Source organism: Alcaligenes sp. RM2, from assembly GCF_052931795.1.
Genome location: NZ_JBRFIO010000002.1, coordinates 514,759 through 571,926, shown reverse-complemented (window position 1 = coordinate 571,926; position 57,168 = coordinate 514,759). Strand labels below are relative to the sequence as shown.

Sequence of the window (57,168 nt, the reverse complement as noted above, 5' to 3'; positions counted from 1 at the left end):
GCAGGGCCGTCTCAAGAACAAAGTGGCCGCTGGAAAGTTGGTAAACCAAAACTATGCGGTGGGGGTCTTTTTATTCTTGTTCGGACTTCAACTCAAACATGCTGGTCGCTTCCATTTCCAGCACCAGCTCATCACGCTGATTGAACACATTCCAATTCCAGCGAATGATGCCCAGATCTGAACGGCTGCTGGACACACGCTTGGACACCACCGTGGCCTCCAGACGGATTGAATCACCGGCTCGCACAGGCAAGGCCCAGCGCAGACGCTCCAGACCGGGCGAACCAAAGGACTCGGAATCGTGCAAGGCAGAATCCACGGCCATGCGCATGGTTTTGCCACAAGTGAGCCAACCGCTGGCGATCAAACCGCCCCAATGGCCTTCTTCGGCCTGCTTGTCGTCAATATGAAAGGACTGCGGATCGTATTTCTGGGCAAATTCCAGCATTTCTTCGCGAGTCACAGGGACAAGTGGGTGCTTGATGACCATACCCACTTCAAATTCAGCAAATTTCATGTTGTTGTACAACGAAAAAAGCCCCCACGCTGCGCCTTCGGCTTGCTGCCCCCCGAGGGGGAGTTTTTGCCTTGGGGCGGCCCGGCGACAAAAAAAAGCCCCCACGCTACACCTTCGGCTTGCTGCCCCTCCAAGGGGGAGCTTTCACCTTGGGACGGCCCGGCGGCAAAAAAGATCGAGAGCGCCACTCTACCATCTCTGCCAGAATTTGCAGCCCCTGCCCCTACTGCGCCACAAACCGCAGCAAACTGTCCACATCCGGTATCAGGAGAAGCCAGCCTGTGCGTCTTATACCAATCTATGGCATAAAGAGAGTTTCCTAATCACTCGCACGCCCAGCCTGCCCAGGGCTTCTTGATTCAACACCGCTATGACAACACTAGATTCATCTTTGCAATTTGCGAGCCTGATTCAAGGCACACAAGCCATTGAACTGGAATATCAACGCATTTTCCCCGAGCGGGTCGCGGCCCCTTTGCTGGTGTTTCTGCATGAGGGTCTGGGTTCGATTGCCATGTGGAAAGACTGGCCGGCACAGTTATGCGAACAAACCGGCTGTAGCGGTCTGATGTACTCACGTTACGGATATGGCCGCAGTACCCCGCGCCCCGACAATAGCCCCAAAGAGCCCGACTATCTGCACGAACAGGCACTGGACGTACTGCCGCAATTGCTGGAACAAGTGGGCGAGGACGGCCAAAAGCGCCCGATTATGCTGGTCGGCCACAGCGATGGTGGCTCGATTGCCCTGCTGGCAGCCAGCGGCTTTGGCGACAAGCTGCAAGGCATTGTGGTGATGGCCCCGCACCTGTTTGTGGAAGACATTTCCCTGCGCGGCATTCTGGTCGCCCGCGAAGCCTACGAGCAAGGTTTTTTACGCGAGCGACTGGCACGCTATCACGATGATGTGGAGTCCGCCTTCTGGGGCTGGAACGCCACCTGGACGGAACCCCAATTCCGGGACTGGAATATCGAAGAGGACGTCAGCCGCATCACCTGCCCGATTCTGGCCATTCAGGGCGTGGATGATGAATACGGCACGCTGGAGCAAATCCGTCGCATCAAGAAGCTGGTGCCGCACACGGAGCTGCTGGAGCTGGAGCAATGCGGTCACCTGCCCTACCGGGATAAGGAAGCGCAGGTGAACCAGGCAATTGTGGACTTTCTGAAGCGAACAGCCCGCTAAACAGCGAACTCACCCAGTCCCTAAGCTCAGCCCTTAAAGCACACACGCACTACTAAACAGCAGACTTATTCAAAGGCTGCTGCTGCTCGGCCCAGGCGGTCATTGACCGCCTGCCAGTCCGGCGTATCCGGGCAACGCTGCACCCAAATATGCTGATACTGGCCTTGGTCCAGACGACGCAACATAGCGTACAAGTCCTGGGCATAAAGCTGCGCATCCGGGCTGCACACATACCAGTCGTGCACCTCCGCCGAAAATGGCGGCAAGGAGGCAAAAGCGACAATGGCCTGCTTGCCCCCCTGGCTCAAAGCAGCCTGCACCGCAGCCGCGCTGTCTTCATCAAACAAAGATAAAGGGGTACGCGGCGCATAGTGCGCTTTCAAGCTGCCCGAAACCTGTGGGGCTTGTTGATCCGGGCTGGCGGGTTCGTAGCCGATAACCTCGGCAATCATGGCGGCGCTAATGTGGCCAGGCCGCAAAAGCACGGCACCCACACCTTGATGAGTACGCGACACGTCCACAATGGTGGACTCGATGCCCACTTCCGACGGGCCCGCTTCCACAATCAGCAGCTCCTCTGCACTCATGTCCGCGAATTCATCGCGTACATGGCTGGCCGCCGTGGGCGATACCTGACCGAACTTGTTGGCCGAAGGTGCTGCTACTCCTGCCTGTCCGCTGGGCTTGAGTTCTGCCATGCGCTTGAGCAAAGCCTGTGCCACCGGATGGGAAGGGCAACGAATACCAATGCTGCTTTGCCCGCCACTGACCGTATCCGGAATAGCCGGATTGCGCGGCAAGATCAGCGTCAAAGGCCCCGGCCAGAAGGCATCAATCAATTGCTGCGCCACAGGCGGAATATCCGTCACCCAATAGCGCAAGTCGGCACCGGGGGCCACATGCACAATCAAGGGATGATTCGCAGGGCGGCCCTTGGCCTTGTAAATCAGTTGCACCGCCGCCGGGTTTTCTGCATCCGCGCCCAGACCGTAGACTGTCTCGGTTGGAAAGGCCACCAGCCCCCCTTGTGCCAGCACACGGGCGGCTTGCTCTATCTGCTGCTCGGAAGGGCTACGGGTGGAATCACTCATGATCAAACGCGATACGCAAGGCAGCGGCGGCTCGGGCAGTGCGTTCACGCACTTGCTGATCCGACTCGCCCACAATATTGACGTGACCCATCTTGCGGCCAACACGGGCCTCGGCCTTGCCGTACAGGTGCAAGGACACGCCAGGCACAGCCAGCAAGGCAGCCCAATCAGGTTCACGCATCTGGCCCTGTTCATCAAACCAGATATCGCCCAGGATGTTGAGCATCATGGAAGGACACAAAGCGCCGGTGTCACCCAGGGGCAAAGCCGCCATCACACGAGCCTGCTGTTCGAACTGGCTAGTGACGCAAGCATTCATGGTGTAGTGACCGCTATTGTGCGGACGGGGAGCCACCTCATTAGCCAACAAACGGCCATCTTCCAGAATGAAGAACTCCACACACAAGACACCCACGTAGTCCAGCGTACGGGCGATAGCGGCAGCCGCCTGACGGGCCTGCTCGGACAAGGCATCATCCTGAAACTGGGCGCTGATGGTGGACACGGCCAAAATGCCATCACGGTGCTCATTACGGGCACATGGGAAGGTTTTGACCTGATCGTCCAGGCCACGAGCCAGGACAACCGAAATTTCGGACTTCAAGGGTTGCAGGGCTTCCAGCACACAGGCCTGAGAACCGAACTCCTTGAAAGCAGCCAGAGCCTGTTCACGGTCTGCTACACGAGCCTGGCCCTTGCCGTCGTAACCAAAGCGTGCCGTCTTCAAGATACCGGGGAACAAGGCGCTGTCAGCGGCTTGCAAATCGTCCAGACTTTCGATGGCCGCATAGGGGGCCACCGGCACACCGGCCTGCGCGATAAAGGCTTTTTCACGAATACGATCCTGCACAATGCCTACGGCATCACCAGACGGTGTGACTCGTGTGTGCTGGGCCAAGGTCAGCAAGGACTGCGCCGGGACGTTCTCGAACTCGGTACTGACGGCTTGGCACAAGTCCCCCAGACGGGAAAGCGCTTGTGCGTCATCGTAGGCCGCACAGATATGCAGATCCGCCACTGCGCCTGCAGGGCTAAGGGTGTCCGGGTCCAGCACGGCCACCTTGTAGCCCAGGCTTTGGGCGCTATGGCAGAACATGCGGCCCAGTTGGCCGCCTCCAATCATGCCCAGCCAGGAGCCAGGGACCAGAAGGGCAACATCAGTCATGGGGGTCATCATCACAAAATAAAATCAGGCAGTAGCAGGAGGAACACGCATAGCTCGGGCGGCCTCGGTCTGGCGGGCACGGTACGCAATCAGTTTTTCAGTCAGCACAGCATCGTTGACCGCCAGATTGGCAATCACGTGCAGCGCGGCATTGGCAGCACCAGCCTCGCCAATGGCGAAGGTGGCAACCGGCACGCCCTTGGGCATTTGCACAATCGACAGCAGGGAATCTTCACCGCGCAGGTAGCGCGAAGGTACAGGTACGCCAAACACGGGCAAGTGCGTCAGGGCAGCCAGCATGCCGGGCAAGTGAGCCGCGCCGCCTGCACCGGCAATAATGGCTTTCAGGCCACGGGCCGGAGCCTGGGCACCATAGTCCACCATATCAATCGGCATGCGGTGGGCAGAAACCACACGGCACTCATAGGACACGCCAAATTCGTCCAGAATGGCCACAGCCTGGCTCATGACATCCCAGTCGCTGGAGGAACCCATCACAATGCCCACTGTGGGGGCCGCAGGAGTTTGTACGCTCATTAGAGATACGCCCTAAAAGGAAGAAGGCGCCATGCTGCCGGGCGCCTTGGTAAATAGAAAAACAGCAGGGTCCATCCAATGATGGGTTTTCCGGCGAGGCAGACTTTGCTCTGCCCATCGCCCTCCCCCAAAGCCCGGCTCGCTGTGGCGAAGTCGTCCAAGGACATGCAGCCGCTTGGCACCCTGCGAAGGACGAGCAGGCAACTCGTTTACGGCGAGCGCCTGTCCGGGCTGTAAACCGTTCACGCTGTTAGGCGTTCCAGGGCTTCGCGGTATTTGTCAGCCGTACGCTCGGCCACCTCAGCAGGCAAGCGAGGAGCGGGTGGCGTCTTGTCCCAAACCTGGGTTTCCAGCCAATCGCGCACAAATTGCTTGTCGTAAGACGGTGGGCTGATGCCTTCAGCATAGCTGTCGGCTGGCCAGAAACGCGAGGAATCCGGGGTCAGCACTTCGTCCATCAAATGCAGCTGGCCTTGATCGTCCAGGCCAAACTCAAATTTGGTATCGGCAATCAGAATGCCACGGCTGGCCGCGTAGTCGGCAGCTTCGGTGTACAGACGCAAGGTCACGTCACGGATCTGCTCGGCCAGTTCCTGACCCACTTCCTTGACCACGTGGGCGAAATCCACGTTCTCGTCGTGCGAGCCCATTTCGGCTTTGGCAGCCGGGGTAAACAACACGTGGGGCAGCTTGGCCGCTTGCTTCAAACCAGCCGGCAAGGTGATGCCACATACCGCGCCGGTAGCCTGGTAGTCTTTCCAGCCCGAACCAATCAGATAACCACGAGCCACCGCTTCCACCATGATGGGCTTCAAGCGCTTGACCACCATGGAGCGGCCTTCCACTTGGGCGCGCTCTTCAGGCGCCACCACATCAACCGGGTTCACGCCAGTGGTGTGATTAGGGATGATGTGCGCCAGCTTGTTCAGCCAGAACTCGGTCATCTGCGTCAAGACAGCGCCCTTGCCGGGAATGGGGTCGTCCAGAATCACATCGAATGCCGAAATGCGATCACTGGCCACAATCAACAACTTGTCCTCACCCACCGCATACATGTCCCGAACTTTGCCGCGCGCGAGTAGCGGCAGGGAGCTCAGGCTGGATTGATGTAAGGGCTCTTGCACGATTTCATCCTTAAAACGAAAACATCCCGCTGACTATGGATGCAGGCGGGACGACAATCCCGGCGCCTGCGGCACCGGGCAAAGACGCGGAGACCGGGGCGGGCAGTCGTGCTGCCCACTCCTGCTCCGCCTGACAAAATTACTGAACGATCTGGGACAACTCGCCGGTGCTGTACTGGCGGGCGATTTCCTGCAAAGGAATGGCCTTGATCTTGGAGGCCTGACCGGCGGCACCAAACTGCTGGTAGCGGGCCACGCACACTTTCTTGGCGGCTTCGCGAGCAGGTTTCAGGTATTCGCGTGGGTCGAATTTCTCCGGGTTTTCGAACAGGAAACGACGGATGGCAGCGGTCATGGCCAAACGGATATCGGTGTCGATATTGACCTTGCGCACACCGTACTTGATGGCTTCCTGAATTTCTTCCACAGGCACGCCGTAGGTTTCTTTCATGTTGCCACCGAACTGGCGGATTTCAGCCAGCAGTTCCTGAGGCACGCTGGAGCTGCCGTGCATGACCAGGTGAGTATTGGGCAAACGACGGTGAATTTCTTTCACGCGCTCGATGGACAAAATGTCGCCGGTAGGCTTGCGGGTGAACTTGTAAGCACCGTGGCTGGTACCGATGGCGATGGCCAGTGCATCCAGTTGAGTGCGTGTCACAAACTCAGCAGCCTGCTCGGGGTCGGTCAACAACTGGTCCAGAGTCAGAACGCCGTCAGCACCGTGACCGTCTTCCTTGTCGCCCTGCATGGTTTCCAGGGAACCCAGGCAGCCCAGTTCGCCTTCAACGGTCACGCCCAGCTTGTGAGCCATTTCGACCACTTTGCGGGTAACTTCCACGTTGTATTCAAAATCGGCAATGGTCTTGCCGTCGGGCAGCAAGGAGCCGTCCATCATCACACTGGAGAAACCCAGTTCGATGGCGCCTTTGCAAATCTCGGGGGACTGGCCGTGGTCCTGGTGCATCACCACAGGGATGTTGGGGTAGGACTCGACAGCAGCTTCGATCAGGTGACGCAGAAACGCTTCGCCTGCGTATTTACGGGCGCCGGCCGATGCCTGCATGATGACGGGGCTATCCGTCTCCGAGGCGGCTTCCATAATAGCCTGGACCTGCTCCAGGTTATTGACGTTGAACGCTGGAATACCATAACCGTGCTCGGCCGCGTGATCGAGCAGCTGGCGCATGGAAACTAGGGCCATGAGAAGACCTCCTGAAGACTAAAATAATTGAAAAACTTGGCCGGGCACGGTTCCGTGCACAGCCGATTGTTTGTAAGCGTATTAACTGGCGGTCCGACGCGCCGACTTGGGGCGGAACGCATTGACCACATGCTCGTGAGTTTGTGCGTAAGGTCCACCAATCAGGTCGATGCAATACGGGACTGCTGCAAAAATACCCGGCACCAATACTTGTCCGGTTTCTGAATCCCGTAATCCTTCCAGAGTTTCCTGAATGGCTTTGGGCTGCCCAGGCAGATTGATAATCAGAGCAGCGTGGTCCTGAATTTCTCGGATGACCGCAACTTGCCGCGACAAAATCGCTGTTGGTACGAATTTTAAACTGATTTGACGCATCTGTTCACCGAAACCGGGCATTTCGCGCGTTCCAGCGTCCAGAGTGGCCTCCGGCGTCACGTCGCGACGCGCCGGACCAGTGCCACCGGTAGTCAAAATCAGGTCGCAACCCGCTTCCACCAAGTCGACCAGGGTGTCAGTAATCTGGGCACGCTCGTCGGGAATCAGCCGTTCCATATAGGCAGGCGCTACCGTCAAGGCGGAGTCCAGCCAGCGGCGCAGCGCCGGTATGCCTTGATCCTGGTACTGTCCGCTGGAGGCGCGATCTGAAACCGACACCAAGCCGATACGCAATTGATCCGGATGCTCGCGGGGAGACTGTCGATTGAATGTCATGCTTTTCCTTGGAAGCGAAATAAACTACAGGCCCTGAACGGGCCTGCCAATAGCACGATTGTAACGAATCGCAGTGGGGCTTAAATACAACGGCCGCCGTCTACTTCGATGCAAGTGCCTGTAATGAACTCGGCCTCGTCCGAGGCCAGATACAGCGCTGCCGCTGCCACGTCCTTGGGTGTGCAAAAACGTCCCAGCGGAATTCCCGCCAAGAAACGGCTGCGGTTTTCCGGCGTATCGGGCATGCCCATGAACTGTTCCAGCAACGCCGTGTCACCAATCACCGGATTAATGCAGTTCACCCGGATATTATCCGGCCCCAACTCGGCCGCCATACCCTTGCTGATCGTTACCACCGCGCCCTTGGTGCCGTTGTACCAGACCAGTCCGGGGCGCGGACGCAAGGCGGCGGTAGACGCAATATTGATGAAAGAGCCCGAGCCCTGGGCGCGCAGATACGGCACAAAGTGTTTGGCGGTCCAGTAAATGCTTTTCACGTTGACGGCATAGACCAGATCGAACTCGCTTTCGCTGACCTCCAGCAACGGTTTATTGCGATGCGTGGTGCCCGCATTGTTCACCACAATATGCAGCCCACCGCATTCGCGCAGGGCAATATCCAACAGGGCATGAACTTCGTCCCCTTGCGAGACATCGCAAGCGGCAAAAATGGCCTGACCACCCTGTGCCTGAATCTGGGCCGCTGCGGCCTGCCCTTGCTCTGCATTCAGGTCGGCAATCAGTACACGCGCTCCTTCGCGTGCAAAGCGCTGTGCAATGCCCAGGCCAAAACCCGATGCACCGCCCGTCACGATAGCCACTTTGTCTTGCAATCGCATGTTTGTCTCCTTCTGCTTTTTATATAGAAATGGCGGCATTGCGCCGCCATTGGTGAAACCTGTTTAGCGTTCAGCTGCCATGCTGCCAGAAAACCGGAGCCGCCACAGCCGCGCTAACCCCTAAATACCCTACGATCAGCTGGCCGCATGACGTAGCGCAACCGTTTTCAGGGAAGTCAGGGCGTACAAGGCTTCAAAGCCCTTCTCACGGCCTATGCCGGACTGACCGGTTCCACCAAAAGGCAGTTCCACCCCACCTGCCGCACCGTAATTATTCACAAAGACCTGCCCAGCTCGCAGTTGTCGGGCCATACGCACTTGACGAGCCCCGTCGCGGGTCCAGACCCCGGCCACCAGACTGTAAGGCGTGCCATTGGCCATGGCGATGGCTTCTTCCTCTGTACCGAAGGGCTGGGCCACCAGAACAGGACCGAAGATTTCCTCCTGCGCCAGACGATGTTCAACAGGCACATGGCCCAATAAAACAGGCACTTGGTAAAAACCGCCTGCGGGGGCCTTGGAGTCCAGCTTGCCTTGCGCCAGCACCACAATGCCGTCCTGGTCCAGATTTTCCAGATAGGAACGCACCCGCGCTTGCTGCTGCGCGCTGATCAGGGGACCGCAATCCAGATTGTCGCTGGCCGCCCCGGTCAGCAGCGCCTTGAAGGCTTCGGCCAGACGCTCGGTAAAGTCGCCATAAATAGCGCGCTGAATCAGCACTCGACTCCCTGCCGAGCAGGTCTGCCCGGCGTTCTGCACAATCGCATTGACCACGACCGGCAAAGCGGCATCCAGATCCGCATCCGAGAACACGATTTGTGGAGACTTGCCGCCCAGCTCCAAGGTGACCGGCACAAAATTCTGCGCTGCTTGCAAGGCCACCTGACGGCCTGTGTCGGGAGAGCCAGTAAAGGAAATGTGATTGATATCCGGATGAGCAGACAAAGCCTGCCCGGCTTCACTACCCAGCCCCGTGCAGATATTCAGCACTCCCGCTGGCAAACCCGCTTCGTGCAACAACTCGGCCACGCGCAGCAAGGACAGACTGGCATCCTCTGCCGGTTTCACCACGCAGGTATTACCCGCAGCCAGGGACGCGGCTACGCTGCGCCCGAAGATCTGCAAGGGGTAATTCCAGGGGATGATGTGCGCGGTAACGCCCAAGGGTTCACGCAAGGTGAACGCCGTCATCTCCCAGCCCAGCGGGATGGTTTGACCATGCAGCTTGTCCACCGCGCCCGCATAGAACTCAAAATAGCGGACAATGGCAGCAGCATCGGACTGGGCCTGACGCAAAGGCTTGCCGGTATCGCGAGATTCCAGCCGCGCCAGCTCCTCTCGGGCATCAGACAAAGTTCGAGCGCAACGCAGCAATAACTGGCTGCGTTGGGCGGCCGTCAGACGGCTCCACGGCCCCTGGCTGGCACGTCGGGCGGCCTGTACGGCCCAATCAATATCCACCTCGGACGATTGCGCCAAGCGCGCGAAGGTCTCGCCTGTGGAGGGGTCGATAACCGGTAGCAAACCACCGCCCTCCGCGCCAAGTTGCTGTCCGTCAATCCAATTGCGACACTCCATGACCGCCTCCAATGCTATTGTTATCTCAGCCAATCGAGCTTTGCTCGAGATCATTCTACTCAAGGACCTGCTGCTTTGGACTCTCGACAACGTACTTTGCTCTTAGCGGGCGCTGGCGATCTGGGCACCCGCACCGGGATGCTGGCCCGCCATCACGAATGGCCGGTGATCGGCCTGCGCCGTCATGTTCCCCTGGACGATCACAGCGGAATTGAATGGGTGGAAGCTGATTTGAGCGAGCCCACCTCCCTGCGCCTGAAGCACCGCAAAATCACCCACGTACTTTACGCCGTCTCTCCCGACCAGCGTAGCCAGGCAGCTTACGAACGAGTATTTCTGCACGGCCTGGAAAACCTGCTCAACGAGCTGGACCTGAAAGTCCTGAAACGCTTTGTCTTTGTATCGTCCAGCGCCGTCTACGGGCCGAGCACTGAATGGGTGGACGAGAACTCCCCCACCGAACCCACGCAGTTCAATGGCAAAGTACTGCTGGAGGCCGAGCAACTGCTGCACCACCGCATCCCGGCCCAAGCCGTCGTCATCCGCCCCAGCGGCCTGTACGGGCCAGGGCGTACCCAATTGCTGGACCGCCTGCGTGAAGGCCGTGCCACCGTGCCGGACGACCCGGAGCACTGGGCCAACCGCCTGCATATTGAAGACGCTGCGCGTGCCTGCTGGCACCTGCTACGCACTCCCGCGCCCTTCCCTTGCTATATAGGTACGGACAGCCGACCTTACCGGATTACCGAGCTTTACGACGGACTGGCGGATCTGCTGGAAGTAGCCCACCCCGAACGGCGTCAGTCCACCGAAGGTGGCAAGCGCCTGAGCAACCAGCGACTGCTGGACAGCGGCTTTCAGCTGGACTGGCCCGACGCCCTACAGGGGTATGCACAGTTGATTAAAGATGGGGCGTAAACTTTCAGATCCAACAAAAAAGCCAGCCAACGTTCGTTGACTGGCTTTTTCTGACGAAGCAAAGACTGGCTTAAGCCTTGTCTTCCAACGCAGCCACGGCCGGCAAGCGCTTGCCTTCCAGGAATTCCAGGAAGGCACCGCCGCCCGTGGAGATGTAATCCACGTCTTCACCAATATTGAACTGGGCAATCGCTGCCAGGGTGTCGCCACCGCCCGCAATCGAGAAAGCCTTGGAGCCTGCAATCGCACGCGACAGGGTTTCCGTGCCTTGTGCGAAGGCGGGGAACTCGAACACGCCCAGAGGGCCGTTCCAGACCACGGTGCCAGCCTTGGCAATGATGTCAGCGATCTGCTGAGCCGTTTGCGGGCCCACGTCCAGAATCATGTCATCGTCCTGGACCTGATCAGCAGCCTTGATTTCAGCCGCGGCATCAGCAGCAAAGGACTTGGCGCACACCACATCCACAGGGATAGGCACTTCTGCGCCGCGCTCTTTCATGATGCGGATCACTTCACGGGCTTCTTCCAACTGGCTTTCTTCCACCAGGGATTTGCCCACGGACAGGCCACTAGCCATCATGAAGGTATTGGCAATGCCGCCACCGACCACCAGTTGGTCAACTTTTTCAGCCAAAGCGCGCAGAATGGACAGTTTGGTGGACACCTTGGCACCACCCACAATCGCGACCAGAGGACGGGCAGGCTGGTTCAGGGCACGTCCCAGGGCCTTCAACTCGGCTTCCAGCAAAGGACCGGCACAAGCCACGGGAGCAAAGCGGGCGATACCTTCGGTAGTCGCTTCAGCACGGTGGGCCGTACCGAAGGCGTCGTTTACGTAAACGTCACACAAAGCCGCCATTTTGCGAGCCAACTCAGGATCGTTCTTCTTCTCACCCACATTGCAGCGGCAGTTCTCCAGCAAGACCACTTGACCGGGCGACACTTGCACGCCATCCAGCCAATTGCGACGCAGCTCAACGGGCATGCCCAGCAACTCGGACAAACGTTGCACCACGGGTTCCAGCGAATCCACAGGCTGGCACTCGCCTTCTTTGGGGCGACCCAGATGAGACGTGACCATTACTGCTGCGCCGGCATCCAGCGCCATGCGAATGGCAGGCACCGAGGCACGTACGCGCGTATCTTCGGTAATACGTCCGTCTTGCAGGGGGACATTCAGATCAGAGCGGATAAATACCCGCTTGCCTCGCAGCGCGTCCGTTTCGGCCAGCGCAGACAAGGTCTTGATGCTTGTAGACATGATTTTTTGTTCTGGGAATTAACGTGACAGGGGCGGGAAATCCCGCCCCTGCTATTCAGATCTTACTTGGCCGACATCAGTGCGATGGTGCTGTCGAGCATACGAATGGAGAAAGCCCATTCGTTGTCGTACCAGGCAGCCACTTTGACCATATTGCCGCCGGTCACTTTGGTCAGCAGGGAATCAACCGTGCTGGAAGCGGTGGTGTGGTTGAAGTCGATGGAAACCAGAGGTTCGGTGCAGTAGTCCAGAATGCCCTTCATGGCGCCTTCCGAGGCGGCTTTCAGAATACCGTTCACTTCTTCAACGCTGGTGTTGCGGCTGGCCACGAAAGTCAGGTCAACCATGGACACGTTGATGGTGGGAACGCGCACGGCGTAACCGTCCAGCTTGCCATTCAGCTCTGGCAGCACCAGACCCACAGCAGCCGCTGCGCCGGTCTTGGTGGGGATCATGCTGCTGGTGGCCGAACGGGCACGGCGCATGTCCTTGTGACGCACGTCGGTCAGGACCTGGTCGTTGGTGTAAGCGTGGATGGTGGTCATCAAACCGCTGACCACGCCCAGTTCCTTGTGCAAGGGAGCAACCAGGGGAGCCAGGCAATTGGTGGTGCACGATGCGTTGGAGATAACGGTATCGGTGCTCTTCAGAATGTCATGGTTCACGCCGTACACGATGGTGGCGTCCACATCCTTGCCACCGGGGGCCGAGATGATGACTTTCTTGGCACCGGCTTGAATGTGCTCACCAGCCTTTTCCTTGGTGGTGAAAGCGCCGGTACATTCCAGCACTACGTCCACACCCAGCTCAGCCCAAGGCAGGGTCAGCGCATCGCGCTGGCTCAGCAGGCGGATACGGTCGCCGTTGACCACCAGATGATCGCCATCCAGCGACACATCAGCGTTGAAACGGCCATGCACGGAGTCATAGCGAGTCAGGTGTTCGTTGATCTCGGCACCGCCCGAGGCGTTGATGGCCACGATCTCGATATCGTGTTTTTTGCCGTACTCGTAGTGGGCACGCAAGATCATGCGGCCGATACGACCATAACCATTGATTGCGACGCGAATCGTCATGTCAGACTCCAATTACAAAATTTCTTGAACGGCCGCAGCGACCTTCTCTGCTGTCAGACCAAAATGCTTGAACAGGACGCCAGCCGGGGCGGATTCGCCGTAGGTATCGATACCCACCACAGCGCCTTCCAGGCCCACGTACTTGAACCACAGACCTGTGGTACCGGCTTCAACCGCAACACGCGGGATGCCGGGTGTCAGGACCTGATCACGCCACTGCTTGTCCTGCGCGTCGAACAGGTTGGTACAAGGCATGGACACCACACGGGTCGCAATACCTTGCTGAGCCAGCTGCTCCTGTGCTTGCAGCGCCAAACCCACTTCCGAGCCGGTTGCCATGATGATGGCGCGCGCATCTTGCGCATCACGCAGCACGTAGCCACCACGACGGATGTTCTGGATGGTTTGCGCATCGCGCTCGACGAAAGGCAGATTCTGGCGCGACAAGAGCAAGGCGCTAGGACCACCGTCCTGTACGTCCATACCGATGCTGGTAGGACGCTCGACCGAGCAAGCCCAGGCCACAGCCGTTTCCGTGGTGTCGCAAGGACGCCAGACATGCAGGTTGGGGATCAAACGCAGGCTGTTGGCGTGCTCGATGGACTGGTGTGTCGGACCGTCTTCGCCCAGACCGATGGAGTCGTGGGTGAACACGTGCACAACACGCTGCTTCATCAAGGCAGCCATACGGATGGCGTTGCGCGAGTAGTCGGAGAAAGTCAGGAAGGTACCGCCAAAAGGCAGGTAACCACCGTGCAGAGCCAGACCATTCATGATGGCGGCCATACCGAATTCACGTACACCGTAGTTGATGTGGCGACCGAAATGCACACCGTCGGCGTGGGCACGTACGGCTTCGGCACCCTTCCAGTCGGTGAAGTTCGAGCCGGTCAGGTCAGCCGAGCCACCCAGCATTTCTGGCAGCACATTGACCAAAGCGCTAATGGCCAATTGCGAGGCTTTACGCGACGCAATGGTTTCGGCTTTCTGAGCGGTTTCTTCAATAAAGGCCTGTACTTTGGCGCTGTAGTCGGCAGGCAGCTCGCCTTTCAGACGGCGAGCCAGTTCTGCGGCCAGTTCAGGGTAAGCCTGGCTGTAAGCGTCAAAGCGCTTTTGCCATTCCGCTTGCTGGGCGCCGCCTTTTTCGCGGCAATCCCAACCTTGGTAGACTTCCTGAGGAACTTCAAACGGTCCGTGGTTCCAGTCCAGTGCTGCACGGGTGGCGGCAATTTCATCAGCGCCCAGTGGGGCACCGTGAACCTTCTCGGAACCAGCGGCGTTAGGAGCACCCTTGCCGATCACGGTACGGCAGCAAATCAGGGTAGGACCCGTGCCCTCTTTCGCGTTGCGGCGAGCCTGTTCAATCGCGCTATTGATCGAAGCGGCATCGTGGCCGTCAACCGCGCGTATCACGTTCCAGCCGTAGCTTTCAAAACGGGCGGGCGTATCGTCACCAAACCAGTTCTCGACCTTACCGTCGATGGAGATGCCGTTATCGTCGTACATCACGACCAGCTTGGACAGTTTCCAGGTACCGGCCAAGGAGCAAGCCTCGTGCGAGATACCTTCCATCAAACAGCCGTCGCCAGCGAAAACCCAGGTCAGGTGGTCGACCACATCGTGGCCTTCGCGGTTGAACTCGCGCGCCAACAAGGCTTCAGCCAATGCGAAGCCAACAGCATTGCCCAAACCCTGGCCCAAAGGACCTGTGGTGGTTTCCACGCCCGCGGTAATACCCACTTCAGGGTGGCCAGGAGTGCGTGAATGCATCTGACGGAAGTTGCGCAGCTCGTCCATGGGCAGGTCGTAGCCACTAAGGTGCAACAAAGCGTAGATCAGCATGGAACCGTGGCCGTTTGACAACACAAAACGGTCGCGATCAAACCAGGCAGGGTCGGCAGGGTTGTGTTTCAGGTGCCGGGACCAGAGAACCTGGGCGATATCGGCCATGCCCATGGGCGCACCGGGGTGGCCCGAATTAGCTTGTTGCACGGCATCCATAGACAAGGCACGGATGGCATTGGCTAGGGTTTTATCAGAGGCTGACGCAATATCCATTAGAAGCTCATTGGGGCGGCGGCGCGACAATTCCGACAGGCGGACGGCTCACGGCCCTGATTAGTTTATAAAACGCGCTATTTTAGCATTGCTGGCGCTAAATCGCCCCCACTTGAGCTGGGGCCTTGCGCTTTCTCCCCGAAGCCTGGGTACGGTATGCTTGTGCGGTTTTTTATGCTTGATGGTGTCTTGATATGGCAGCTCCCCGTTTCTACCACCCCCTGGACTTGACGGCCCAGACCGAGATCGCCCTGCCCGAGGCTCTGGCGCATCATGCTATCCGGGTGCTGCGTTTGAAGGACGGTCAGGACATTGTCCTGTTTGACGGGCGCGGAACCCAGTATCCCGCCACCTTGCGCATTGATGGCAAAAAGGGCTTTGCCAGCCTGGGCGATGCCCAAACACCTGTCCGCGAGCTGGCCGGTCGCATAACGGTGCTGCAAGGCATTGCCTCCAGCGACAAGATGGACTGGATTATTGAAAAAGCCGTGGAAATGGGCGTCAGCCGCTTTGTGCCGATTCGCGCGCAACGTAGCGTGCTGCAACTGAACGCGGAGCGACAGGCCAAGCGCATGGGCCATTGGCAAAGAGTGATTGAGTCGGCCAGCGAGCAGTGTGGTCGCAACCGCTTGATGGAACTGTCAGCGCCGCTGACATTGGCCGAATATTTCCGCGAGGCGGAAACTGGCCTGCATCTGTTCTGTGATCCCGATGCGCCCCAGCAATTGGCGCAGGCCATTAGACCGCAAGATCAGGCCATGACTATCTTGATTGGCCCCGAAGGCGGGTGGTCGCCCGAAGAGCAGAAGGTGGCACTGGGAGCCCAGGCTCAGGCGATTCGTTTCGGGCACCGCGTGCTGCGAACCGAAACCGCCGCCTTGGCGCTGACAGCAGCGATCAGCGCCTTGCAAGGCTGGGAATAAGGCTTATTCTTCGTCCTGGCTGGAGTAGGAAGCAGGGGTCTCACCCGGTTCAGGGTCAGGATGCTTGCCAGCGTGCAGAACGACACATACAAAACGGCGCTCGTTATTCGAGGCCCAGGCATGCACATCTTCACACACGCCCAAAATAGCCTGGGCGTCTTTTTCCAACGCAGGATCACCACTGTGCAGATTGTCCAGCCACAGGGCCAGGCCTGCTTTCTGATCCAGCACGGTGTCACACAGGCAATCGTAGAGCGCATCCAGATTGCCACCAAAAAATTCAGGGTAATCGACAGCCTTGGCGACTGCTCGCAGCACAGCGGAACGATTGCGCGCACGATCGCAACTTACTTCCAGGGCGGTAAGCCCCTGGTCCTGTGCCTGCTCCAGAAAATCAGCAGCCGTCAGGCCCGTTGCGTCGAGCACACCGCCTTGTTGCAAAGCTTCTTGCAAAGTCAGGGATTGGCTCATCAGGACGCTTCCTTAAAAAACGCTAACACTTCTTCACGACGACTCATGGTATCGGTCTTTCCTAACTCGATCAGCTCTTGGGTGTAGCCGGACTCGAATAACAAATATGAAATTAATGCACCGCCTGTGGTCGGACCGGACTTTGAAGATACACCAAGTACTCGAAATAGGGTACGTGCAGCAGTTGGCATCTGATGAATATGCCGAGTGGCAATTTCATCCAGCGAGCGGCTGGGGGTGATGGCAAACGTGCTGACAGGACGCAGCGATTGGCTTTGTAATACATTTGCAGGCATATAGGCAAGCAATGTATTGATGCGTTCCATACGCTCAATATCCGTTGACACACTATCGAGGAATATGTTGGATAAAGCATAGCCACTGATCTGCGCCAAAGAGGGGTATGGCGGATCCCTGGATTCCTGCTCGTGATAGGTGTTGTCGGCGTATCCGGTACCCACAATCAGCACCTTGTGCGCTCCCAGATGAATGGCCGGACTGATGGGTGCCAACTGACGCATCGTCCCGTCCCCGCACCACTGGGTTTGCTTGCCCACTTGCAGAGACTGAGCCGGAAACATGAAGGGAATGGCGCTGGAAGCCATCAGGTGGTCCACCCCGATGACACCGGGGATGGCACGGCGCAGATTGCGCGTCCAGGGGCGAATACGCTCGTCAGACTGATAGAAAGTCAGGTGCTCACCCGTGGTGTAGGCCGCTGCTGTAATCGCCAGCGCGCCCACATGCTGCTGGGCCAGATTGCGCTGCAAACGGTCGAAGTCCAGGCTCTCTTCCAGCAGGTCGCGCAGGGGCGAATTATCCAGCATGGAGTGCGGCACATGGTCACGCAGACGCGGCGCCAGCCAGCCCAAGGCCAGCGTGGCCACCCAGTGCACACTGGTCGCCAGCAACTGCAAAGGGTCAGCATGAAAGATATCGTTGGTGCGCAACGAGCCCCACAGCTGTTGTATATGGTCTACAGCCTCATGAGGCCTGTCGGCGCGGCACGCCAATCCGGCCGCGTTGATGGAGCCTGCCGAAGAGCCACAAATAATACCGAAGGGATTGCGAAACTGAGGATTGCGATCAGGATCCAGCAGCTCCAGCAAACCGGCCAGCACCCCGGCCTGATACGCACCGCGCGCCCCGCCCCCATTCAGGACCAATGCCACAGGAGCGGGAGAGCGCTGGATCATGGTAGGTATCAGCCTTCAGTAGCGACGTTGGCATCCACTACCGTGACCGCCGTCATATTGACGATACGGCGCACCGAAGAAGTGGACGTCATGATGTGAACCGGTGCTCGTGCCCCCAACAGGAAGGGGCCGATTGCCACGTTACCACCGGCAGCCGTCTTGAGCAGGTTGTAGGCAATATTGCCCGCCTCCACATTCGGGCACACCAGCAAGTTCGCCTCGCCAGTCAGGGCCGAGGTGGGCAGGATTTGATGGCGGGCCTTTTCATCCAGCGCACAATCGCCGTGCATTTCCCCGTCCACCTCCAGACTGGGGTCCAGCTTGCGCACACGCTCCAGCGCACCCCGCATAGTGACGGCGGCAGGCGAATCATTGGTGCCGAAGTTGGAGCTGGACAGCAATGCCACCTTGGGTTCGATATTGAACTGACGCATCTTGCGAGCTGCCGCCAAGGTGATTTCAGCTACCTGATCTGCATCGGGATCGTGGTTCACGTGCGTGTCCGTCAAGGCCACGGTACGCTCGCTAAGCAGCAGAATATTCATGGCCGCATACGTTTCCACGCCGGGTGCCTTGCCAATCACCTGATCGACCAGCTCCAGATGGTTCTCGTAACGGCCCACCGTGCCACAGATCATGCCATCAGCATCACCCAGGTGCAGCATCATGGCACCGATCAAGGTTGGGCGACGACGCATTTCCACACGCGCCATCTCTTTACTGATACCGCGACGGGACATGATTTCCCAATAGCTGGTCCAGTAACGGTGGAAACGATCATCCTGTTCGGGGTTGGTCACTTCCACATCAATGCCCAAACGCAGGCGCAAGCCATAGCGTTCAATACGCTGCTGCAGGACAGCCGGACGCCCCACCAGAATCGGGCTGGCCAAACCTTCATCCACAATAATCTGCACGGCGCGCAGCACACGCTCGTCCTCGCCCTCGGTAAAGACCACACGAGACTTAGCGCCGTCCTGCACCAGGCCACGGGCCAGCGAATAGATGGGCTTCATGAAGGAGCCGGACTTGTAAACGAACTGACGCAGCTGATAGATATAGCTTTTCAGGTCCGCAATCGGACGCGTCGCCACGCCTTCCTCCATCGCTGCCTTGGCAACGGCAGGAGCAATGCGGACGATCAGGCGCGAGTCAAAAGGACGGGGAATAAAGAAGGAGGGCCCAAAAGACACTTCCTCCAGCCCATAGGCAGCCGCAACCCCTTCGTCCTGCTCTTCGCGTGCCAGCTGACAAATGGCCAGCACAGCGGCTTTTTCCATGCCGCGTGTAATCGTGGTGGCGCCTACGTCCAGCGCGCCACGGAAGATATAGGGGAAGCACAGCACGTTATTGACCTGGTTCGGGTAATCCGAACGGCCAGTTGCCATGACCACGTCGTCGCGCACGGCGTGAGCGTCTTCGGGCAGAATCTCGGGGTTAGGATTGGCCAGGGCCAGAATCAGGGGCCGGGGAGCCATTTTCTTCAACATCTCGGGCTTGAGCACACCACCAGCGGACAGGCCCAGAAAGACATCGGCCCCATCAATCACATCATTCAGGGTGCGGGCGTCGGTCTGCTTGGCAAAGCGGGCCAGCTCGGGCACGGGATTGCCGGGGCGGCCTTCGTACAGCACGCCATCAATATCCGTCACCCAGATATTTTCCAGCGGCAAACCCATATCAATCATCAGGTCCAGGCAAGCCAGCGCGGCCGCACCGGCCCCAGAAGTCACCACCTTGACCTGCTTGATGTCTTTTTCAACAACGCTCAAGCCATTCAAGAAGGCTGCTGTCACACAAATGGCGGTGCCATGCTGGTCATCGTGAAAGACAGGAATGCTCATGCGCTGGCGCAGCTTGCGCTCTACCTCGAAACACTCGGGGGCCTTGATGTCTTCCAGATTGATGCCGCCAAAGGTCGGCTCCAGACCGGCAATAATATCCACCAGCTTGTCGGGATCGGTTTCATTGATCTCGATATCAAAAACATCCAGACCCGCAAAGCTCTTGAACAGCACGGCCTTGCCTTCCATGACCGGCTTGGAGGCCAGCGCGCCAATATTGCCCAGCCCCAGCACCGCCGTGCCGTTGGAAATCACCCCGACCAGATTGCCCCGACCGGTATAGCGGAAGACATTTTGCGGGTCGTTGACGATTTCCTCGCACGCGGCCGCCACACCGGGCGAATAGGCCAGTGCCAGATCGCGCTGGTTGGAGAGTTGCTTGGTCGGCGTGACCGATAACTTTCCGGGCCTGCCCTGTTCGTGATATTCCAGGGCTGCTTTCCGAAAATTGGCGTCCATGCTTATACCTACCCAAAAATCCATTCAAAACGGACCGGGATCGCCAGAGCGTCGCCATTGCCTGTCAACGTGAATTCAAACAAGCGCGTGGCTTGATACGCTGAATGCTGTTCTCGTCTCCGAAACCCCGGTCACCTTGCCTGGCCCTCAAGGCCAAAGCAAGGACCATTCTAGCCCTTGAGTTACAACATGGGTCAAGCACAGGCCAGGACAAACTTATAGCGTTTGGCCCGGATAGGAAAATCGGTCCGCTGGATCAAACAGAGCTTTGATGCGGCTATCCACATCCTGAGCTTGCCAGGGCTGCTCCTGATTCGGCCAGGACCAGTCTTGCGGGTCCGAGCCGCTTAAAACGGCATCATCCAGCACCAGCCATTCCACCCAGGCCAAATCACCGCCGTGGCCCAGCATCAGATGAGCCAGATTGATGCCCTCGCCCTCAAGCGGCTCCAGCGCATCCAACCTATAGCGGCAAGGCCATTGTTCCTGTCTCAAGGCCTGCGTTTCGGATTCGCCCATCAATTGGAACAGGGCCGGAATCAACTGCTGCATGCGCAGGCTATCAAGCGGGTTGCGGTTTTCCTGACCAAAGGGACCCAAGGCTGCCTGCGTGTTGTCAGCCAGAATGACCGAGCAGTGCAATACGCCCGACAAGGCAGTGCGACCTGTGGGCCAATCATGCTGGCGTCGATCCGCCAGCCAGGCGGCCACGGTCATCCCGGCAGGCGCATTGGCCAGTCCTTGAAAACCTTTGGCTTCCATTTCACCCAGCAGACAGCCAGGCTGAACAAACCAGCGATTGGAGTTGGGTTCCAGACGATCGCAGCGGGCCATCTGTCGGCCCGGTGCCAGAACAATCAAGGGACCATCGGTTTCACTGGCTTGCGGCACACCTTCCAGACACACCGTCACACCGTACTCGGCGGCCAGCGTCAACACCATATGCACGTCTGCACTGGAAGCGGGTTCCAGACGAGCCTGCTCATGATGCGGTTCTGCGCTAAGTTCGGACCACTCGCCCTGAACCCGGGCTTTCAGACGTGAACAAAATGTCTGCCACGCTGTTTGGGGAGGACGACGTCCCATCAAAAATGCACGCCGCGACGAAGAAACCATAGACTTTTCCTGCAACAAACCTAAACTTGAGTCTCACTGGCCCGACGGTTTGTACCCCTACAGGGCACACGCACATGCCACAGCCACCTGACGCCCTTTTGAGCAAGGTCCTACAATACACTTTTTACCCGAGATTTGCCGTATGTCCCGCCTCGCCAGTCGTACCGAACATGTTCTTCCTTTTCATGCTGTTGAACTCTTCAAACAGGCTAATGCCCTGAAGGCCACGGGCCGCGACATTATCAGCCTGGGCATAGGCGAACCGGACTTCACCGCCCCGCAAGCCGTGGTCGATGCGCTGCATCAGGCCAGTAATCAAGGCTTGAGTCAGTACACCGCCCCTGCCGGTCTGACGGCTTTACGTGAACGCATCGCCCTGTATTACGAGCAGCAGTTCCAGGCCCGTGTCGACACTTCGCGTATTGTGGTCACGGCCGGCGCATCCGGTGCCCTGTCTCTGGCTACGCTGGCTCTGATCAATCCTGGTGACGAAGTGCTGATGCCCGATCCGTCCTACCCGGCCAACCAGAACTTCATCATGGCAGCCGGTGGTACGGCCCGCCTGATCCCGGCCTCGGCGGAGGAACGCTTTCAACTAAGTGCCCAGCATATTCGCGAGCACTGGGGCCCCAAGACCCGCGGCGTTCTGATTGCGTCGCCCAACAATCCCACCGGCGCAACGATTTCCCGCCTTGCCCTGCAAGAACTGATCAAGGAAGTGCGCGCCCGTGACGGCTTCATCATCATGGACGAGATTTATCTGGGTCTGTTTTATGAAGAAGCACCGCTCAGCGCCCTGACCCTGGATCAGGACATTATTGTTATCAATAGCTTTTCCAAGTACTTCCACATGACGGGCTGGCGTCTGGGCTGGTTGATCCTGCCCACCTGGATGACAGAGGCTTGCGAGCGCATGGCTGCCAGTCTGGCAATTTGCGCTCCCTCCCTGGCCCAACATGCCGCCCTGGCCTGCTTCGAGCCTGAAACCATGGCGATTTATGAAGAGCGTCGCCTGGCCTTCAAGCAGCGTCGTGATTATCTGCTGCCCGAGCTGGAGCGTCTGGGCCTGCGCGTGCCCGTCCGCCCTGACGGCGCTTTCTATATTTATACGGATATTCGTGAATACAGTCAGGACAGCGATGCCTTCTCGCAGCAACTGCTGCACGAGGCCGGAGTGGCCGCTGTGCCGGGCCGGGACTTCGGTACGGCCCACGCACCTTATACCTTGCGCCTGTCCTACGCCACTGGCATGGACCGCTTGCAGGAAGCGATCAGTCGTCTGGGACAATTTCTGGGCCGCTAAACCCGGCATCGTTTCAGTCTGCCGGGCAGTGCAGCCCGACACCAGTAAAGTATTTCGGGCCGCAAGGCCCGATTTCTTTTTCCATTCAGACCACTTAGCGTGCCCGGATCGGAATGCCCGAGGCCAAGGCAATACGGCGACGTTCAGCCAGCACCTTCGCGCCATAGCCGCCATCGCTAGGCCCGGTTGCGCCCACATAACAGGCCAGGCCACCTTCAAGAGACCCTCGGCGGCGAATACAGTCCGACAGAATCTGCGCACCCACCCGAATATTTGCCTCGGGGCTCAGCACGGCCAACGTCCCTTCCATATAGATATCGAACTTCTCTTTATGGACTTTGGTCATCACCTGCATCAAGCCCTGCGCACCTACATGACTTTCCGCATAAGGGTTGTAGCGCGACTCAATGGCGATCACCGCCAGAATCAGTTGCGGGTCCAGGTTCTTTTCCTTGCCCACAATAAAAGCGGTGTGGATCAAGGCCCCCGCCACCGAATAGGCAATCTTGTACTTGCGCGCCAAATAGCTGCGCAAGGCCTGCTGCTGAGCCGCCGTAACGCCCGCAATGGGCTGCCCGGTGACCGAAGCACGCAGGTTCTTCATAAAGCCCTGATAAGTAGAGACAGCTTGCTGCTGTTCTGTCTGGCTCAAGTCTTCGCCCTCTTCGGACAGGTTGGGCTGTGTCTTGTCCGCTGGCCAGACTGCCTGGCTGTACGCATCGTATTTCACCGCCTCGGGGCGCAGGGTTTGCACGAGACCGGTATAAAGCTGGTTAAACTGAGCGCGCATCGACGGCACAACCACACAGGCTGCAATCGTCACCAGTACGGCAATGCCCAGGTACATGGCACACACGTGCACAAACTCACCGATGCGATACGTCAGGGTGCGGGCTGAGCGACTAAGTACATAGTCCATATCTTGGAAGCCCATGGCATCATCCTTAGTATTGCTAACTGCCCGATGTTAACCTTAGAACCTGTTCAAGGTCTTAACCAAAAATATCTGCAAGCGGAGCCCCGTTCTTCTGTGAAATACCGTGACTTGAGAGACTTTATTGCCCAGCTGGAAGCCAAGGGCGATCTGAAGCGGATTACGCAGCCAGTTTCCACCTCGCTGGAAATGACTGAAATCAGTGATCGGGTACTGCGTGCCGGTGGACCGGCACTTTTGTTTGAAAATGCCCAGCATCAAGGCTCCAAAGCCGCCATGCCTGTCCTGGCCAATTTGTTCGGCACGCCGCAACGCGTCGCCTGGGGCATGGGTGCACAGGATGTGTCGGCATTACGCGACACTGGCGAACTGCTGGCCAATCTGAAAGAGCCACAGGCCCCCACCGGAATGCGTGATGCACTGTCCAAAGTCTCCATGCTCAAGTCCGCCCTGTGGGATATGAGCCCCAAGAATGTCCGCTCTCCCGCCTGTCAGGAAGTAGTGCTGGAAGGCAAGGACGTGGACCTGAACCAGATCCCCTTGCAGCTATGCTGGCCCGGCGACGTGGCCCCCTTGCTAACCTGGGGTTTGGTGATTACCAAAGGCCCTCATGCCAAGCGTCAGAACCTGGGTATTTACCGTCAGCAGCTGATTGGCCGTAACAAGCTCATCATGCGCTGGTTGTCCCACCGTGGCGGTGCCTTGGACTTCCGCGATCATGCACTGACCAACCCCGGCAAACCTTTCCCGATTGCCGTTGCCCTGGGCACCGACCCCGCCACCATTCTGGGTGCGGTCACCCCAGTGCCCGATAGTCTGTCCGAATACCAGTTTGCCGGTTTGCTGCGCGGCTCGCGCACCGAAGTGGCCAAAGCCCTGGGTAGCGACTTGTCTGTCCCCGCCTGGGCCGAGATTGTGCTGGAAGGCCATATCCTGCCCAGCAATCACCCGGATGCCCTGGCCCCCGAGGTGCCTGAAGGGATGAAGCCGCCCGCAGACAGCAGCTACGAAATGGCACTGGAAGGCCCTTACGGCGACCACACCGGCTACTACAACGAGCAGGACTGGTTCCCGGTCTTTACTGTCGAGCGCATCACCATGCGCCGCAACCCGATTTACCACAGCACCTACACCGGCAAGCCGCCCGATGAGCCTGCCGTTCTGGGCGTTGCGCTGAACGAAGTCTTTGTGCCCCTGCTGCGTAAACAGTTGCCTGAAATTGTGGACTTCTACCTGCCTCCCGAAGGCTGCAGCTACCGCCTGGCCGTGGTGTCGATTCGCAAGCAATACGCAGGCCACGCCAAGCGCGTGATGTTTGGTGTCTGGAGCATCTTGCGCCAGTTCATGTACACCAAGTTCATCGTGGTGGTGGACGAGGATGTGAACACGCGCGACTGGAAAGAAGTGATCTGGGCCATGACTACCCGTATGGACCCGGTGCGCGATACCGTGCTGGTGGAAAACACGCCTATCGACTATCTGGACTTTGCCTCGCCGGTCTCAGGACTGGGCGGCAAGATGGGCATGGATGCTACCAACAAGTGGCCCGGAGAAACCCAGCGCGAATGGGGTACCCCTATCCAGATGGATGAGTCCACCAAGAAGAAAGTGGACGATATGTGGAGTTCGCTGGGGCTGTAAGCCAGAACGCGCCTTCATATGGCGCATTCCAAAAACAAACAAAGACCATCACCGCAACGGTGCATGGTCTTTGTTTTATTCTGCTCTTCAATGCGGGCCAGTCAACGCTACGCCCAAGGCCAGTATCAGGTCGGCGAGGCCAAAGGCTCCACCAGTTCAATCAGGTACTCATCCGGGTCAAACACAAAGGCAATCGTGCGTTTACCGTGATTCATCTGCTTGGGAGGCGTCTTGATCCTGACGCCCTGCTCCTCCAGATAACGCACCGCCTGATACACATCCTGGACCATCAAGGCCAGATGACCAAAAGCCCCACCCTTCTCATACGGCTCTTTTTGATCCCAGTTCCAGGTCAGCTCCAGACTGGACTGTGTGCTCTGGTCAAAGCTGAGAAACACATTGGTGAAGCGACCGGACTCATAGTCCGTGTGGCGCACCACACGCATACCCAGAATATCGCGGTAGAACGCCAGGGACCGCTCCAGATCCAGGACACGCAACATGACATGATCAAGGCCAAACTGTATTTGGGAAGTGCTCATAGCAAGGGGCAGAGGGTTGAAAATTGCAATGTAGCAAAACCGCCCTCCTTGCATCATGACCGCTCATCAAGGGTCCATGAGAAATACTCAAGCCTTACGCACTGGCTGCCATCAACTCCGACGAGATGGTCTGGATGAATAAAGGCACACAGGGATTGGCATTGCTTTCCTGCCACATGATGTTGATGAAGGACTGCGGATGCTGGCCCGACAAGTCCAGATCAATCGCCACCAGATCACGGTGCACGTACTTGCGCAAGGACTGCGACAAAACGGCAATGCCGATATTGGCCGCCACCATGCTCATGATGCCGGTAATGGTGCTGGCTTCCTGTACGGAATTGGGATGGAAACCGGCATGTCGACACAGGGAATAGAAATAACGCCGCCAGACCTGCCAATGCGTCTTGCTGCCCACCACAAAACGCTCATTGGCCAGTTCCACCAAGGGAATGGATTTTTCCTTTGCCAAAGGATGATCGCTCTGCAAAAGAACGATGGGATCATCACGACATACCGGCTTCCACAGCACGCCCAGTTCCTCGGGGTCATCAGAGAAAGCAAAGCCAAAGCCCAGGTCCAGACTGCCCTGCTGCAAGCCCTGTATTTGCTGCTGCGTGGGCATATATAACAAATCGGTTGTGATGTTCGAATACTGCTGCTTGAAGTGCTCCAGCGTTCTGGGCAGCACGTCCTGCACCGCATAGTCGTTATAGGCAATGATCAGGTGTCCGATATCGCCAAACTTGGCTTTCTGGGCCAGCTCGATACCGCGCTCCAAATGCACAAAAACCTGTTCGATTTCCTGCAGCAATAAAAAGCCTGCCGCTGTGAGCTTGACCTGGCGGGTGCTGCGTTCAAACAGGTCCACCTGCAAATCATCTTCCAGCTTTTTGATGATGCGCGTCAGGCCCGGTTGCGTGATGTGCAGCAGCTCCGCCGCCTTCTTGAAATGCAATTGTTCGGCCACCGTTTTAAAGGCGCGCAGGTGATGCAAATCCAGGCGTGCGGGAATCATGGTTTTGCTCATATTTTAGATTGATAACATCGCGATCAATAATAGTGCGCGAATAGTGAATGGACAAGCAATTTGCAGAGGATTAGCTTATCTAGCACGCACTGGATGGCGCTTTGCAAGCATGCCAGGACCGGATGCCCAGCCCCACGGAAAGGAGGAACTCATCCTGTTGCAGCCGATGCTCTAGCCGAGCTTTCAACCAATACCAAGAAAAGATAGACACGTAGAAATAATAAAAAAACCAGCTACCCCCACAGGGTTTGATTTCAAAAAACAGATAGTCCCAATACTTGAGGAGACATAAGTATGCAAAGGGAAAGCACCGTGGCCGAATCGGAACATACCGATACGGGTCACATCAAGAAAGTAATGATGGGTTCAGCGGCCGGTACGATCGTTGAATGGTTTGACTTTGCCTTGTTCGGCTATATGGCCGTCTACATCGCACAAAACTTCTTCCCCTCGGAAGACAAGATGGCGGGCCTGCTGGCCACCTTTGCCGTATTTCTGGTGTCCTTTATTGTTCGCCCCCTGGGCGGCATCTACTTTGGCAGGCTGGGCGACCGCATTGGCCGCAAGAAGATTCTGGCCCTGACTGTCTTGCTGATGTCCGGGTCCACCGCCGCCATTGGTCTGATTCCAACCTATGAAAGTATTGGCATCTGGGCTCCGGTTCTGCTGATCATCATCCGCTGTATTCAGGGGCTGTCGGCCGGTGGCGAATATACGGGCGCCACCATCTACACCGTTGAACACAGCCCCATGAACAAACGCAACTCCTACGCCTGGGCCATGTCCGGTGCCACCTACTTTGCGTTTGCACTGGCAGCCGGGATCAGCGCCGGTCTGGCCGCGATTGTCGGTACCGAGGCCATGGGTGATTGGGGCTGGCGCACCATCTTCCTGCTGGCCGTTCCCATGGGCATCGTGGCCTTCTTCATTCGGGATCATCTGGCCGAATCGCCCGAGTTCCAGCAGATGCGTGCGGAGAAAAAAGGTCAGCTCAGCTACAGCGCGTCCCAGGTCTTCAAGGCAGAGGGTTCCAATATTGTGAAGCTGGGCGGCTTTATCGTGCTGTACGCCCTGTCCTTCTACATTTTCTCCACCTACATGAACACCTTCCTGCGCACGGTCATTGGCTTGTCCTCCGTCCAGTCCCTGACTGCGAACATGGTTGCCCTGCTGTTTGTCACCGCCCTGACCCCGCTTGCCGGTGTGATCTCGGACCGGGTGGGCCGCCGTCGCATGATGCAATTTGCCGCTGTCTGGCATGCGCTGTTCACCATTCCGGCCTATATGATCGTCAGCAAGGGAGCTTCGTTGGAGGCCGCCATTTTCGGCATGCTGATTATCGGTATTGGTCAGGTGGCAGCCAGCGTGGTGGCCGTCACCCTGCTCTCGGAGATGTTCCCGACCGACATGCGCTATACCGCTTCGAGCATGTGCTACAACATCACCTTCGCAATTTTTGGTGGCACCGCACCTTACCTGGCTATCTGGCTGACGGCGCAAACAGGCAGCTATCTGGCTCCCGCGTTTTACGTCACGGTGGTCGCGGTTCTGTGCTTTTTCTGGGTGACTGTGCTGATGCCCGAAACCGCCAACAAGCCTTTGCGCCGCTACCACACCGAGCCGGCTCATGATGCCAAACCGGCCGTCAGCATGGGCAAGGCAGGCGCCAGTTAAGCCTTCTTTATTCCCGCTGGTTTTCCGCAATCAACAGCCCTGTTTTACAGGGCTGTTTTTTTATGGAAAAAGAGCATTGATTTACATTAAAAGCAATTCACATAAAGCTGATTCTGCCCATACAGAAACAGTATTCCCATACCGGCTTCTATAGAATAACCTTCTATAGCCCGCGTCAAATATAGACTCACCTCCTGCCTTAAGCAGACTGAAGAATGCGCTTGCACTGCCCAAGGGATTTGCACCATGACCACCATCAGCCTCACCGACGTAACCGTAAGCAGCGACGCCGCCTCGCATGCCCAAGGGTGGCTGACGGTTCAATTCAGCAATGGCTACCGCATCCAGGCCTCCTGCCCCGAGAGTAATGACAACTGGGCTCAGGGAACCCGGCAGTTGTGCAAGCCAGGACATCACGACGGTCTGGCTCCCACGCAGGTGGACGAGCTGCTGATGCAAGCGGCTGACGATGGCAGCTATGTCGTCTTGCAGGCCACTTTACCCAAGACCTCCATTCCCATGACCTATGCCCGTCCCGCTGACGAGCACGTTTATATGGAGCTGTCCCATAAACAGCAAAGCGTTTTCAGCGCAGATTTTCTGGCCATTGCCGCTATTATTTTCGGGGCCTTGTATGGTTTGAAATGGCTCTTTGAAAAGTACCTGCTGCCCAAACTATAAAAACGCAGCCCAAAAAAAACGTCCTGTAAAAACAGGACGCGTAAAAGAAAAAAGAAAACTACACCGCCAGAACTGAACTGCTGTTTAAAAAGCGCTGCTGCAACTGACGCGCCTGTAAAAGCAAAACATCATCCTGGTGCGGCTTTCCAATCAACTGCAAACCCATAGGCAATTTCTGGAAATACCCCAAAGGCAGGGACACCACCGGCAAACCCAGCAACTGCCAGGCACGACTCATGAAAGGTGCCCCCGTTCCTTCGGTTTTATAAGGCGCAACACCGGCTGCCGCAGGTGCCAGAATGAAATCCGCCCCACTATCTGCAAACCACTGCAGCATTGCCTGTTTGAGCGTGTCCGCTCTTTGCAAGGCAGCGATGTACTCCTTGTAGGGAAAAGCCAGACCCGTGCTCATCAAGGACTGCATATGGGCGCTCAAGGTTTCATGCTGCTGTTGCTCGTACACCAGATTCCGGGCCACTTCATAAGCCATGATCTGAGCATGCAAGGCCGTCAATTCAACAACGGCGTCCTGCAAGGGAAAATCCACCAGCGTATGCTCCTGTTCCAACAAATCCTGCTGGCACGCCTGCAAGGTCTCCAGCATCTTGCCCTGAACTTCACCCAATGCCTGCCCGGAGAAAACACCGAACACACAAGCCGCCTGCGCTCCCGGCGAGCTCAGACTCAAGGGCTTGTGCAGCAGAATATTGCGCAGCAAGAGCGTGTCGAGCACGTCATTGCTGAGTATGCCCAGGGAGTCCAGAGACTGAGCCAGCGGCTGAATATTGCGCAAGGAAAACTCGTTCTTGCTACCTACATAGCCAATGCAGCCACAGTAGGACGCTGGCCGTATGACCGATGCCGCCGTCTGGGTCCCGAAGGCGACTGGCACCATGAAATCAGCCACGGCGGCAGCAGAGCCGCTGGAGGAGCCGCCGGGGGTGCGTTCGGCATCATGCGGGTTATTTGTCTTGCCAGCCTGAAAATAAGCGAACTCGGTCGTGACCGTCTTGCCCATCAAAATGCCGCCTGCCGCTTTCATCGCGGTAACGCAGGAGGCATCCATATCCGGAATCCGATCCTGATGAATAGCCGAGCCCATTGTGGTGGGAATACCGGCCGTATCAATGACGTCCTTGACCGCAAAGGGCAGACCCATCAAGGGCGAGGCCTTGTAAAAATCACTGCGGCTTTCGTACTCGGCCAGATAGTCGTCCTGATCAATCAGATACTGCCAGGCACCAATCTTGTCATCGCGTATAGCAATGCGCTCATAAAAGGAGGCCACGATCTCCGGCAGACTGGCTTCGCCCGTATGCAGAGCATGCAGCAATTGATGCAAAGGCAGCTTAAACCACTGTCGTTTCATGCTGCCACTCCTTGAGAGCTTGCAATAAAGAGGCATCCACCGTCGCCACCCCACCACCAACACGGCCACGTTCTCCGGCACCGTCAATCATGCCCAGCAGCACCAACGGCCCGGTATTGTTGGCAATCACTTGCGCAAAATTGCTAATACCATTGCGCCCGGCCAGAAAGGGCAAGCGGGTTTTCAGGAACTTGTTTTGACGCGTCAGGTAGTCCGAGGGTAGAAAGGCGTGCAGATTCCTGGCACTCATTCCCGCCAGATCCAGACACTGGCCACCCAGCCCTACGAAATCCACGACAGCACTATCGCCCAGGGCACCCAGTGCTTTTGCCTGCTCATTACCGGGCTCTTTATTGCCAGCAATAACAGGAGCATCCGTAACCAGCCAAGTTATGGAGCTGGCCAATTGCAAACCAAAGCGCAAGCCATTACCGCCAACTTTAACGATGGCATCCGCGCCATCAGCAGGAGCCTGATTTGCCAGAATCAAGGCACTGGCGGCCATCCAGTAATTCAAGGCCCAGGCCATCGCGCCATATAGAAAGCTTTGGCTGGCGTCGTCATTAATGCCCCAGGAGACAATAATGTCGGCCAACTGCCGGGAGCCATGCATGGTACGAGCATGACCATCATCACCATTGAGCAGGGAAGCCTGAACAATAGGCCCCAGAGCGACCGGCCCCTGAAACTGTGCAGCCAGCCGCGCACCCAAACCCTGATGCAACCAACGCAGATGCGGCACCATTTCATCGGCAAAAATACCCAGGCGGGTACACCATTGCATGCCTTCATTCAGCACCGAGTACTTCTTGTTTTCGGGCTGATTACTGTCGCTGACCTCAATCAGATACATGGACGGCGTGACCACTCCGGCCAATGGCACCACCACGCCGTAATCCTGCGCGGGAGCCAGTTGCACGCCCCCTGCGTCCAGCAAGGCTTGCGCCTCTTGTTTGCTAGCTGCCCAGCCCTCATACAGAATGCCGATCAAAGCCGAATTTCGGATTGCGGCAGGCAACTCCTGTGCATCCCGAAACGGTGGCCCGGCATGCAGGACCAGGCGGCCTTGCGAGGGCAAAATGGATTGCAGAGGCCGGACCCCTGTCCAGGCTGGCATCACGGCCTGCGTCTCTACATGCTGAGCCATATCGTCTCCTTACGCCACGCGCACCCAGGTTTCGCTGTTCGCCAGGCTGGCGGACTGCGCACGCGAGCCGTTAAAGTCCCGCTCTATGGTGTTGCCCGGCAAGGCCGTGCCATTGATCAGCACCCTGGCTTGCTGGGCCGGGTGGAACACGCACATCATTTCGTGCTGCTGGGTTTGGGTCTGGCTTTGCGGCAGGTCCACACAAATCGCTGGCTGCGTCATGTGATGCCATTGCAATTCCACCGCCAGACCTGCACTGGCGGAGGTGACAGATTCGCTGACCAGCTCAGGGAAACGGTTCACTGTCTGGAAAACGCCGTCACTCAAGACCTGCAACTTGTCCAGCGCCACCGCCTTGCGAAACAGGCCAAAATGGCGCACGAAGTCCCGTACCAGATACTCGGCCAAGGGCTTGTTATCCGTGATCAGCAAACGCGCGTCGCTGTCCTGCCCGTCTTCGTAAGGCTTGTCCAACACCAGGATGGCCTGGCCGCTGCCATACGCCGAGCTGGCGATGCGAAAGTACAGGGACAAGGACGACCAGTCCTGTTCAGGGTCAGTCTTCAAGTAAATAAAAGGGTTGTCACCCGTCCAATCCAAGGTGCCGGTTTTAATTCCCGTCATGCTCAAGTCTCCGTGTTCAATGTAGTCGTCATGGGTGCCTGGGCGTTTCACGCCAGGTCTTTTTCCACCGCGTATTCCTGGCGCAGTAGCTGGAAGTCCGTGCTTGGTTGCCAGCCCAGAATTTCCTTGGCCGCATGGCTGCTGAAAATGGAGGCACGCGGATTGTTCTGATACCAGCGTGGGTTCTTGATTTCAGGCACAGGGCCAATAATCTGCTGATACCAGTCTGTGGTTGCCAAGGGGTGGGAGCTATCGTCTGCGCTAATGAAAAACACGCCGTAGCGCAAACCTTGCAGATTCACGGCGGCCTCAAAAGCACGCGCCAGATCTGCAGCCCAGATGTAATAGAACAGCCAGTTACGCTGCGGGCTGTCGACAAACTGGATGTACTCGGCAATGGTTTCCGGCAGCACCACGGCCAGCGGACGCAAGCAGATCACTTCCATATCGCTGGCATCGCTAAAGCTTTTTGCCATTTGCTCCATGATGATCTTGCTGACGCTGTAGGCCTGATAAGGCTTGTTTTCATGGGCCTCGTCCACAGGCAGATACTGAGGTTTCCAGTCGGCTCGCATCTCCGACAGACCGCAGGCTGAAATACTGGAACACAGCACCACTTTCTTGACACCGTTTTCGCGACAGGCTTGCAGCACATGCCAGGTGCCGCGCACATTGACGTTGATGTACTGCTCTTCCGCGGCCTTCCAGTCAAAATCAATTGCCGCCAGGTGAATCACGGCATCGGCATCTTTGGTGGCCGCACGCACGGCCTCCAGATCCATCACATCCGTTTGAATAAAAGAAGCCTGATGCTGGCTGGGTTTCAGATCCGCCACGACCACATCCATGGTCTGCATCAATTGCTGTACAACGTACGAGCCCACACGGCCCGAGCCGCCTGTAACCACCACTTTTTTCATGGTGTTTCTCCTGTTTATTGTTATAGATCCAAAACCAGTTCGGCCGACAAGGCGCGCGAAACGCAGATCATCATGGTTTCATTCAGCTGCCGTTCTTCTGGCGACAGCACAAAATCCCGATGCTCCGGCAAACCGGAAATCACCACAGTTTCGCAGGTGCCGCAGGTGCCGTTCTGACATGAGCACTTGACCCGTACGCCTTCCCGTTTCAAGGCGGCCAGAATCGTTTCATCCCCCGCTACCGCGATGCTTTTGCCCGACTTTTGCAAAGTCACGGTAAAGCCCTTACCTTGCAGCAGGGCCGGATCGGTCTCTACCGAGAAGCGTTCCAGCACCAGTTGCCAGCCAATATCGGCCTGTTCCTGTTGATAGTTTTCCAAAGCGGTCAGCAATGGTTGCGGACCGCAGGAATAGACGACGGTTTGTGCATCCAGCGTTTTCAATACGCCTTGCAGATCAAACAGCCCGTCCTGATTGGAGGCATGCGTGGTGATACGCGCAGCATCCACTTGTTGCAGCTCTTGCAGAAAAATAAAATCCGCTGCGTTTCTTGCCAGATACAGCAAGTGCCAGTCCAGGCCGGCTGCCGCAGCGGCCTGGACCATGGGCACGATAGGCGTGATGCCTATGCCCCCGGCCACAAAAAAGCACTTCTTGTTTGCAGCAAAGGGAAAGTGATTTTTCGGCACGCTGACAGCCAGCGCATCACCTTCCTGCAACACCTCATGGATATACGCAGAGCCGCCCCGCCCGGCTTCTTCTTTCAGAACGGCAATTTGCCATTCACGGGTATTGGCCTGCTGGCCACACAAGGAATATTGACGGTAAAGCGGTTCGGTCTGCGACACCGCCAGCTCCAGCTCAATATGCGCACCCGGCTCCCAGACAGGGAACGCGTCCCCGTTTTGCAAACCCAGGGTCAGGCCCACAACGCGCTCTGACAGCCTGGTTTTCTTCAGCACGCGTGTTTGCAAAGTTTGCTGCATGATGCTGCTCCTGCTCCCTTAGGCAATCGCTCGGATCGGCAATACCCGGCTTTGCTCGTCCACACGGCGCTCTTCTGCGCGGTACAGATCAATCAGCCAGTTTTGCAAACGCTTGATGACCAGCTCTTCATTGGTCAAACGACCACGGGAGGCAAAGTTGGATTGCATGCCCTGATGCGAACGACGCCAGGCAAACAGGTCCTCAATCATCACGGGGTACAGATCATCGTGTTCCTGATCGAACTTCTCTTTGTGGTCCTCGCGCTCCAACGTTTCCTGCGGGTACATCCAGGACACGCCATAGGTGGACTGCTTGGCGCTCTTGGGCAGCCACATGAAGTACTTCACCTTGTCGGGCATGGCCACCAGCAAGAGGTTGGGAGCCACGGTCACGTAAGAAAGCTGGGTCCGCTCCTGGTCAGTCAAGCCCTTCATGGGCGGCTGCAAGATGGAGCCGGTATGCGTAGGGGCGGCGTCTTTGTGGGTGGAGAGCAGGTTATAGGAGACAATGCCATTGGCCACATCATTGAAGACAGCGGTTTCATCCACACGGTCCGGATTGGTTTCATACATGCCGCCCCAGGAGGAGGCGTGCAAAAAGCTGCAGTGATAGCACTCGTCATTGAAGATCTTCCAGTTCCAGTCGAAACTTTCCATCTTCAACGGTTCCGAGGACTTCAGCTCGGACATGCGGTAGTTCGCCAACTGCTTGCCCAGATTGCCCAGGCGGGTGTGCAAGGCCGGTGCCATGGCGTCGTAGTTGATGAAGATAAAGCCTTCCCAAACCTCGGCGCGGATCTTGGGCAAACAAACACTCTTGGGGTCAAAGCTGGCACCGGTATCGGTCAGACCTGGGGCGGAAACCAGCTCGCCTTCCATGTTGTAGACCCAGGCGTGCAAGGGGCAGCTGATGCGGCGTACATTGCCTGCCCCTTCCAGCAACAGCATATTGCGGTGACGACAGACATTGGACAGTACATTGATGCCACCTTCACGAGTGCGGATGGCAAACAGCGCATCATTGCCTACGTCGAAGGTGAAGAAGTCACCGGCATTGGGGATGTCAGTGGCACGGCCCACACAGAACCACTGCTTTTTCCAGACGGCATTCAGCTCAAACTGGAAAAACTCTTCCGAGGTAAAGCACTCGGGGGGCAAGGCGAAAACCTCGTCGGTTTCCTGCTGAAAGTAGCTGCGGTCAAATTCTTCAATCGCAATGGGCGAGCGTAGAGCGGTATTCATCTCAGTATCTCCTCTGGTTTGCATAAGCACCATGAATGGCTTTTATTAGGTCAGGCCAATCATGCGACAGGGAGCGACGCTTGAAAATTGAGCAAATTTGACGGAACGATGAGTTTTTTTTGTTGCTGAATATAGGTAACGAGAAAGCGGTAGGTCGCAAGCACTGCAAAGTGTGGAAATTCGCAGCGTCATGAAACCCGATTCATGGCTGCGTGCCAGGTATTTGGCAAGCAGGCATGAGCGGTGTGAGAACTATGCGAAGCTTGATATAGCCTCCAGTCACACGCATCAGATCGGGGTTCCACACCCTGATCGTTGAGAAATGAGCAATGAACGACGTGCGATGAGCGATGAGCGATGAGCGATGAGCATCCAGCCTGGTTCGGAAAGGCCGACACATAAAAAAACCTGCATATTTGCAGGTTTTTTTAAAGACGCAGGGACAGCGACAAGATCAGCAAAGAGCTGAGAAAGCCCGGTCACCGAGCACAACACATAGAAGCCATCTAGCAGCTATCGCCTAGCGTATTGCAATCGACGCCACCCAATCCACAAACTCCTGCTCCTGTCGGCTAAGGTTTGCCTCCTTGGGGTAGGCCAGGAAATAGGCGTACTCTTCCAGGCACACATTGAACAGCTGGACGATTTCCTTCCTGTCGATCAAAGGCTTCAGCAAGGCCGGACAGCCCAGCATCACCCCTTGGCCATTCAAGACCGCATTCATGCGCACATTGGTGTCATCAATGTGAAAGCTCTTCTTGGCCGTCAGCTCCTGTCCTGCTGCCTTGCGTAACCACTGCTCCCAGCACAGCTGATTTTCTTCATGAATCAGCACATGCAGGTTCAGATCTTCTGGGGACGTAATCTTGCCATGCGCCTGCAGGTAAGACGGCGCACAAACAGGCGTCAAATTGCCGGGGATGATACGCAAGGTTTGCAACTGCGGCCAATCGCCCTGCTTGCCCCAGACGATAGCAAAATTGATGTTGTCCCTGAAAAAATCCGGAGCCTGCAGCCTGTGCAACAAGTTGATTTCAATGTCTGGATGCTTCAGCCAGAAGTCTCCCAACTGCCCGGTAAACCACATGCTGGACACAAAGGGCCGCAAGGATAGATTGATGCGGCTCTTGCCGTGCGGCATGCGCAATTCGCTCAAAGCCTGATTGATCTCGTAAAACGGCCGTTGCAAACGGTCGAATAGAAACTGACCCTGATCCGTTAGTTCCAGAGATCGGTTCTTGCGCAGAAACAGCTTGCAAGCCAAATACTCCTCCAGCACCTTGATCTGGTGGCTGACTGCCGAGGGAGAGACCAGCAGGTCTTCTGCCGCCTTGGTGAAGTTCAACCTTTGCGCCGACACCGTAAAGGTTCTTAAGGCATTCAGTAATGGCACCTGCATGACGGGCTATGTCTCCTGATGTGGGTAGCTTTGTTCTGGAATTATTTATTATCGGAGCATAAGCCTTGCCGCCTTCAAAAACCAGTCAGGCAGAACGCCGAGCTTGCGGCAGGCAAAAAAAAACCGGCCTGGGCCGGTTTTCAAACAGACAAGCAGACTTACTCGTCCACATCGGTTTTGCGTCGTACCGGAACCAGTACATTGCGTGCTTTCTCGCGTGCCGACTTGGAAGAATCAAACAGTTTCCAGGCTCCCAGAGCCAAAGCCCCGATACGCATCCAGCGCCCGCCAAAACTGCTCAGCACGGCAGAAGCACCGGACAACAGGAACGGATAACGGCGCGACAAGGACAGCGCGCTGGTGACTACACCGCCCATGCTCAAACCCGACGGCTTGACGCTGTTCCACAAATTGCCGGGGCTTAAATCTTCGCCCAGGGAGTGGATCTGGGACGACATGGTCTGCCGCTCCAACGAGGCGCGGACTCGCAACAGTTCAATACGCACAGCCCGCTCCTGGGCGGACATGCTCTCTTGCTTCGTGCTCATTTGCCGTCTCCCTCGGAATCCCTCAAGCGCTCAATAAACGCGACATCGCGACGCAACTCGGACAAGGTGGCCGAAAAAGGAATCGGGCCTGTAGTCAGACGACGGCGTACGGCCAGGAAAAGACCCACTCCCAAACCGGCATACAGAACGACCAGCACTCCCAAAGCCCAGTAACGATAATCCGTAGGCCAGAAGTACAAGGCCAGCAACAAGCTGAAAACCAGCACCGCCAGAGTGGAGAACAGCAGTGCGCCAAACACCATGCTGAAGATGGTTATCAGGCTTGCCTTTTGCTGACCGGCTTCCAGAGCGAACAGCTCCAGCCTGGTACTGACAGCCCCTATCAAGGTAGAACCAAGCTGACTGATAGTTTGCCTAAGCGCCATGATTTATCCCTGCTCTGCGACATCCTGCCATTGCATGCAATGGCAAGAGCCTGATTTCTAAGAGGCTGCCGATCTGGACCGCAAAGTCCAGATCGGCAGGGCTGCTTTTTATGCTGCTGCAACCCCGCAAAGGGCCCGCAGCGCAGAGCAAAGACAGATTAACGACGGCTGATCAGCATACCGAACATCAGGCCCACAATACCGGCCACGCCAATGGCTTGCCAGGGCTTGTCGTGGACATAGTTGTCGGTTGCCTTGGCGGCACGCACACTGTGCTCGACCACGGCTTCCTGAGCATCGTGCAGGGAATCCCGGGTCACACGCAGAGAGCGCAGCGCCTTCTCACGCAGCTCACCGGCCTTGTCGCCCGTGGCTTCAGCGGCCTCACGCATCAGTTTTTCAGCTTCATCCAAGCTCGCTTTCACTTCTTCGATGAATTTGTCTCCGCTGTTTTCCACACTTTTCTTGGTAGCCATAAATAACTCCTTGCAGTTGAAAGGGACACGCGACAAATACGTATCGCCAAGTGAATGGCGCCATAGCAGCGCCGCACAAAATTCTTTAACCCGCTGTTTTCAGGATAAAGATACTCGATGTACCTGAGACCAGTCAGTCGCAGGTTTACTTCAGTTGCGTCACATCCACCGTGGACGGGACACCGTTCTGAATACTTTCTTGCTTCATCACCATCTGCACATCCGGGCAATACCAATCCGTAACCTGGGAGTTGATGCCCGGTATGGGCAGACTGATGCCACTGAAACTGGCCTGAGTAGGCTCGATCTCGCGTTGATAACGAATAGGCCAACATTGGTAATTGCCCAATGCGGTCTGTACCGATTGTTGAGCTCCAACCGTCTTGGCACCAGTATGAATGCGCAAGACATTGGCGTTGGACTGGGAGCGCTTGTCCAGATTGATCTGGAAATCCTGGCGCGGGAAGGTTTGCCCTTCCTGCAGCCCACCGTGTTCGTAGGAAAACAGGCCCAGCAGGCGCAGGTCAAACGAACCTTGAACGGCTTCCAGACCACCACGGCCATCATCGCGCTGGAAACGGGTGCGGCCATCGCGCACCGTCATCACGTAGTCAATATTGGGCTTGCTGGCCGGCAAACCGGCCAGGGCTACACTGGCCTTGCCCTGTACACGCGCCTGGCACTGATCACCGCCCTGCTTTTTCACGTCAGAAAAAGCCAGATCAGCGCCCAAGGCCAAAAAGCCCGAGCCAGTCAGTTGTATCTGCCCACCGTCACGCATGAAAGGCACGTCACACAAACCAGCCTGAGCCGAGCTCAGGCCCAACATGACCAACAGCGGTGCAGCCATCCAAGCATTCAGTTTCATGTACATCCTGATTCAGTGAAACTTAGATTCGACTCTTTATTATGCCTATCCCCTCTGGCGTACTGGCAAGGGATTGTAAAAAAGCACGACAAGTTCTGGACTTAGAGTTCGCCGTCCTGAACCTTCTGGCGAGTACCAAAAATACGGTCGCCCGCATCGCCCAGCCCCGGCACGATATAACCATGCTCGTCCAGATGCTGATCAATGGACGCGGTATAAATATGAACATCAGGGTGATGTTTTTCAAGAGTGGCGATGCCTTCCGGAGCCGCCACCAACACCAAAGCGCGAATATTCTTGCAGCCTGCTTTTTTCAGCAGATCAATTGTGGCGACCATGGAGCCGCCCGTTGCCAGCATGGGGTCAATAATCAGGGCCAGGCGCTGATCCAGCTCGCCGACCAGACGCTCCAGATAGGTCTGGGCTTCAAAGGTTTCTTCGTTGCGAGCAATACCAATCACGCTGACTTTGGCGCCAGGAATCAAGCTCAACACCCCGTCCAGCATGCCAATACCAGCGCGCAAGATAGGCACAACTGTCACTTTCTTGCCAGCCAGCTTTTCCACTTCCACATTGCCACACCAACCTTCAATGGTGGTGGGTTCCAGAGGCAGATCCTTGCACGCCTCGTAGGTCAGCAAAGAGGCAATTTCCTGAGACATTTCGCGGAAATTTTTCGTGCTCAGATCTGCCTTGCGCATCAAGCCCAGCTTATGGCGGATCAAAGGGTGGCGTATTTCGTGTATGGGCATGATTGCTTCATCAAATTAGGGACTAACTAAAAACAGGGCTGCTGCACAGCAGCCCGCACTATCGTGATCGTCAACGTACTGCCAGCCACTTCACCACCGCATCAAAAAAGGGTCGGGCAGAGGCAGAACGTTCGTCATTGACCATCATGACGACAATATACCGCTTTCCGCTGGCTCCCAGCACGTAACCGGCCAAGGCACGACTATCGCGCAGCGTGCCGGTTTTCAAGTGGGCACGGCCCTGAACCTCGTCATCGCGCAAGCGCGAACGCACCGTGCCGTCCACACCGGAGATCGCAAAGGACGAAATGTACTCGGGCATCCAGTTCGAGCGCCAGGCGACTTTCAGCATGTCAGCCATGCCGCCCGCCGTGACGCGGGCATTGCGTGACAGGCCCGAGCCGTTGTCCACGGTCCAGCCTGCGGTATTCACGCCCTGGCGACCCAGCACGTTCATGACGGCGCGCTCGCCGGTGGCCACCGTGGCACCGGGACCATTCATTTCTGCGCCCACGGTCAGCAAGATGGTACGGGCCATCACATTGTTGCTTTGCTTATTAATAAGACGGATCAGGTCAGACAGGGACTGCGAGTCATGCCAGGTAATCGCCTGCGCACGAGCCGGCACACGGCCTGCTTTGATGTCGCGGGCCAGGGTGCCGCCCAGATCGCGCCACAGGCTGCGGAACAGCTTGTCGAAAAACTCGGTTTGGGAATGAACCAGACGGTAAACGCTGAACTCACCGCAAGAAGCGGCGGCCTTGCCACTGACACGGACCACCATGCCACCGGCTTCAGGCTGAATCTGGGTACCAACAACAGGCGAACCAGGGCAGGTCGCCGTCGACCACTCGACTTCACCCTGTACGCGCACTCCGGGCAAAGGCGGGTCAATAATCGCAATCCATTTGCGCGCCTGTGTATCTGGCTGGAACACCAGCCGGGAAGCGCCTAGCCCCACCATCATGGCATCCGGGCTGGCGTTATAGGGACGGTCACCCGCATTATCGAAATCACCCGGATTGATGGTGACGTTGCCGAAGATGGAACGATCCACAATAACTTCGGTCAGATTCTTCACCCCACGCAAGCGGAGCTCGCGCAACATGTCCCATAACTGCGGCACGGTCAAAAACGGATCGCCCCCCGCCTTGATGTACAGAGGCCCTTTCAAAGTGCCTTGTTCGTCCACCTGCAGGCCGTCCTGGGCCATTAACGTCGTACGCCAGGTATATTCTGGCCCCAGAGCGGACAAACCGGCCCAGGTACTGACCAGTTTCATTACCGATGCGGGGTTACGGGGCTCCTGGGGATTGACGCCGATCAGGCGCGGACCGTCCACCTCGTCTACCACGATGGACAGAGACGATTGCGGCAAGCGGCTGGCGTTCCATACCGAAGCCAGCTCGGGCGGCAAGGCCTGGGCTAGGGCTAGTGATGCGCCTTGCACCATGAGCAAGGTGGCCAGAGCCACGTGCTTGCAACGACTCAAAACAGGCTTTGCCTTTAAAACGCCCATGCCCTCGTCTCCAACAGATCAATTCAGGAAAGACCCAAGCATACCGAAAGAAAAACACCACGGATATGGCCGTTTCAGCAATCTGGCGGCAAAGCGTTAAAATAGTCGGTTACCCCATCAGGCCCGGCCTTCTGGCCAGTGGCCCTTTACGACAAACCATGAGCATCGACCCCTCTTTAACTATCGCCCAGTTCGACTACGAGCTTCCCCCTGATCTGATCGCTCAAAGCCCGCCGGCCCAGCGCCAGGGCAGCCGTCTGCTGCATCTGGACGGTGCCAGCCAATTGCATGACCGCCAGTTCACCGACCTGCCCAGCCTGCTGCGCAAGGGTGACCTGCTGGTCTTTAACGATACGCGCGTCATCAAGGCCCGCCTGCATGGCCAGAAAAGCAGCGGCGGCAAGGTGGAAGTGCTGATCGAGCGCGTAACCGGCCCCGATACGGCTCTGGCCCATATCCGCGCCAGCAAGTCCCCCAAACCTGGCACGTTGCTGGAACTGGCCGACGGCAAGGTACTGGCCGATTGCACCGGGCGGGAAGACGCCCTGTTTGCGCTGCGCTTTCACGAGCCTGTGCTGGACATGCTGGAGCAATACGGCGCCACGCCTTTGCCACCCTACATTACCCACGCAGCGGACGAGGAAGACGACTCGCGCTACCAGACTGTTTACGCCCGTCACCCCGGTGCCGTGGCCGCCCCGACGGCTGGCCTGCACTTTACCGACGACATGCTGAACACCTTGCGCGAGCAAGGCGTGGACCAGGCCTTTGTGACCTTGCACGTGGGTGCAGGCACTTTTCAGCCTGTGCGTGTGGACAATATCAGCGAACACGTCATGCACGCCGAGCGTTACCATGTGCCCGCCGCCACCCTGGCCAAGATCGAAGCCACCCGCGCTGCCGGTGGCCGCGTCATTGCCGTGGGCACCACCAGTGTGCGTTCGCTGGAGTCTGCCGCCAGCAAAGAGCCCGGCATGAACCAGCGCTGCACCGATGGCAGCATTGAAGGCGACACGCGCCTGTTCATTACCCCCGGCTTCCAGTACCAGTGGGTGGATGCACTGATCACCAATTTTCATTTGCCCCAGTCCACCTTGCTGATGCTGGTATCGGCCCTGGCGGGGATCGAACCCATACAACGTGCCTACCAGCACGCCGTCCAATCCCGGTATCGCTTCTTTAGTTACGGCGATGCTATGTTCATTGAGCCTCCTACCCCATGAGTGGACTGAAGTTTGACCTCTTAAGCACCGATGGCGCCGCTCGCCGTGGCCAGATCACCCTGAACCACGGTGTGGTGCAAACCCCCATTTTCATGCCGGTAGGCACCTATGGCAGCGTCAAGGCCATGATGCCGCACGAGCTGAACGAGATTGGCTCGCAGATCATATTGGGCAACACCTTTCACCTGTGGCTGCGTCCGGGCACGGATGTCATGGACAAGTACCAGGGCCTGCATAATTTCATGCAATGGGACAAGCCCATCCTGACGGACTCGGGCGGTTTTCAGGTATTCAGCCTGAAAGGCATGCGCAAGATTACCGAGGAAGGGGTGAAGTTTGCCTCCCCCATCACCGGCGAGCGCCTGTTTCTGACGCCTGAAGTGTCGATGCAAATCCAGTACTCCTTGAACTCCGATATTTCCATGGTGTTCGATGAATGCACGCCCTACTTGATTGACAACCGTCCCGCCACACATATCGAAGCGGCTAAATCCATGCGCATGTCCTTGCGCTGGGCTCGCCGTTCACGCGAGGAATTCAAGCGTCTGAACAACCCCAATGCCCTGTTTGGCATTGTGCAAGGCGGCATGTACGAGGACCTGCGCGACGAATCCCTGGCTGGTCTGACCGACATCGGCTTTGAAGGCTATGCCATTGGCGGCCTGTCCGTAGGCGAGCCCAAAGAAGACATGATGCGCATTCTGGCGCACACCACCCCGAAACTGCCTACGCATGCCCCCCGCTATCTAATGGGTGTGGGTACACCGGAAGATCTGGTCGAAGGGGTCAGCCAGGGCGTGGACATGTTTGACTGCGTCATGCCCACCCGCAATGCGCGCAATGGCTGGCTGTTTACCCGTTACGGCGACATCAAGATACGCAATGCCCGTTACCGCGACGATACCCGCCCGCTGGATCCCAGCTGCACCTGCCATACCTGCAAGCATTTCTCGCGTGGCTACTTGCATCATTTGCAGCGTTCCAATGAAATTACCGGCTCGCGTTTGAATACCTTGCACAATCTGCATTTCTATTTGCAGATCATGCAAGAGATGCGCGATGCTATCGAGCAAAAGCGTTTCGCGGCCTGGCGGGAGCAGTTCCACCAGGATCGGGCGCGCGGTATTGAATGACACGCTGTTTGTGATACCGCAATAAAGTGCCGCTACAATACACCGTTAGTTTTTGACAACCCACACAAAAAAATCCTCAGGAGCCCCACATGTCCGCTGTTGACATTCTGACTCTCATCCCCGCCCAGGCAGCTGCCGGCGGCGAAAATGCCTTGATGGGCATGCTGCCCATCATCTTGATGTTCGTTGTGCTGTACTTCTTGATGATTCGTCCTCAAATGAAGCGTCAGAAAGAGCACCGCAACCTGGTCTCCAACCTGGCCAAAGGCGACGAAGTAATCACCTCCGGCGGTCTGCTGGGCAAAGTCAGCAAAGTTCACGACAACTACCTGACCGTTGAAGTGGCCAACCTGACCGACAAGCCTGTTGAAGTTCTGGTCCAACGCGTGGCCGTTACGACTGTTCTGCCCAAAGGCACGATCAAGTCGCTGTAATGCCTCCGACCCCGGACCTCGGTCCGGGGTTGCCATTTCTGCACCCGTCGTAGATATCCCATGAATCGTTATCCTCTCTGGAAATATGTCATCGTCTTGGTCGCGCTGGCGATCGGCCTGATCTATACCTTGCCCAATCTGTTTGGTGAGTCTCCTGCTGTCCAGGTTTCCAGCGCCAAATCCACGGTCCGGCTTGAAACCAACCTGATCAGTCACGTTGAAGAGCTGCTCAAGAAAAACAATATTCCTACGACGGGCTCGTATTTTGAACAAAACGGACCTAGCGCCACTGCGCGTTTCCGTTTTGAGTCCACCGATGTTCAGCTCAAGGCCAAAGACCTGATCGAGCGCGAACTGAACAAGGACTCCACAGCTACCGCCCCCGACTACACCGTCGCGCTGAACCTGGTGTCTGCGTCGCCTGCCTGGCTGACCGCACTGGGCGCCCACCCCATGCACCTGGGCCTGGACTTGCGCGGTGGCGTGCACTTCCTGCTGCAAGTGGATATGCAAGGCGCGCTTCAAGCCCGCTACGACTCCATGGTGGCTGATGCCCGCAGCGTGCTGCGCGAAGCCAAAGTGCCTGTTGGCGGCATCGAGCGTGATGGTCACTCGCTGCGCATGAGCTTTGCCTCGGCAGACGATCGCGACCGCGCTCAATCAGAAATGCGTCGCGCCATGCCTGATCTGGCTTTCACCCCTGCCGGTGACAGCGGTCTGACAGCCCGTTTGACCGAAGCCGCCACCATTCAGGTGCAATCGAACGCCCTCAAGCAAAACATCACCACCTTGCATAACCGAATCAATGAGCTGGGCGTAGCCGAGCCTGTAATTCAGCAGCAAGGGTCCGATCGCATCGTGGTTCAACTGCCCGGCGTGCAGGATGTAGCCAAAGCCAAGGAAATTCTGGGTCGTACGGCCACACTGGAACTGCGTATGGTGGAAGACTCGCCTGCTGCCGTTGCGGCCTTGAACTCGGGTACCGTGCCCTTTGGTCTGGAGCGCTACACCGAGCGTGGTGGTGCCCCCCTGCTGCTGCGTCGCCAGGTCATCCTGACAGGTGAAAACCTGCAGGACGCCCAGCCCGGTCGTGATTCGCAAACCCAGCAACCCACCGTCAACCTGACGCTGGACAATAAGGGCTCGCGCATTTTCCGCGACATTACCCGCAACAACATCAACAAGCGCATGGCGATTGTGCTGTTTGAAAATGGCGTGGGTGAAGTGGTGACGGCTCCGGTTATCCGTAGCGAAATTCCTAACGGCCAGGTACAGATCAGCGGCAGCATGAATGCTCAGGAAGCCGCCGATATTTCCCTGCTGCTGCGTGCCGGTTCGCTGGCCGCCCCCATGAGCATCATTGAAGAGCGCACCATTGGCCCTAGCCTGGGTGCCGACAATATTCGCCAAGGCTTTAACGCCACGCTGTACGGCTTTATTGCGATCGCCATCTTCATCATGCTGTACTACCACCTGATTGGTCTGTTCTCCACCATTGGCCTGACCTTCAACGTGCTCTTGCTGCTGGCTGTCTTGTCCATGCTGCAAGCCACCCTGACCTTGCCGGGTATTGCTGCCATCGCCCTGACACTGGGTATGGCCATTGACGCCAACGTGCTGATCAACGAGCGTATCCGCGAGGAGCTACGCAATGGTGCCTCGCCGCAACAAGCCATTCACCTGGGTTTTGATCGTGCCTGGGCCACTATTTTCGACTCCAACCTGACCAGTCTGATTGTGGGTGTCGCTTTGCTGGCCTTCGGTTCCGGTCCTATCCGTGGTTTTGCGGTCGTCCACGTGATCGGTATTCTGACCTCCATGTTCTCTTCGGTGGTTGGGGTTCGTGCCCTGGTCAACCTCTGGTATGGCAACCGTCGTCGCCTGCAGGGTATTTCCATTGGTCAGGTCTGGAAACCACAGGACAAGAAGTAAAGTGCCGGGGCCGGTGCAAACCGGCCAGGCCCAACTACAGGCATAAAGCATCATGGAATTTTTTCGTATTCACCGCACTATCCCGTTCATGCGCCATGCGTTGGTGCTGAACCTGATCAGTTTTCTGACATTTATTGCAGCGGTCGTCTTCATTATTGTGCGCGGCTTTCACCTGTCCATCGAATTTACCGGTGGTACGGTCATGGAAGTGCACTATCAGCAAACCGTGCAGGTAGAAGATGTGCGCGGCTCGATTCAGTCGCTGGGCTATACCGACTTCCAGGTACAGAACTTCGGCACGTCGCAGGACATCATGATCCGCTTGCCCGTTCTGGACGGACAAGACTCTACCCAGCAAAGCGAACAAGTACTCCAGGCCTTGAAGCAGCAGCACTCGGACGTGGAGCTGCGCCGTGTGGAGTTCGTGGGCCCACAGGTGGGGCAGGAACTGCTGCATAACGGTTTGATGGCCCTGGCCTTTGTGGTCGCGGGTATCTTGCTGTATCTGGGTTTCCGCTTTGAGTGGAAGCTGGCACTGGCTTGTGCGATTGCCAACTTGCACGACGTGGTCATCATTCTGGGCTTTTTCGCATTCTTCCAGTGGGAGTTCTCGCTGTCGGTGCTGGCTGGTGTCCTGGCTGTGCTGGGTTACTCCGTGAACGAATCCGTTGTGGTGATGGACCGTATCCGTGAGAACTTCCGCAAGCAGCGCAAGATGTCGGTGTCGGACATTATTGATCTGTCCATCACCCAGAACATCTCGCGTACCATCATCACCCACGGTTCTACCCAGATGATGGTACTGTCGATTTTCTTCTTCGGTGGCCCAACGCTGCACAACTTCTCGCTGGCGCTGACCATCGGTATCTGGTTCGGTATTTACTCCTCCGTGTTCGTGGCCGCCGCCATTTCCATGTGGCTGGGCGTGAAACGTGAGGATCTGGTCAAGCCGATCAAGAAAGACGAAGGCGGCGAGGTTGTAGAAGGCTAAGTTGCTTCTTGGCTCGCTGTTAACGAAAGCCCGACATTAAAACAATGTCGGGCTTTTTTGTTTCTAGGGCTGCTGGATTGCGAGTAATAGAGTGGCGGCAGTAAGCCTCTTTTTGTTTTATTGAGGGCCGGAGCAGGTCGGCGGGCGAGTCAGGTTATTCGCCGCGGGCAGAGGCCGGATGCGGGGTGCAAGGGTCGTGCTGTTTGAGGAGCACGCTTGCGGTTTGTCCGGGGGACAAACCGCGCTCCGAGTTCACGACCCGCCCGCATCTGGACTCTGACAAGGGGACCCGTGCGCAGCACGGGCGAATGACCCGCCAAGCCGACCTGCTCCGGCCCTCAATAAAACAAACGCCTGCCACCCTATATTGATCTGAAGGGATACTTCGGCACGACGGTTATACAACGGGCAATACTGCCATCACGATATGACGGGATCTCGCAGCTGTGGCGGCATCAACGAGGTTTACAGAAAACCTCATTTCCATCGGGCTGAAATAACTTGCTGCTGTCGTTTTCAGTGCACAAGCTGCAATGACTGGATGACACACTACAAGCCATAAGTAATGCAAGGGAGGGACGACCAACTACGTAATTAATTCGGGATGGTTTCATCAGGCCGTAAGGTCAATACGCGCACACCACTGTCTGTCACCGCTACCGTGTGCTCAAACTGTGCTGACAGCAAGCCATCGCAAGTGCGCACGGTCCAGCCATCTTTCCCGGTTTGCACTGCATGGCCACCTTGATTCAGCATGGGTTCAATGGTGAACACCATGCCCTCTTTCAATCGCAGTCCTGTGCGCGGCATGCCCCAATGCAAAACTTCAGGCGCTTCGTGCATTTCCCGCCCGATGCCGTGCCCACAGTAATCACGTACAACGGAATAGCCGTTCTTGCGTGCGTACTGGGAGATGGCAAACCCCACATCACCCAAAGTCGCGCCGGGGCGTACGGCTTGTATACCTTTCCACATCGCCATATAGCAGGCATCGACCAGTTTTTGCGCAGCAGGAGTCACCTGCCCCACCATGTAGGTTTTGCTGGAATCCGCGATAAAGCCGTTCTTCTCCAAGGTGATATCGAAATTCACGATATCCCCCTCTTTCAGTACATCCGTCGTGGACGGCATACCGTGACACACGACTTGATTAGGCGATGAGTTCAGAACATAGGCATAACCGTACTGCCCTTTGCTGGCGGGCCGGGCTTGCAGATCATGGACGATGTAGCTCTCGACCAGATCATTGATCTGCATGGTGTTCATGCCAATCAGATCTAACTGATCCAGGCGCGTGAACACTTGAGCCAGCAAACGGCCCGATTCGGCCATCAAGGCAATTTCATCTGCCATCTTGATCATGCTGACTCCACCTGATCCAGAGGCACGGCAGGCTCACCCAAACCAGCCGCCTTCATTTCACGGGCGACAATCTCGTTAAAACTCATGGTCGGGTTCAGTTCGCACAACAACCCCATACGTATCCAGAAAGCCGCCTGCGCATTGATGGAGCGACATGAAACCGTACTCGCCTTGCGTAGCTGGTCGTGCAGCTCGTCATCAATATTCACGATACCCATTTTTCAATCCTTATATGATCCATATACGAATCATATAATCCGCAAAATCAGGACGCAAGTAGAAGCTGACTGAAAATCCTGATCCAGCTTCATGCCCCCACAAGACTATTTCCAGCCTTCTCACCCCAAAGGGCGGCCTGTCTGCAACAAGTCCTCCCACATGATCCCAGCTTGCTTGTGGCTCACGGGAGGCTGGGCGTTATAATGCCCGATTCATCATTTTCAATGGCCCGCGGGATATACACCCGTCACGGCTCCTTCTATGACCGACACCACAATCTCTACCCCCGCCAGCGCGGATGCTGCTACCAAGCCTGCCCGCAAGCTCTTCATTCGCACCTTTGGCTGCCAGATGAACGAGTACGACTCCGAAAAAATGGCCGATATCCTGAATCAGGATCGCCCCGTGGAGTTGACAACCAACCCCGAAGAAGCAGACATCATCCTGTTCAATACCTGTTCGGTGCGCGAAAAAGCGCAAGAAAAGGTGTTCTCGGATCTGGGCCGGGTTCAGCATTTGAAAGCGCTCAATCCCGATCTGGTCATTGGCGTAGGTGGCTGTGTGGCCAGTCAGGAAGGCGACACGATTATTCGTCGTGCTCCCTACGTGGATGTGGTGTTCGGACCACAAACCTTGCACCGCCTGCCCGAGCTGATCGTCAAGCGCCGCAACAGCGGCCGCTCGCAAGTGGATATCAGTTTTCCTGAAATCGAAAAATTCGACGCCCTGCCTCCAGCACGCGTGGAGGGTTATTCGGCCTTTGTGTCCATCATGGAAGGCTGCAGCAAGTACTGCAGTTTCTGTGTAGTGCCCTACACCCGTGGCCCCGAAGTCTCCCGTCCCTTTGACGACGTACTGATGGAAGTGGCTGACCTGGCCGACCAGGGTGTGCGTGAAGTGACGCTGCTGGGCCAGAACGTGAACGCCTACCGTGGCCCGACCGACGTCGCTGGCGAGATTGCCGACTTTGCCATGCTGCTGGAGTACGTGCACGAGATCCCTGGTATCGAGCGCATTCGCTACACCACCTCGCACCCCAAGGAAATGACCTCGCGCCTGATCGCCGCCCACGGCAATCTGCCCAAGCTGGTCCCCTTTCTGCACTTGCCCGTACAGGCCGGCAGCGACCGTATTCTGGCTGCAATGAAACGCGGCTACACTGCGCTGGAGTTCAAATCCATCGTGCGCCGCCTGCGTGAAGCGCGTCCCGACATCGTCCTGTCCTCGGACTTTATCGTGGGCTTTCCCGGTGAGACGGAAGAGGATTTCCAGAAGACACTGAAGCTGATTCGCGATGTGAATTTCGACCAGTCTTTCTCTTTTGTGTATTCGCGTCGCCCCGGCACACCGGCCGCCGACCTGGAAGACAACACCAGCAAAGAAGAAAAGCTGGACCGCCTGCACCGCCTGCAAGCGCAAATCAACGAGCAGGCCCAGGCCATCAGCCAGGCCATGGTCGGCAGCGTGCAACGCATTCTGGTCGAAGGCACCTCGCGCAAAGACGACTCGGAACTGAAAGGCCGTACCGAAAACAACCGCATCATCAACTTCCCCGGCGACCCTCGCCTGATCGGACAAATTGTGGATGTGCACGTGACCCAAGTACTGACCAATACCTTGCGCGGAGAAATCGTGACCCATGACCGGGTTGCAGGAGCCTGATCTATGACTAGCCAACGCCGCCGCATGCCCACTTCCTTGCGTCTGGACGGGGACAATACCCATCTGGCCAATATGTGTGGCCCTTTGGACGAGAACATCAAGCAGATTGCCATTGCCTATGACGTCACCCTGCGTCGGCGTGGCAGTCATGTTTCGATTGAAGGCGAGCGCGCGGAGGAGGCTGCCAAGGCCATTGACTGGTTCCATTCGCGTGCCGTGCACCGTGCGCTGAATATCGACGATATTCAGCTGGGCCTGGTTGAGCTGGGCGCCAGCCGCCGCCACGAAAAAGAGGAAAAGCCCGAGCCCCTGCCCGAGCTGCCCCCCGTCGGCCAGGAAGAAATTTCCCTGCGCACCGCCAAACGCGACCTGCGTCCTCGCACACCCGGTCAGCGCGAATACCTGCGCAATATCCTGAACAATGACATCAACTTCGGCGTAGGCCCAGCCGGTACCGGCAAGACCTGGCTGGCGGTGGCCTGCGCCATTGATGCACTGGAGCGCGAATCCGTCCATCGCTTGGTGCTGACACGTCCTGCCGTCGAAGCGGGTGAGCGCCTAGGCTTTTTGCCCGGTGATCTGGCCCAAAAGGTAGACCCCTATCTGCGCCCTTTGTACGACGCCTTGTATGACTTGATGGGTGTGGAGAAGGTACAGCGCCTGTTCGAGAAACAAATCATCGAAATCGCACCGCTGGCCTATATGCGCGGCCGCACGCTGAACCATGCTTTCGTGATCCTGGACGAAGCCCAGAACACCACACCGGAACAAATGAAAATGTTCCTGACGCGCATCGGTTTTGGCAGCAAGGCGGTGATTACCGGCGACCCCACTCAGGTGGACTTGCCCAAAGGCCAGCGCAGCGGCTTGAATCATGCCGTCAAGGTGCTGGAAAACGTGCAGGGTATTTCCTGCTCGCGCTTTAGCAGCCGTGATGTCGTGCGCCACCCGCTGGTTGCGCGAATTGTGGACGCCTACGAACGAGCCGGTGATGCCTGATCTGTCCCTGAGCGTCCAGTACGCTATTGATTGCCCCGAGCTGAGCCGCTCCCGTATCCGCCGCTGGATGCAGCGCACGATTGATATGGCAGTCGAACGCATCCACCCCGAAGATCGCTTCACCGCCCTTTCCGCCACCTTGCGTATTGTGGACGCCGAAGAAGGCCAGAGCCTGAACCTGAGCTACCGGGAACGCGACTACGCCACCAATGTGCTGACCTTTGAATATGGTCAGGACGAGGACGGCGTGGTCCACGGCGATATCGTCTTGTGCCTGCCCGTGCTGGAGCGTGAAGCCCAGGAACAGCAAAAGCCATTTCTGCACCATGCCGCTCATCTGGTGGTGCACGGCTGTCTGCATTCCCTGGGTTACGACCACATTGAAGAGGACGAAGCCCAGGACATGGAAGCGCTGGAAACCGCTGTTCTGGCCAGTTTGCGCATCCCTGATCCCTACCAGGAGCGCTAGCTCGCCCACTTGTCACAAAGGGCCTCCCATCCCTGACAAAGCTGCGCCAATCCTCACTTCCCTTCCCGCATTCCGAATGATGACAGGTACATACCTTGTCATCATTTTTCGGTTATGCTTGTTTCTTCCTTAACTCGTCCTTCGGACAATGTCAGACTCTGCTCCCGACCCCGAGCCCCGCCCTTCCAAGGCCAGCTCAAACAATCCCATCTCTCGCTTAAGTGCTTTTTTCAATCGGCGTCACGAACCCGAAGACCGAGAAGACCTTAAGTCTGTCCTGGTTGCGGCCCACGCCCGCAAAGTTATCGACGACGAATCGCTGTCCATGATCGCCGGAACACTGGATATGGCCAACAAAACAGTGGCCGATATCATGGTGCCCCGATCCAAGATCGATATGCTGGACATCGCCAAGCCCTTGACCGAGATGCTGCCCATCATTATTGAAACGGGCCACAGCCGCTTTCCGATCTACGAGACGGAGCGCGACAATATCATCGGTATCTTGCTGGCCAAGGACCTGCTGCTCTCGATCGCCAATCCCACGCTGGATTTGCGCCCGCTGATTCGCCCTGCGGTATTCATTCCCGAGACCAAGCGCCTGAACGTCTTGCTGCACGAGTTCCGTGGCAGCCGCAATCACCTGGCCGTCGTTATTGACGAGCACGGTGGTACAGCAGGCCTGGTCACCATGGAAGACGTGCTGGAACAAATTGTGGGCGACATCGAAGACGAATACGATGAAGACGCCGAGCAGACCATTTTCCAGGCCGGCCCCGACAGCTGGCGTGTCATGGCACTGACTGAAATCCCCGATTTCAACGAAGCCTTCCAGACCCACCTCCCTAACGACGACTTTGACACCGTAGGTGGTTGGCTGGCGTCCGAATTGGGACATATCCCTCGCCGGGGCGATGTGGCCCAGCTTGATGGCATCAGCCTCACGGTTGTCCGTGCGGATGCCAAACGAGCCCTTTGGTTGCACGTTCAGCGAGCCACACCCGCCGAGCCTAATCTTGAACAAGCCTGATTCCAAACCTTTACCCCAGGCGCTTGGCGTCGCGTTACTGCTGGTCCTGGGGGGCTTGCATGCCCTGTCCTTTTCCATTGGCCCGCTGCCATCCTGGGTTCTGCCCTTCTACCAGATCACCTTGCTGGCCATTGCCTGCTCGCAAATCATGGGTTCGACGTCCGTGCGCCAGGCCTTTGGTCGCAGTTATCTGTTTGGGCTGGGGCATTTTGGCGTAGGGATTTACTGGCTGTACATCAGCATGCACCAGTATGGTGGCATGCCCTCCTGGATGGCCGCCCTGGGCGTTTTGCTACTGGCTGCCGCCCTGGCCCTCTTTCCTGCTCTGGCTTCAGCGGTTTGGCAAAAACTGCGCCCCAAGCACGATAGTGATTCCTGGCTGCCACGATTGTTGCTATCAGCAGGCTGGGCAAGCTGCTGGGCATTAAGCGAATGGCTGCGCGGCAATTTGCTGACTGGCTTTCCTTGGTTGAATATCGGCTACGCCCACGCAGAAGGGATGTTTACCGGCTGGGCACCCGTTGTGGGTGTGTATGGCCTGGCCTGGCTGTCGGCTTTCAGCGCCGCCGTGATTGCCCAGTTTGCCGCCTCCAAAGACAAGAACCAAAGCCCTTCCAGCGCGATCGGCATTGGTATCGCCATGATTTTTGGCCTGATCGGGATCAGTCTGCCGCATATTGCCTGGGTCCAGCCCCATGGCGCGCCCTTTATTGCCCGCCTGGTGCAAGGCAATATCGATCAAAGCGCCAAGTTCGGCCCCAATATGAGCGAAGGCATAGAGCGTTATTACGAGCTGGCAAACCTGCCGGCCAAGACCCCCGAAGACGCGCCGCGCCTGATTGTTCTGCCTGAAACCGTTATCCCCGTATTGCAAAACCGCCTGGAAACCAGCTTCTGGTTGCGCTGGACGGAACTGGCACAGCGCCATCAAGCCAATCTGGTGCTGGGTGTCCCCATGGACCGTGGCACGGTCAACGGCAAGCTGAGCTACACCAACAGCGCCTTGCTGATCAGCCCCGAGACTCAGCCCCAGGACATCATCAATAGCACGGCCAGCTACTACGACAAGCATCATCTGGTGCCTTTCGGCGAATTCATCCCCACCGGCTTTCAATGGTTTGTGGACATGATGAATATCCCGCTGGGGGACTTCCATCGTGGCGCCTTGCCGCAAGCGCCCTTCAAGATGGCAGAGGGGCGTGTTGCCCCCAACATCTGCTATGAAGACGTGTTTGGTGAAGAGATCATCCAGGCCGTGCAAGGCAGTCCTGGCCAGGAAGGCGCTACCTTGCTGTTGAACATCAGCAATCTGGGCTGGTTTGGCGATTCCTGGGCCTTGAGCCAGCACTTGCAGATCTCACGTATGCGGGCTCTGGAAACAGGCCGTCCCATGCTGCGTGCCACCAATACCGGCATGACAGCCGCCATTGATCCTTATGGGCGTGTTCGTGCAGCTCTGCCGCCCCTGACGCCGGGTGTGCTGGATGTGGAAGTTCAAGGCACAACAGGCCTGACTCCCTACGTGAAATACGGCAATCTGCCCTTCTTGATCTGGGCAGGCCTGCTTCTGATTATTTTTGCCTGGCGCTCTCGTCGTCAGGACTAAGCACCAACAAACTCACCACAGGCTTTGCGGTAGCGGAGACTCCCTGAAAGGATTCTGCTATTGCAAAGCCTGCGGTGCATTCGGGTACAAGCGCGCGGCAAAACCACCGGCACGCTCCCGATTCCAGGTCTTGCACCAGTCCACGAACTCATCCGCCGGGATGGGCGTAGAGCACAAATAGCCCTGCATATAGTCGCAACCGGCGTTGTTCAACAAATCCAGTTGCTCGTGACTGGTCACACCTTCTGCCACTACCCGCAAGCCCAGCTTTTGCGCCATGACAATCATGGCCTGAGTCAGCACCAGATCCTCGCTGCTCAGGGCCAGATTGCGGATATAGCACTGATCAATCTTGAGCACATTGATGGAAAACCGCTTCAGGTGCGACAGAGAGGAGTAGCCGGTGCCAAAATCATCCAGCGCCACACTCATGCCGTACTCCCGCAAGGAGCGCAACTGCTGCAAGGCTTGCCCCTGATCGTCCAGCAACAAGCGCTCGGTAATTTCCACCACCAGCGCATCACCCGGAATGCCTTGGGTTTGCAGATACTCCACCCACTCGCGCGCGCAGGAGCCATTGAGCTTGAACTGCGCGGGCGAGACATTCAGGCTGACCCGGAAACCGGGGTCCAGCTCGTTGCGTAGTTTCACCGCGGCCTGGGCAGCCGTCTCGAACACCCATTCGCCAATCAGCACAATCAGGCCGGAATCTTCGGAAAACGGAATGAATTCTGAAGGGGGCACCAAGCCCAACTGCGGGTGTTCCCAGCGTATCAAGGCCTCGGCACGGGTGACCTGCCCTGTACGCAAATCCACAATGGGTTGGTAATAAAGCTGGAACTGCTGCTCGCTTAGTGCCTTTTGCAAATCCTGCGAAAAACGCAGGCGCGCTTCCACGGCTTCGCTCATGGCAGGCAGGAAGCGACAGTATTGATTGCGGCCGCAAGCCTTGGCGGCGTACATGGCCATATCCGCATTCTTCAAAAGCTGGCCGGCATCATCGCCATCTTCGGGGAACAGCGTGATTCCCAAACTGGCGGAAACAGACACCGAGTTCTTGCCCAACTGGAAAGGCTCTTCAATCGTGTCCAGCAAACAGCGACAAGTGCGCTCCACAATCGAGGTATCGCTGATATCCGAGATGATGACGGTAAACTCGTCACCACCAATACGGGCCACGGTATCCGTTACCCGCACACAGCGCTGCAAACGCTGGGCCACTTCCTGCAGCAGGACGTCGCCCTTCTCGTGCCCCAAGGAGTCGTTCACATCCTTGAAAAAATCCAGATCCATAAAGATCAGCGCGAAAGGCAAGCCTGTGCGACGCGACTGCTCGCGCGCTTGCTGCAAGCGATCCTGGAACATCTGCCGATTGGGCAAGCCCGTCAAATGATCGTAATGCGCCTGCTTCCACATCTGCGCTTCACGCTTCTTATGGCTGGTGATGTCGGTGAACAAGCCAATATGGCGATACACCGTGCCATCCGGGTTCCAGGCAGTGCTGATGGTCAAACGCTCGGCAAAATCCTCGCCGTTCTTGCGTCGATTCCAGATATCGCCCTGCCACCGCCCGGTTTCCGAAATCTCGCGCCACATTTTGCGGTAGAACTCCGTGTCCTGACGCCCCGAGTTCAGGATAGACAAGGTGCGGCCCCGCACTTCGTCCAGCTCGTAGCCGGTGATGCGGCTAAAAGCCGGGTTGGCATCTACCACATGGCCAAAACGATCCGTCACAACAATGGCTTCGCAAGTGTTCTCGTACACCACGGCCGCCAAACGACCCGTCACTTCGTTGCGCACCCGCGTGGTGATGTCCTGCACTACTGCCACCATGCCCATACGACCCTCGAGCTCGATGGGAATGGCACAGATCTCGACATCAATGGATTTGCCGTCATGACGCAATGCCCGCGTTTCATAGCGCAAACTGCTGCCACCAGAACGCGAATCGGCCACCACTTGAGTCAAAGAAGGAAATCGCGGCGACAGAAAGACTTGATCAACCGTGAACTCCTGGCGCAATTGTGCACGGCTATATCCCAATGTCTCTGCCAGCTTTTTGTTGACGAAATCAAAGCGGCCATCGCGGGATAAATAAACTCCCAATAAAGGGTTGTGGCTCAAACTGCGGCATATGGCGTTGAGCTGGGATAAATTGCGCTGCTGAATAGAAAGCTGCGCATCCAGCTGTTGAATCTGCAAACCGCAGTAATTCAAAATCTGCGACAAATAACGCGTTTCACTAGTGCCTGAACTGGTGCTTTTCGCACGGTAATTGCCGCCAGTAAAAGCCTGGCCTTGAGCCACCAGCTGTCGCAAGGGATCGGCTGCCCAGGCACGCAACATGAAGTAGGACAGACACAGCGCGATCAAATCCAGACCCAGCATGAAGAACACCGTCCAGCGGTGCTGCGAGCGGATACTTTCACGCGAGGCATCAAACGCATCCAGCAATTGCTGGGTGTTATGACGAAACAACGAGTCTTCCGCGTTCAGGCTGGCCGCTGGCAGGAGCACTTGCTCGGAGCTGACCGGAAAATCCAGACGCATCAAGCGCCGCTGCCATTCATTACTTAGTTGGGAGACCAGCCCCAGCAAGGGCTTGTCCAGCGGGACCAGGACCACACCATCGACTACTCCGCCATCGCGTAACAACTGCACTACCCCTTGGAACTGCTGATCCAAGTGGCGCAAACGGGCAGGCGTCGAACTGGAAGGCGCGGCCAGCGCCACGGAATAGCTGATATCAGAGAGCTGGCGCAGGAGGCCGCTACTTGCCTGCAGGCGAATTTC

52 protein-coding genes (1 of these 52 only partly in view) are annotated in these 57,168 nt (G+C 57.1%); 17 read left to right on the top strand and 35 right to left on the bottom strand.

Translation table 11 applies throughout. The annotated features are described in order from the left end of the window. Positions 1-70: 70 nt before the first annotated feature. Positions 71-517 carry a MaoC/PaaZ C-terminal domain-containing protein gene (locus ACU6HM_RS09455; protein ID WP_369326386.1) on the bottom strand — a complete coding sequence of 149 codons (447 nt, stop codon included), beginning with the start codon at positions 515-517 and terminating at the stop codon, positions 71-73. Positions 518-887: 370 nt separating this feature from the next. Between ACU6HM_RS09455 and ACU6HM_RS09450 the strand changes: the two genes are divergently transcribed. Next, entirely contained in the window at positions 888-1,703 is an 816-nt protein-coding gene (locus ACU6HM_RS09450) for an alpha/beta fold hydrolase (protein WP_369326385.1), read from the top strand. Positions 1,704-1,768: 65 nt separating this feature from the next. On the opposite strand, the gene ACU6HM_RS09445 is transcribed toward ACU6HM_RS09450, so the two are convergent. The 8 genes from ACU6HM_RS09445 to ACU6HM_RS09410 form a co-directional block, all read right to left on the bottom strand. After that, the gene (locus tag ACU6HM_RS09445) at positions 1,769-2,794 is read right to left on the bottom strand and encodes an L-threonylcarbamoyladenylate synthase (RefSeq protein WP_060185595.1); all 1,026 of its coding nucleotides are present in this window, start codon (positions 2,792-2,794) and stop codon (positions 1,769-1,771) included. After that, positions 2,787-3,968 carry a 5-(carboxyamino)imidazole ribonucleotide synthase gene (locus tag ACU6HM_RS09440; RefSeq protein ID WP_031232980.1) on the bottom strand — a complete coding sequence of 394 codons (1,182 nt, stop codon included), beginning with the start codon at positions 3,966-3,968 and terminating at the stop codon, positions 2,787-2,789. The genes ACU6HM_RS09445 and ACU6HM_RS09440 overlap by 8 nt, the downstream gene beginning before the upstream one ends. Before the next feature lie 15 nt (positions 3,969-3,983). Beyond that, positions 3,984-4,496: a 5-(carboxyamino)imidazole ribonucleotide mutase gene (purE, locus tag ACU6HM_RS09435; RefSeq protein WP_009455126.1), complete on the bottom strand. Its 513-nt coding sequence runs from the start codon at positions 4,494-4,496 to the stop codon at positions 3,984-3,986. A gap of 242 nt (positions 4,497-4,738) precedes the next feature. Further along, positions 4,739-5,620 carry a phosphoribosylaminoimidazolesuccinocarboxamide synthase gene (locus ACU6HM_RS09430; RefSeq protein ID WP_009455127.1) on the bottom strand — a complete coding sequence of 294 codons (882 nt, stop codon included), beginning with the start codon at positions 5,618-5,620 and terminating at the stop codon, positions 4,739-4,741. Positions 5,621-5,759: 139 nt separating this feature from the next. Then, positions 5,760-6,824: a class II fructose-bisphosphate aldolase gene (fba, locus tag ACU6HM_RS09425; RefSeq protein WP_009455128.1), complete on the bottom strand. Its 1,065-nt coding sequence runs from the start codon at positions 6,822-6,824 to the stop codon at positions 5,760-5,762. Between the two features lie 81 nt (positions 6,825-6,905). Beyond that, positions 6,906-7,535, bottom strand: coding sequence for a molybdopterin adenylyltransferase (mog, locus tag ACU6HM_RS09420; RefSeq protein ID WP_009455129.1), 630 nt, complete (start codon positions 7,533-7,535; stop codon positions 6,906-6,908). 80 nt (positions 7,536-7,615) lie between these two features. After that, a complete protein-coding gene (locus tag ACU6HM_RS09415) occupies positions 7,616-8,374 on the bottom strand; it encodes an SDR family oxidoreductase (RefSeq protein WP_009455130.1) in 759 nt (252 codons plus the stop codon). A 135-nt stretch (positions 8,375-8,509) separates the two neighbouring features. After that, positions 8,510-9,952, bottom strand: a complete 1,443-nt coding sequence (locus ACU6HM_RS09410) for an aldehyde dehydrogenase family protein (RefSeq protein ID WP_022983437.1) — start codon at positions 9,950-9,952, stop codon at positions 8,510-8,512. A gap of 75 nt (positions 9,953-10,027) precedes the next feature. Here ACU6HM_RS09410 and ACU6HM_RS09405 point away from each other — a divergent pair, with 75 nt between their 5' ends. Further along, positions 10,028-10,870, top strand: a complete 843-nt coding sequence (locus tag ACU6HM_RS09405) for an NAD-dependent epimerase/dehydratase family protein (RefSeq protein ID WP_446763711.1) — start codon at positions 10,028-10,030, stop codon at positions 10,868-10,870. 70 nt (positions 10,871-10,940) lie between these two features. Here the strand turns inward: ACU6HM_RS09405 and ACU6HM_RS09400 are convergent, their stop codons facing one another. From ACU6HM_RS09400 to tkt, 3 genes are all read right to left on the bottom strand, one after another. Next, positions 10,941-12,131: a phosphoglycerate kinase gene (locus ACU6HM_RS09400; protein WP_022983435.1), complete on the bottom strand. Its 1,191-nt coding sequence runs from the start codon at positions 12,129-12,131 to the stop codon at positions 10,941-10,943. Between the two features lie 62 nt (positions 12,132-12,193). After that, complete coding sequence (gene gap / locus ACU6HM_RS09395) at positions 12,194-13,207, bottom strand: type I glyceraldehyde-3-phosphate dehydrogenase (RefSeq protein ID WP_009455139.1); 1,014 nt, start codon at positions 13,205-13,207, stop codon at positions 12,194-12,196. A 12-nt stretch (positions 13,208-13,219) separates the two neighbouring features. Further along, positions 13,220-15,265: a transketolase gene (gene tkt, locus ACU6HM_RS09390; RefSeq protein ID WP_446763710.1), complete on the bottom strand. Its 2,046-nt coding sequence runs from the start codon at positions 15,263-15,265 to the stop codon at positions 13,220-13,222. A gap of 194 nt (positions 15,266-15,459) precedes the next feature. On the opposite strand from tkt, the gene ACU6HM_RS09385 reads away from it, so the two are divergent. Beyond that, on the top strand, positions 15,460-16,188 hold the full coding sequence (locus ACU6HM_RS09385; protein WP_446763709.1) for a 16S rRNA (uracil(1498)-N(3))-methyltransferase: 729 nt from the start codon (positions 15,460-15,462) through the stop codon (positions 16,186-16,188). Positions 16,189-16,191: 3 nt separating this feature from the next. Here ACU6HM_RS09385 and ACU6HM_RS09380 read toward each other — a convergent pair whose 3' ends face one another. The 4 genes from ACU6HM_RS09380 to ACU6HM_RS09365 form a co-directional block, all read right to left on the bottom strand. After that, positions 16,192-16,659 carry a barstar family protein gene (locus ACU6HM_RS09380; protein ID WP_009455142.1) on the bottom strand — a complete coding sequence of 156 codons (468 nt, stop codon included), beginning with the start codon at positions 16,657-16,659 and terminating at the stop codon, positions 16,192-16,194. Then, positions 16,659-17,855 carry a patatin-like phospholipase family protein gene (locus tag ACU6HM_RS09375; protein ID WP_446763708.1) on the bottom strand — a complete coding sequence of 399 codons (1,197 nt, stop codon included), beginning with the start codon at positions 17,853-17,855 and terminating at the stop codon, positions 16,659-16,661. Before ACU6HM_RS09375 ends, ACU6HM_RS09380 begins: the two co-directional genes overlap by 1 nt. An 8-nt stretch (positions 17,856-17,863) precedes the next feature. After that, on the bottom strand, positions 17,864-20,158 hold the full coding sequence (locus ACU6HM_RS09370; protein WP_446763707.1) for an NADP-dependent malic enzyme: 2,295 nt from the start codon (positions 20,156-20,158) through the stop codon (positions 17,864-17,866). Between the two features lie 216 nt (positions 20,159-20,374). Further along, the gene (locus ACU6HM_RS09365) at positions 20,375-21,274 is read right to left on the bottom strand and encodes a hypothetical protein (protein ID WP_446763706.1); all 900 of its coding nucleotides are present in this window, start codon (positions 21,272-21,274) and stop codon (positions 20,375-20,377) included. A 142-nt stretch (positions 21,275-21,416) separates the two neighbouring features. Here ACU6HM_RS09365 and ACU6HM_RS09360 point away from each other — a divergent pair, with 142 nt between their 5' ends. Then, complete coding sequence (locus ACU6HM_RS09360) at positions 21,417-22,577, top strand: pyridoxal phosphate-dependent aminotransferase (RefSeq protein WP_446763705.1); 1,161 nt, start codon at positions 21,417-21,419, stop codon at positions 22,575-22,577. Between the two features lie 94 nt (positions 22,578-22,671). Here ACU6HM_RS09360 and ACU6HM_RS09355 read toward each other — a convergent pair whose 3' ends face one another. Continuing rightward, positions 22,672-23,511, bottom strand: coding sequence for a lytic transglycosylase domain-containing protein (locus tag ACU6HM_RS09355; RefSeq protein ID WP_009455145.1), 840 nt, complete (start codon positions 23,509-23,511; stop codon positions 22,672-22,674). 96 nt (positions 23,512-23,607) lie between these two features. Between ACU6HM_RS09355 and ACU6HM_RS09350 the strand changes: the two genes are divergently transcribed. Next, a complete protein-coding gene (locus tag ACU6HM_RS09350) occupies positions 23,608-25,152 on the top strand; it encodes a UbiD family decarboxylase (RefSeq protein ID WP_035271470.1) in 1,545 nt (514 codons plus the stop codon). A gap of 125 nt (positions 25,153-25,277) precedes the next feature. On the opposite strand, the gene gloA is transcribed toward ACU6HM_RS09350, so the two are convergent. Beyond that, the gene (gene gloA, locus ACU6HM_RS09345) at positions 25,278-25,694 is read right to left on the bottom strand and encodes a lactoylglutathione lyase (protein WP_446763704.1); all 417 of its coding nucleotides are present in this window, start codon (positions 25,692-25,694) and stop codon (positions 25,278-25,280) included. Between the two features lie 94 nt (positions 25,695-25,788). Next, positions 25,789-26,712: a LysR family transcriptional regulator gene (locus ACU6HM_RS09340; protein ID WP_230940579.1), complete on the bottom strand. Its 924-nt coding sequence runs from the start codon at positions 26,710-26,712 to the stop codon at positions 25,789-25,791. Between the two features lie 306 nt (positions 26,713-27,018). On the opposite strand from ACU6HM_RS09340, the gene ACU6HM_RS09335 reads away from it, so the two are divergent. Together ACU6HM_RS09335 and ACU6HM_RS09330 are read left to right on the top strand one after the other, a co-directional pair. Then, on the top strand, positions 27,019-28,398 hold the full coding sequence (locus ACU6HM_RS09335) for an MFS transporter (protein ID WP_022983431.1): 1,380 nt from the start codon (positions 27,019-27,021) through the stop codon (positions 28,396-28,398). A 246-nt stretch (positions 28,399-28,644) separates the two neighbouring features. Next, positions 28,645-29,079, top strand: a complete 435-nt coding sequence (locus ACU6HM_RS09330; protein WP_035271159.1) for a hypothetical protein — start codon at positions 28,645-28,647, stop codon at positions 29,077-29,079. A 58-nt stretch (positions 29,080-29,137) separates the two neighbouring features. Here the strand turns inward: ACU6HM_RS09330 and ACU6HM_RS09325 are convergent, their stop codons facing one another. The 13 genes from ACU6HM_RS09325 to dacB all read right to left on the bottom strand — a co-directional run bounded on the left by ACU6HM_RS09325 (position 29,138) and on the right by dacB (position 41,315). Beyond that, positions 29,138-30,448: an amidase gene (locus ACU6HM_RS09325; protein ID WP_254499719.1), complete on the bottom strand. Its 1,311-nt coding sequence runs from the start codon at positions 30,446-30,448 to the stop codon at positions 29,138-29,140. Beyond that, positions 30,429-31,595, bottom strand: a complete 1,167-nt coding sequence (locus ACU6HM_RS09320) for an oxamate carbamoyltransferase subunit AllG family protein (protein ID WP_250756738.1) — start codon at positions 31,593-31,595, stop codon at positions 30,429-30,431. Before ACU6HM_RS09320 ends, ACU6HM_RS09325 begins: the two co-directional genes overlap by 20 nt. A 9-nt stretch (positions 31,596-31,604) precedes the next feature. Beyond that, positions 31,605-32,219 carry an NAD-dependent dehydratase gene (locus ACU6HM_RS09315; RefSeq protein ID WP_250756737.1) on the bottom strand — a complete coding sequence of 205 codons (615 nt, stop codon included), beginning with the start codon at positions 32,217-32,219 and terminating at the stop codon, positions 31,605-31,607. Between the two features lie 47 nt (positions 32,220-32,266). Then, positions 32,267-33,139, bottom strand: a complete 873-nt coding sequence (locus ACU6HM_RS09310; protein ID WP_446763703.1) for an NAD-dependent epimerase/dehydratase family protein — start codon at positions 33,137-33,139, stop codon at positions 32,267-32,269. Positions 33,140-33,159: 20 nt separating this feature from the next. Continuing rightward, positions 33,160-34,125: a PDR/VanB family oxidoreductase gene (locus ACU6HM_RS09305; RefSeq protein WP_254499722.1), complete on the bottom strand. Its 966-nt coding sequence runs from the start codon at positions 34,123-34,125 to the stop codon at positions 33,160-33,162. 18 nt (positions 34,126-34,143) lie between these two features. Further along, positions 34,144-35,367, bottom strand: coding sequence for an aromatic ring-hydroxylating oxygenase subunit alpha (locus ACU6HM_RS09300; protein WP_254499723.1), 1,224 nt, complete (start codon positions 35,365-35,367; stop codon positions 34,144-34,146). 520 nt (positions 35,368-35,887) lie between these two features. Beyond that, on the bottom strand, positions 35,888-36,766 hold the full coding sequence (locus ACU6HM_RS09295) for a LysR substrate-binding domain-containing protein (protein ID WP_254499724.1): 879 nt from the start codon (positions 36,764-36,766) through the stop codon (positions 35,888-35,890). 158 nt (positions 36,767-36,924) lie between these two features. After that, positions 36,925-37,314, bottom strand: a complete 390-nt coding sequence (locus ACU6HM_RS09290; RefSeq protein ID WP_035271170.1) for a hypothetical protein — start codon at positions 37,312-37,314, stop codon at positions 36,925-36,927. Then, entirely contained in the window at positions 37,311-37,700 is a 390-nt protein-coding gene (locus ACU6HM_RS09285) for a phage holin family protein (protein ID WP_009455164.1), read from the bottom strand. The genes ACU6HM_RS09290 and ACU6HM_RS09285 overlap by 4 nt, the downstream gene beginning before the upstream one ends. A 158-nt stretch (positions 37,701-37,858) precedes the next feature. After that, on the bottom strand, positions 37,859-38,176 hold the full coding sequence (locus ACU6HM_RS09280; protein WP_009455165.1) for a DUF883 family protein: 318 nt from the start codon (positions 38,174-38,176) through the stop codon (positions 37,859-37,861). 145 nt (positions 38,177-38,321) lie between these two features. Continuing rightward, on the bottom strand, positions 38,322-39,044 hold the full coding sequence (locus tag ACU6HM_RS09275) for a hypothetical protein (protein ID WP_009455166.1): 723 nt from the start codon (positions 39,042-39,044) through the stop codon (positions 38,322-38,324). A 101-nt stretch (positions 39,045-39,145) separates the two neighbouring features. Continuing rightward, positions 39,146-39,796 carry a uracil phosphoribosyltransferase gene (upp, locus tag ACU6HM_RS09270; protein ID WP_009455167.1) on the bottom strand — a complete coding sequence of 217 codons (651 nt, stop codon included), beginning with the start codon at positions 39,794-39,796 and terminating at the stop codon, positions 39,146-39,148. 70 nt (positions 39,797-39,866) lie between these two features. Further along, positions 39,867-41,315, bottom strand: coding sequence for a D-alanyl-D-alanine carboxypeptidase/D-alanyl-D-alanine endopeptidase (dacB, locus tag ACU6HM_RS09265; RefSeq protein WP_022983426.1), 1,449 nt, complete (start codon positions 41,313-41,315; stop codon positions 39,867-39,869). A 158-nt stretch (positions 41,316-41,473) separates the two neighbouring features. Between dacB and queA the strand changes: the two genes are divergently transcribed. The 5 genes from queA (at position 41,474) to secF (ending at position 47,028) form a co-directional block, all read left to right on the top strand. After that, entirely contained in the window at positions 41,474-42,538 is a 1,065-nt protein-coding gene (queA, locus tag ACU6HM_RS09260; RefSeq protein ID WP_009463844.1) for a tRNA preQ1(34) S-adenosylmethionine ribosyltransferase-isomerase QueA, read from the top strand. Continuing rightward, positions 42,535-43,671, top strand: coding sequence for a tRNA guanosine(34) transglycosylase Tgt (gene tgt, locus ACU6HM_RS09255; protein ID WP_446763702.1), 1,137 nt, complete (start codon positions 42,535-42,537; stop codon positions 43,669-43,671). The genes queA and tgt overlap by 4 nt, the downstream gene beginning before the upstream one ends. An 89-nt stretch (positions 43,672-43,760) precedes the next feature. Beyond that, positions 43,761-44,105, top strand: a complete 345-nt coding sequence (yajC, locus tag ACU6HM_RS09250; RefSeq protein ID WP_003803689.1) for a preprotein translocase subunit YajC — start codon at positions 43,761-43,763, stop codon at positions 44,103-44,105. A gap of 60 nt (positions 44,106-44,165) precedes the next feature. Then, positions 44,166-46,037, top strand: a complete 1,872-nt coding sequence (secD, locus tag ACU6HM_RS09245; RefSeq protein WP_022983425.1) for a protein translocase subunit SecD — start codon at positions 44,166-44,168, stop codon at positions 46,035-46,037. A gap of 52 nt (positions 46,038-46,089) precedes the next feature. Beyond that, a complete protein-coding gene (gene secF, locus ACU6HM_RS09240) occupies positions 46,090-47,028 on the top strand; it encodes a protein translocase subunit SecF (RefSeq protein ID WP_009463846.1) in 939 nt (312 codons plus the stop codon). Between the two features lie 594 nt (positions 47,029-47,622). Here secF and map read toward each other — a convergent pair. Both map and ACU6HM_RS09230 read right to left on the bottom strand, forming a co-directional pair. After that, a complete protein-coding gene (gene map, locus ACU6HM_RS09235; protein ID WP_250756733.1) occupies positions 47,623-48,390 on the bottom strand; it encodes a type I methionyl aminopeptidase in 768 nt (255 codons plus the stop codon). After that, complete coding sequence (locus ACU6HM_RS09230) at positions 48,387-48,608, bottom strand: ParD-like family protein (RefSeq protein ID WP_009463848.1); 222 nt, start codon at positions 48,606-48,608, stop codon at positions 48,387-48,389. The genes map and ACU6HM_RS09230 overlap by 4 nt, the downstream gene beginning before the upstream one ends. Positions 48,609-48,870: 262 nt before the next feature. On the opposite strand from ACU6HM_RS09230, the gene miaB reads away from it, so the two are divergent. From miaB to lnt, 5 genes are all read left to right on the top strand, one after another. Continuing rightward, a complete protein-coding gene (miaB, locus tag ACU6HM_RS09225) occupies positions 48,871-50,271 on the top strand; it encodes a tRNA (N6-isopentenyl adenosine(37)-C2)-methylthiotransferase MiaB (RefSeq protein ID WP_009463849.1) in 1,401 nt (466 codons plus the stop codon). Between the two features lie 3 nt (positions 50,272-50,274). Then, a complete protein-coding gene (locus tag ACU6HM_RS09220; RefSeq protein ID WP_009463850.1) occupies positions 50,275-51,270 on the top strand; it encodes a PhoH family protein in 996 nt (331 codons plus the stop codon). Then, positions 51,263-51,739: an rRNA maturation RNase YbeY gene (gene ybeY / locus ACU6HM_RS09215; RefSeq protein ID WP_250757217.1), complete on the top strand. Its 477-nt coding sequence runs from the start codon at positions 51,263-51,265 to the stop codon at positions 51,737-51,739. Before ACU6HM_RS09220 ends, ybeY begins: the two co-directional genes overlap by 8 nt. Before the next feature lie 148 nt (positions 51,740-51,887). Beyond that, positions 51,888-52,769 (top strand): HlyC/CorC family transporter, encoded by an 882-nt coding sequence (locus ACU6HM_RS09210; RefSeq protein WP_009463852.1) that lies wholly within the window; start codon positions 51,888-51,890, stop codon positions 52,767-52,769. After that, the gene (lnt, locus tag ACU6HM_RS09205; protein WP_324577956.1) at positions 52,756-54,375 is read left to right on the top strand and encodes an apolipoprotein N-acyltransferase; all 1,620 of its coding nucleotides are present in this window, start codon (positions 52,756-52,758) and stop codon (positions 54,373-54,375) included. The genes ACU6HM_RS09210 and lnt overlap by 14 nt, the downstream gene beginning before the upstream one ends. Positions 54,376-54,432: 57 nt before the next feature. Here lnt and ACU6HM_RS09200 read toward each other — a convergent pair whose 3' ends face one another. Next, positions 54,433-57,168 carry the 3' portion of an EAL domain-containing protein gene (locus ACU6HM_RS09200; protein ID WP_336972556.1) on the bottom strand. 87 nt of this gene lie beyond the right edge of the window, so 2,736 of the gene's 2,823 nt are visible here — the last part of the coding sequence; its start codon lies beyond the right edge, outside the window; it ends in the stop codon at positions 54,433-54,435.

What these genes read in the sequence shown, in the direction of transcription:
- ACU6HM_RS09320 (WP_250756738.1), bottom strand. Translation starts at nt 31,595, where the DNA reads ATGGCTCAGCATGTAGAGACGCAGGCCGTGATGCCAGCCTGGACAGGG.
- gloA (WP_446763704.1), bottom strand. Translation starts at nt 25,694, where the DNA reads ATGAGCACTTCCCAAATACAGTTTGGCCTTGATCATGTCATGTTGCGT.
- ACU6HM_RS09455 (WP_369326386.1), bottom strand. Translation starts at nt 517, where the DNA reads ATGAAATTTGCTGAATTTGAAGTGGGTATGGTCATCAAGCACCCACTT.
- ACU6HM_RS09355 (WP_009455145.1), bottom strand. Translation starts at nt 23,511, where the DNA reads ATGGGCTTCCAAGATATGGACTATGTACTTAGTCGCTCAGCCCGCACC.
- ACU6HM_RS09445 (WP_060185595.1), bottom strand. Translation starts at nt 2,794, where the DNA reads ATGAGTGATTCCACCCGTAGCCCTTCCGAGCAGCAGATAGAGCAAGCC.
- ACU6HM_RS09210 (WP_009463852.1), top strand. Translation starts at nt 51,888, where the DNA reads ATGTCAGACTCTGCTCCCGACCCCGAGCCCCGCCCTTCCAAGGCCAGC.
- ACU6HM_RS09220 (WP_009463850.1), top strand. Translation starts at nt 50,275, where the DNA reads ATGACTAGCCAACGCCGCCGCATGCCCACTTCCTTGCGTCTGGACGGG.
- ACU6HM_RS09370 (WP_446763707.1), bottom strand. Translation starts at nt 20,158, where the DNA reads ATGGACGCCAATTTTCGGAAAGCAGCCCTGGAATATCACGAACAGGGC.
- yajC (WP_003803689.1), top strand. Translation starts at nt 43,761, where the DNA reads ATGTCCGCTGTTGACATTCTGACTCTCATCCCCGCCCAGGCAGCTGCC.
- ACU6HM_RS09450 (WP_369326385.1), top strand. Translation starts at nt 888, where the DNA reads ATGACAACACTAGATTCATCTTTGCAATTTGCGAGCCTGATTCAAGGC.
- mog (WP_009455129.1), bottom strand. Translation starts at nt 7,535, where the DNA reads ATGACATTCAATCGACAGTCTCCCCGCGAGCATCCGGATCAATTGCGT.
- queA (WP_009463844.1), top strand. Translation starts at nt 41,474, where the DNA reads ATGAGCATCGACCCCTCTTTAACTATCGCCCAGTTCGACTACGAGCTT.
- ACU6HM_RS09360 (WP_446763705.1), top strand. Translation starts at nt 21,417, where the DNA reads ATGTCCCGCCTCGCCAGTCGTACCGAACATGTTCTTCCTTTTCATGCT.
- fba (WP_009455128.1), bottom strand. Translation starts at nt 6,824, where the DNA reads ATGGCCCTAGTTTCCATGCGCCAGCTGCTCGATCACGCGGCCGAGCAC.
- ACU6HM_RS09310 (WP_446763703.1), bottom strand. Translation starts at nt 33,139, where the DNA reads ATGAAAAAAGTGGTGGTTACAGGCGGCTCGGGCCGTGTGGGCTCGTAC.
- ACU6HM_RS09330 (WP_035271159.1), top strand. Translation starts at nt 28,645, where the DNA reads ATGACCACCATCAGCCTCACCGACGTAACCGTAAGCAGCGACGCCGCC.
- ybeY (WP_250757217.1), top strand. Translation starts at nt 51,263, where the DNA reads ATGCCTGATCTGTCCCTGAGCGTCCAGTACGCTATTGATTGCCCCGAG.
- ACU6HM_RS09285 (WP_009455164.1), bottom strand. Translation starts at nt 37,700, where the DNA reads ATGGCGCTTAGGCAAACTATCAGTCAGCTTGGTTCTACCTTGATAGGG.
- secF (WP_009463846.1), top strand. Translation starts at nt 46,090, where the DNA reads ATGGAATTTTTTCGTATTCACCGCACTATCCCGTTCATGCGCCATGCG.
- ACU6HM_RS09275 (WP_009455166.1), bottom strand. Translation starts at nt 39,044, where the DNA reads ATGAAACTGAATGCTTGGATGGCTGCACCGCTGTTGGTCATGTTGGGC.
- ACU6HM_RS09410 (WP_022983437.1), bottom strand. Translation starts at nt 9,952, where the DNA reads ATGGAGTGTCGCAATTGGATTGACGGACAGCAACTTGGCGCGGAGGGC.
- ACU6HM_RS09280 (WP_009455165.1), bottom strand. Translation starts at nt 38,176, where the DNA reads ATGGCTACCAAGAAAAGTGTGGAAAACAGCGGAGACAAATTCATCGAA.
- ACU6HM_RS09305 (WP_254499722.1), bottom strand. Translation starts at nt 34,125, where the DNA reads ATGCAGCAAACTTTGCAAACACGCGTGCTGAAGAAAACCAGGCTGTCA.
- ACU6HM_RS09340 (WP_230940579.1), bottom strand. Translation starts at nt 26,712, where the DNA reads ATGATTCCCGCACGCCTGGATTTGCATCACCTGCGCGCCTTTAAAACG.
- dacB (WP_022983426.1), bottom strand. Translation starts at nt 41,315, where the DNA reads ATGGGCGTTTTAAAGGCAAAGCCTGTTTTGAGTCGTTGCAAGCACGTG.
- purE (WP_009455126.1), bottom strand. Translation starts at nt 4,496, where the DNA reads ATGAGCGTACAAACTCCTGCGGCCCCCACAGTGGGCATTGTGATGGGT.
- tkt (WP_446763710.1), bottom strand. Translation starts at nt 15,265, where the DNA reads ATGGATATTGCGTCAGCCTCTGATAAAACCCTAGCCAATGCCATCCGT.
- ACU6HM_RS09375 (WP_446763708.1), bottom strand. Translation starts at nt 17,855, where the DNA reads ATGATCCAGCGCTCTCCCGCTCCTGTGGCATTGGTCCTGAATGGGGGC.
- ACU6HM_RS09335 (WP_022983431.1), top strand. Translation starts at nt 27,019, where the DNA reads ATGCAAAGGGAAAGCACCGTGGCCGAATCGGAACATACCGATACGGGT.
- upp (WP_009455167.1), bottom strand. Translation starts at nt 39,796, where the DNA reads ATGCCCATACACGAAATACGCCACCCTTTGATCCGCCATAAGCTGGGC.
- ACU6HM_RS09290 (WP_035271170.1), bottom strand. Translation starts at nt 37,314, where the DNA reads ATGAGCACGAAGCAAGAGAGCATGTCCGCCCAGGAGCGGGCTGTGCGT.
- ACU6HM_RS09385 (WP_446763709.1), top strand. Translation starts at nt 15,460, where the DNA reads ATGGCAGCTCCCCGTTTCTACCACCCCCTGGACTTGACGGCCCAGACC.
- ACU6HM_RS09365 (WP_446763706.1), bottom strand. Translation starts at nt 21,274, where the DNA reads ATGGTTTCTTCGTCGCGGCGTGCATTTTTGATGGGACGTCGTCCTCCC.
- ACU6HM_RS09325 (WP_254499719.1), bottom strand. Translation starts at nt 30,448, where the DNA reads ATGAAACGACAGTGGTTTAAGCTGCCTTTGCATCAATTGCTGCATGCT.
- map (WP_250756733.1), bottom strand. Translation starts at nt 48,390, where the DNA reads ATGATCAAGATGGCAGATGAAATTGCCTTGATGGCCGAATCGGGCCGT.
- ACU6HM_RS09415 (WP_009455130.1), bottom strand. Translation starts at nt 8,374, where the DNA reads ATGCGATTGCAAGACAAAGTGGCTATCGTGACGGGCGGTGCATCGGGT.
- ACU6HM_RS09380 (WP_009455142.1), bottom strand. Translation starts at nt 16,659, where the DNA reads ATGAGCCAATCCCTGACTTTGCAAGAAGCTTTGCAACAAGGCGGTGTG.
- tgt (WP_446763702.1), top strand. Translation starts at nt 42,535, where the DNA reads ATGAGTGGACTGAAGTTTGACCTCTTAAGCACCGATGGCGCCGCTCGC.
- ACU6HM_RS09300 (WP_254499723.1), bottom strand. Translation starts at nt 35,367, where the DNA reads ATGAATACCGCTCTACGCTCGCCCATTGCGATTGAAGAATTTGACCGC.
- miaB (WP_009463849.1), top strand. Translation starts at nt 48,871, where the DNA reads ATGACCGACACCACAATCTCTACCCCCGCCAGCGCGGATGCTGCTACC.
- secD (WP_022983425.1), top strand. Translation starts at nt 44,166, where the DNA reads ATGAATCGTTATCCTCTCTGGAAATATGTCATCGTCTTGGTCGCGCTG.
- ACU6HM_RS09295 (WP_254499724.1), bottom strand. Translation starts at nt 36,766, where the DNA reads ATGCAGGTGCCATTACTGAATGCCTTAAGAACCTTTACGGTGTCGGCG.
- gap (WP_009455139.1), bottom strand. Translation starts at nt 13,207, where the DNA reads ATGACGATTCGCGTCGCAATCAATGGTTATGGTCGTATCGGCCGCATG.
- ACU6HM_RS09440 (WP_031232980.1), bottom strand. Translation starts at nt 3,968, where the DNA reads ATGACCCCCATGACTGATGTTGCCCTTCTGGTCCCTGGCTCCTGGCTG.
- ACU6HM_RS09315 (WP_250756737.1), bottom strand. Translation starts at nt 32,219, where the DNA reads ATGACGGGAATTAAAACCGGCACCTTGGATTGGACGGGTGACAACCCT.
- ACU6HM_RS09400 (WP_022983435.1), bottom strand. Translation starts at nt 12,131, where the DNA reads ATGTCTACAAGCATCAAGACCTTGTCTGCGCTGGCCGAAACGGACGCG.
- ACU6HM_RS09230 (WP_009463848.1), bottom strand. Translation starts at nt 48,608, where the DNA reads ATGGGTATCGTGAATATTGATGACGAGCTGCACGACCAGCTACGCAAG.